Source organism: Avibacterium gallinarum, from assembly GCF_002921135.1.
Lineage (GTDB): Bacteria > Pseudomonadota > Gammaproteobacteria > Enterobacterales > Pasteurellaceae > Avibacterium > Avibacterium gallinarum.
The window spans coordinates 1-56,376 of sequence record NZ_PQVJ01000001.1 but is presented as its reverse complement, the minus strand read 5'-3'; the positions used below and the strand labels follow the sequence as shown (position 1 = coordinate 56,376).

The following is a 56,376-nucleotide window of genomic DNA, read 5'->3' as shown; positions in this document are numbered from 1 at the left end:
TATTGGTTACGCACGATTTGCAGTTGGCGGAGAAACTTTCTCGCCGAATGGTGATGCAAGATGGTGTATTGCGTGGAGAAAGCTAGATGAACGCACCCTTTTTTATTAGCTGGCGTTATCAGCGTGGTAAGCAGAAAAATCGTTTGGTTTCGCTGATTTCAATGTTTTCTACCCTTGGCATCGCTCTTGGTGTGATGGTGTTGATCGTGGGGCTAAGTGCGATGAACGGCTTTGAACGTGAGCTGAATAAACGCATTTTAGCGGTTGTGCCGCACGTTGAAATTTCTGCTTATTCTGAACAGGGCGAGAGTACGCCAATAAAAAATTGGCAAAATTTAACCGCACTTTTAAAACAAGATCCTAGCGTGGTGGCGAGTTCCCCTTTTGTCAGTTTTACCGCTTTGGTAGAAAATGGTACGAAGTTAAAAGTGGTGCAGGTGAAAGGCATTGAAGCAGACAAGCAAGATCAAGTGAGTGCCTTAGGGCAATTTGTATTAGGCGATGGCTGGCAAAATTTCTCTCGTGAAGGCGGATTAGTCTTAGGCTCTGGCATTGCGCGCGAATTAGCTGTGCAAGAAGGGGATTGGGTAACATTGTTGATTTCTCAATCTGATGGCACCAATAATTTTACCCAGCCAATGCGTGAGCGTATGCAAATTACAGGAATTTTGCGCCTTGATGGCCAGCTCGATCACAGTTATGCCTTAATTCCCCTTGCAACTGCGCAGCAATTCTTGGATTATTCAGCTGATGAAGCCACAGGTGTTGAACTCAAAGTGCAGCACCCTTTTGCCGTGCAACAACTGGATTATCCAACCTTGCAACAATATCCACAATTTTTGTCCGCGCAAAATTGGATTAGTAAATTTGGCTATATGTACCGCGATATTCAGCTTATTCGCACCGTGATGTATTTAGCAATGGTGCTAGTGATTAGCGTGGCCTGCTTTAATATTATTTCAACTTTGATTATGGCGGTGAAAGACAAGCAAGGCGATATTGCTATTATGCGTACCCTTGGCGCAAATGATGGCTTTATTAAACGAATTTTTATTTGGTATGGCTTACAAGCTGGAATGAAAGGCTGTGTCATCGGGTTGATATTAGGCTGCGTAACGGCATTAAATCTCACCCAATTAATTAAAGGCATTGAATTTTTAATTGGCAGAAAACTGCTTTCTGATGGCGTGTATTTCGTAGACTTTTTGCCCAGTGAACTTCATTGGCAAGATATTGCGGTGGTTTTTGTGGTGGCCTTAGTGCTAAGTTTGATCGCCAGTTTATACCCTGCAAGTCGCGCCGCGAAATTACAACCTGCGCAAGTTTTAAGCAGTCATTAAAAATTTATCAATAATATTTTTAAACTAGTTTACTAGTACAAAAATGCGTGTTACATTGACACACAATGAAGTATTCGCAATGCGGATAAGCAAGTAATTATAAAATACAAACCAAGATGTAAGAGAGTTGATGTATGACAAAAAGCAAAAATGACATTTATATTGCTAATGATGATACCCGAATTGGCAAAGTAGAGCAGGTGCTACCACCCATTGCGTTAATTGAAAAATATCCAGCAAGCGAAGTGGCGATCAACACCGTAAAAAAAGCCCGCCAACAAGCGCATAATATCATTCATCGCAAAGATGATCGTTTACTTGTCGTGATTGGGCCTTGCTCCATTCACGATCCAAAATCGGCTTTGGAATATGCACAACGCATCAAAGCAATGCGTGAGAAATATCAAGACAGCTTAGAAATTGTTATGCGTGTTTATTTTGAAAAACCGCGTACAACCGTAGGTTGGAAAGGGTTAATCAATGATCCTTACCTAAACAATAGCTATGCGCTCAATGATGGTTTACGCATCGCGCGAAAATTATTGTTAGATATTAATAATTTAGAAGTTCCAACCGCAGGCGAATTTCTCGATATGATCACACCACAATATGTGGCAGATTTTATGAGCTGGGGCGCAATTGGGGCAAGAACCACAGAATCGCAAGTTCACCGTGAATTAGCTTCAGGCTTATCTTGTGCCGTAGGTTTTAAAAATGCCACCAATGGTGGTGTGCGCATTGCCTTAGATGCCATTGGCGCAGCAGAAGCACCGCATTATTTCCTTTCTGTAACTAAATTTGGCCATTCTGCGATCGTTTCCACTAAAGGAAATGCAGATTGCCACATTATTTTGCGCGGAGGCGATAACGGGCCAAATTACAGCGCAAAAGATGTCAATGAAGTTTGCGAAAGCATTGAAAAGAGCGGTCGAATTCCGCACGTTATGGTGGATTTCAGCCACGCAAACAGCAATAAGCAATTCAAAAAACAATTAGAAGTTTGCGCAGATGTTTGCCAGCAAATTGCACAGGGTTCAAACCAAATCTTCGGCGTAATGATCGAAAGCCATTTAGTGGAAGGCAGACAAGATCTGGTAGAAGGCAAGGAATTAGTTTACGGACAAAGTATCACCGATGCCTGCATCGGCTGGGAAGATTCCGAATTAGTGCTGGAGCAACTTTCAAATGCGGTGATTGCCCGCCGTCGTGCCAACAGCTAATTTGATTTTTATAGAGAAAAGGCTGAATTGAAAAAATTCAGTCTTTTTTATGCTCAGCAGATGAGGTGATTTTTTGCGAGATAGATCAAATTTCGAGAATTTTCGCATAAAAATGACTGAAAATTTGGTGTTATAATTCACCGTACTTTAAAATTGAAATGGCATATTAAAAGGAGTTAATGTGAAATTAGACGAGCTAGCTAAACTTGCTGGGGTTTCCAGAACAACAGTAAGTTATGTGGTAAATGGCAAAGCAAAACAGTATCGAGTAAGTGATAAAACCATTGAAAAGGTACAATCGTTAATCAAGGAATATGATTTCAAACCTAACGCGATGGCGGCTGGGTTGAGAGCAGGGAAAACCAATACCATTGGGTTGATTATTCCTGATTTTGAAAATATGAGCTATGCAAGAATTGCTCATCAGCTTGAACAAAAGTTTCGCGAAAAAGGCTATCAACTGCTGATTGCCTGTTCTAACGATAATCCAAATAATGAGATGGCTTGTGCCAAGCATCTTTTCCAACGCAAAATTGATGCGCTGATTGTTTCTACTTCCTTGCCAGCAGACAATTTGTTTTATCAGCAAAGTAAAGTGCCAGTGTTTGGTTTTGACCGTAAGATCAGCGGGGATAATGTGATCAATGTGCTATCTGATGATAGAAATGATGCTTATCGCTTGGCGCAAGATTTGTTTAAACAGCAATCTTTTAACAATGTACTCTTTTTTGGTGCATTACCTGAATTACCAACGAGCAAGGAGCGTGAATTGGGATTTCGTCAGGCGTTAAAAGAGCGGTCAGAAAATTCGGTAGAATTTCTTTATAGTGGGCAATTCCACCGTGATTCTGCAGCGCAAACCTTTGAACAATGGCTTGTAACAAATTCGTTGCCAGATGCTTTATTTGTTACTTCTTTGACGTTGTTACAGGGTATATTCCAAGTGCTATTAAGACAGAATAAAGGGATTCCACAGCAATTAGTGATTGCCACTTTTGGGGATCACGAAATGTTAGAATTGTTGGGCAATAAAACCCTATGTGCGGTGCAAGATCACAAGAAAATTGCCGATAAATTGCTTGATTTAGTGTTAGAACGACTTAACCATAAATCTGATTTAGAAGGCTTAAATCTGCCAAATAAAGTATTGCGTGATTTAGTTTATCATTGTTAGTCAGACAAAGGCGGTGGTGGTAGCGGTTCTGGTTTGCCTAAAAAGTGCGGTTCTTTTTCGATTAAAAGATCAAGCACCGCCTGTACTCTTGCGAAAAATTCGCGGAAACGTACAAAGGTATAGCCACTTGGGTATTCCGCCGCAAAGCAGATTGCATCAATATTATGATATTTGGCAATGAATAAAGCCCGTTCACAATGAAAACGCTGTGTAATAATGGTGATGGAATGGGCTTTAAACACTTGATCGGCGCGGATCACAGAATCTAAGGTACGAAATCCTGCATAGTCGCGATACATATACTCTTCTGGCACACCCATTTTTTTCAAATCTTTGAACATTGTGCGCGGTTCGTTATATTCCACAGTGCGGTTATCTCCGCTAAGCAGTAAATAATCTACTTTGCGTTCTTTAAATAGTTCACTTGCTGCATTCAAACGGTAAGAATAAAACAGATTTGGCGTATTTTTAGCGAAATATTTTGATGTGCCTAGCACCAACCCATAAGGGCGATAGGGTAGTTTATTGATGTCCGTATAAATACCTTGGCGAACGTAAAAGCCGATTGCCTGATCGATCAGCACCAAAACGAAAACACACAAAAAAAGACAAAACAGACTGTATTGCAAAAATTTGCGTGGTAGATAGCTCAGCCACCGAAAAGAAAAAAGGTAACGGAAAAAGGATTTCAGCATAAAATTCGTGTTTTTTTATTTCTTGCTCATCAAAATAATAAAAAACACTAGTAAATTCAAGTAAATTTATTCTAAAATACGTCTAGAAGTTTAGACGTCTAAAATTTCTTGACAAGGTACAGGGCTAAGGGTAGTTTATGTATCCTACCTTGGCAAGATCGCATCAATGAAGTAATGGATAGGCAATGGCAGTACAAACAGCAACACTCTTTACACAAACACCGCTCAACCTCACCTTAGGTGGGGAGCTTGGACATATTGATGTTGCCTACCAAACCTATGGCAAATTGAATGCGGATAAAAGCAATGCAGTGCTGATTTGCCACGCTTTAACTGGCGATGCTGAACCCTATAATGATGACCCTAATCAAGCAGGTTGGTGGCAAAATTTTATGGGAGAGGGCTTGGCGTTGGATACGTCAAAATATTTTTTCATTTGCTCTAACGTGCTAGGTGGCTGCAAAGGCACAACAGGGCCTGCGTCAATTAATCCACAAACGCAAAAGCCCTATGGCAGCCAGTTTCCGCATATCCTTGTGCAGGATATCGTCAAGGTGCAAAAAGCCCTGATCGATTATCTTGAAATTCCCCATTTAAAAGGCATTGTTGGCGGTTCGTTCGGCGGAATGCAAGCCACTCAATGGGCTATTGATTATCCTGATTTTATGGATAATATCGTCAATCTTTGCTCTTCTCTTTATTTTAGTGCGGAAGCCATTGGGTTTAATCACGTTATGCGCCAAGCTATTATCACCGATCCTAATTTTAATCATGGCGATTATTATGACGGTGAACCGCCCTCGCAAGGGCTGTCTATTGCACGAATGTTAGGAATGCTCACTTATCGCACCGACATTCAGCTGACCAAAGCTTTTGGACGCGCCACGAAAGTGGAAGGGCAGTATTGGGGGGATTATTTCCAAGTGGAATCCTATCTCAGTTATCAAGGGCAAAAATTTCTCGATCGTTTTGATGCCAACAGTTATTTGCATTTGTTGCGCGCATTGGATTTGTACGATCCTGCGTTAGGTTATGAAAGTGCAGAGCAGGCATTGTCGCGTATTAAAGCGCGTTACACTTTGATTGGCGTGACTAATGATCAGCTTTTCAAAGCGGTGGACGTAAGAAAAAGTAAAACTATGCTTGAACAAGCTGGCGTTGATTTGAGCTATCACGAATTCTCTTCCGATTACGGTCACGATGCCTTTTTGGTGGCTTATGATGCGTTTGAAACACTAATTCGCAATGGATTAGAAAACCATTAATTTAGCACATAGTGAAAAAATAAGGGGCTGAAAAAAATCAGCCCCTTATTTTTATAGGAAAACAGGTTAAATTAAATTACTCACAAAAATCACCAAAATAATAAATGGCACGACATATTTCACATAATTAAACCAAATTTTTGTGAAAGTAGAGTCGGGAGTGTCGGAAAGCTCTTTTTTCGCTTCATCTTTTAGCACAAAGCCGACGAAAATAGCGCAGCCAAGTGCGGTGAGTAAAAAGAGAATATTTCCGCTTACATAATCAAAGGCATCGAAAATGCTTTTGCCGAAGAAAGTGTAATCTTTCAGTAAATTATCGCTTAAAATAGAAGGAATATTACCGAGCAAGAAAATCCCGCCAAGGGTTAAGGCAATGGCTTTTCCACGGCGCATTCTGAGCTTTTCTTGAAGTGCGGTGATAATGACTTCATAAATCGTGATAGAAGTAGTGAGCGCTGCAATCAGCAATAAACTAAAGAAGATTATGGCGAAAATTCGTCCTGCCCACATATGTGAGAACACAATTGGTAAACTTTGGAACACCAGCGTTGGGCCTGCGTTCGGCTCAATGCCGAAGCTGAATAAAGACGGAAAAATCATAAAGCCTGCTAAAACCGCAATAACGGTGTTGGTAAACCCTGTGATTACGGCGGTTTGCACTAAGTTTTCTTCCTTGCTCAGATAGCTTGAAAGGGTGATCAGCACGCCAAAGCCTAAACTCAATGCAAAGAAAACTTGGCCTAGCACCATAATAAATAACTGCGGTGTAATTTTAGAAAAATCAGGTTTGAGGTAATAAATAATCCCTTCCGCCGCACCGGGTAAAGTGATGTTGCGGATCACCATTCCAATTAAAAACACAAACAGCAATGGCATTAAATATTTCACTGAACGCTCAATACCACCGATAATCCCTTTAGCTAAAATTACATAGTTGATGGCCACAAAAATAAAGGTGTAAAGGGCGATTTGGAGCGGGCTATTACTAATGCTTTGTTCATAGAAGGTTTTGGCATAGTCTTTGCTGATGGTGCTAGAAATATCTAGGCTGCCAGAAATCAGGCTGATAATATAATTCATCACCCAGCCGCCAAGCACCATATAGTAAGCCATAATGCCGAAGGCACCGAGCAAGCCCATATAACCAATGATTTTCCAATATTTTGAATGGGGTTTGGCGGTGAGTTTATCTTCAAAGGCATCAATCGAATTCACACGCAAGCGGCGACCAATCACGTTTTCCACTAAGATCATTGGAATACCGATGACGATCATCGCGATGCAGAATAATAAAACGTATGCGCCGCCACCGTTTTCACCCACTAAATAAGGGAAACGCCAAGTTGCACCAAACCCTACGGTTGCGCCAGCGACAGTCATAATATAGGTTAATCGGCTTGACCAAGTTTGTCGTTCAGATTTTTTTGTTGTCATAAACTACCTTAATTTTCAGTTTTGTCTTTGTATTCACAAAGATCTTCAATAATACAAGAACCGCAACGTGGCTTGCGCGCAATGCAGGTGTAACGTCCGTGCAAAATCAGCCAATGATGCACGTCCACTTTAAATTCTGCCGGCACAACCTTGAGTAATTTTTCTTCGACTTGCAACACGGTTTTACCGGGGGCAAAGTTGGTGCGATTGCAGACGCGGAAAATATGCGTATCCACCGCAATAGTCGGCTGACCAAAGGCGGTATTTAACACCACATTCGCGGTTTTGCGCCCAACGCCAGCTAGGGCTTCAAGTTCTTCACGGGTTTGGGGAATTTCGCCATTGTGTTTTTCGATCAGATCTCGGCAGGTTTTAATAATATTTTCCGCTTTGCTATTAAATAGTCCAATGGTTTTGATATAGCTCTTTAACCCGTCTAACCCAAGCTCTAAAATCGCTTGTGGGGTGTTTGCCACAGGGAACAGTTTCGCCGTGGCTTTATTTACCCCTTTATCTGTGGCTTGCGCAGACAAAATCACCGCAATCAATAATTCAAAGGGCGAATTATAATTTAATTCTGTTGTGGGGTGGGGATTTTGATCCCGCAGTCGAGTTAAGATTTCAATGCGTTTTTGTTTATTCATTGTGTTTATTGTTTTTTATTATCGATTAAGTTTTTCATCGCCAAAATCAGCCCTAAACCAAGGAATGCCCCTGGGGGAAGAATAGCGAGCAAAAAGCTACTGTTTAGCTCAAAAAGGTTTAAATGTAATGCCGTTGCCCAGTTGCCGAGCAGGTTTTCCATTCCCATAAACAGTTTGCCCGTGCCTAACACTTCACGAATTGCGCCTAGCACAAACAAGCTGAATGCCATTCCCACGCCCATTGCAAAGCCATCAAAGAGCGAAAGCAACACGCCATTTTTTGATGCAAAGGCTTCTGCACGACCAATGACGATACAGTTTGTCACAATCAAAGGAATGAAGATCCCTAAGGATTGATAAAGCGTATAAGTGTAGGCATTCATAATCAGTTGCACAATGGTTACCGTGGTGGCGATAATCATCACATAAATAGGAATACGAATGGCGTGCGGAATATGCTTGCGGAACAACGAAACTACTACATTGGTACAGATTAATACCGCAATGGTGGCAATGCCTAAACCAAGGGCGTTGGTTGCCGAGCTAGACACCGCAAGTAGCGGGCAAAGCCCCAACAGTTGCACAAGAGCGGGGTTATTATGCCAAAAACCTTGCTTAAATAATTCGCTCCATTGGCTTTTTAGCCCAGTCGGCACGCTTTGTTGTGGTTCAATGGAAGCCAAATCCATTTCGGTTTCTGATGTATGGTCTAAAGTGCGGTGGTTTTTTTCGTGATTTTCTTGCATTAGTTTTGCTCCTGTTTCACCGCATTATTATTCATTTGTTGCAATAATGGCAAGGCTGAACGCTTAGTTTGATTGACGATGGCGCGCGGTGTAATGGTTGCGCCAGTAAATTGATCGAATTTACCGCCATCTTTTTTTACCGCCCAATCATTGAGATTATCGGCACTGATTTTTTGTTGATTAAAGCTCAGCACCCAATCAGAAATACGCAGTTCAATTTTATCACCTAAGCCCGGAGTTTCTTTGTGTTCAAGCACACGCAAACCTAGCACTTCACCCTGTGGTGTAATCCCCACCAGAAAGCGAATATTGCCTGAATAGCCATCTGGCGCAATGGTTTCATAAGCATAAGCCACGGGCTGATGATTTTTCTCTGCGATACAGATTTTCTCAATGCGTAAGGTTTTGGCTTCAGCGAAATCAGGCTGAGAACAACTGGCGAGCAAATCGTTATCGTAACTTTGCGGTGGAATAATTTGTGCAAGCAATTCAGCTTGTTGTTTGGCGATGGCTTGCTCAATAGGGGCTTTCGTTAAGAAATACACAGCGGTAGAAAGTGCGGTGCAAATTAACGCAATAATGCCCAAGATCACGCCATAACGGGTGCTAATTTTTACCGTTTGCATTGCTTATTTCCTTTTGTATCCAGCCACGCGTGGTCGCGTGTAATGATCTATCAATGGCACACAAATATTTGCCAGTAACACAGCAAATGCCACGCCATCAGGGTAGTTGCCATTAAAGCGAATTAGGCACACAAGCAAGCCCACAATCGCACCGAAAATCAGTTTTCCTTTTGGCGTGATTGAAGATGTGACAGGGTCAGTGGCAATAAAAAATGCGCCGAACATTGTTGCCCCGCTAAACCAATGCCATAAGGGGCTTGGCGCATAAGAAGAAGTAAGCCAGTGAATACCGCTTACCAGTAACATTGTGGCTAAAAAGGCAGTAGGAATTTGCCAATGAATAATTTTCTTCCAAATTAGGAAAACACCGCCAAGTAAAAAGAAAAGATTGATTTGTGCCCAGCCTAAACCAAGATTGAGTTCACTCTCAAAAGGCATCACTTCCACAAAAATAGGAGATTGATTAATTTCTCTTATCGCCATATTAATTTTGCTTGCGGTTTTGACGGAATCCAATGGCGTGGCTTGGGTAATCCCATCAATGGAATTGGCTAATTGATGCAGGCTGAAGCCGTCCGTAGTAATGCCGTGGAAAATCAGCTGATAAGCATCTTGCAGGCTAGGTGGCTCATTTAATAACGCCACGGGCGGCAGCCAAGCCGTCATTTGCACAGGGAAAGAAATGAGCAACACCACATAACCCACCATTGCAGGGTTAAACAGATTTTGCCCCAAGCCACCGTAAACGTGCTTGCCTAAAATGACCGCACAGAATGTCCCGATTAAAATCACCCAATAAGGTGCATAAGGTGGGATTGCCATCGCGAGCATTAATGCTGTTAGCACCACGCTGAAATCACTGATATAAAACAGGTTGGGCTTTTTGCGTAAGCGCGTAACCATAAATTCCAACACTAACGCAAGGGTAATGGCGAGCAGGCTTTGAATTAACACACCAAAACCAAAATAATAAATTTGTGCGCCCAATGCAGGCAACATTGCCAACGCCACCCACAGCATAATACGAGCAGTCAATTTGCCCGAGTGGGTGTGTGGCGAACTCATCATTTTAAACATTGCTAAACCTTATTCTTGTTCTTCAGATCGATTTTCTTTTGCTTGTTTCTTCGCTTTTGCCCGTGCAATGGCGGCAGCGATCGCGGCTTTTTTCGGATCAAGTGCGGTGGAATTTTCTAGCGTTTTTTCTTTTGTTTTTTCGACCGCACTTTGGGTTTCCGATTGTTCGGCTAAACCTTGATTTTCCACATTTTTCTCTGCGGAATTTGCAGATTGAGCTGTTCCGTTCTGAGCTTGTTTCTTCGCTTTTGCTGGTGCAATGGCTGCGGCAATAGCCGCTTTTTTAGGATCAAGCGCGGAGGCATTTTCTTGCGTTTTTTCTTTTGTTTTTTCAGCCGCATTTTGGGTTTCTGCTTGTTCGGTTAAACCTTGATTTTCCACACTGTTCTCCACTGAGCTTACAGGTTGTTCTGTACTGTTCTGAGCTTGTTTCTTCGCTTTTGCTCGTGCAATGGCGGCAGCAATAGCCGCTTTTTTCGGATCAAGAGCGGTGGTATTTTCTGGAGTTTTTTCTTTTGTTTTTTCAGCCGCACTTTGGCTTTGAATTTGTTCGGCTATACCTTGATTTTCCACACTATTCTCAGCTGAACCTGAAGATTGAACTGTATCGTTCTGAGCTTGTTTCTTCGCTTTTGCCCGTGCAATGGCCGCAGCGATAGCGGCTTTTTTCGGATCAAGTGCGGTGGAATTTTCTTGCGTTTTTTCTTTTGTTTTTTCGACCGCACTTTGTGTTTCTGCTTGTTCGGCTAAACCTTGATTTTCTACACTTTTCTCTGCAGAACTTGCAGATTGAACCATGTCGTTTTGAGCTTGTTTCTTCGCTTTTGCTCGAGCAATCGCCGCAGCGATAGCAGCTTTTTTCGGATCAAGTGCGGTGGAATTTTCTTGCGTTTTTTCTTTTGTTTTTTCGACCGTACTTTGGGTTTTCGATTGTTCGGCTACACCTTGATTTTCCACACTGTTCTCTGCTGAGTCTGCAAATTGAACCGTGCTGTTCTGCGCTTGTTTCTTCGATTTCGCTCGTGCAAGTGCGGCTGCGATCGCAGCTTTCTTAGGATCGGAATTTGCATCAAGTGCGGTGCGATTTTCCTCAGTATTTTGCGCTGAGTTTTCTTGTGATTGTGAAGACGTTGCATTTTCTTGTTCAGCTTGTTGGCGTGCTAAGCGGCGTGCTTTGCGTTGTGCCATAATATCGGAATTATCTGGTTGCAGCTGGCCTTTTTCGTCCACAAAAGTTTTCACATTTGGGCGTTCGCTGTCGCTTTGTTTTTTCGCTTTTAAACGTTCTAATGCGGCTTGAACAGGATCAACGCCTTTCTGTTTAGCAATTTCTTCACGGCGCGCTTCAGCGGCACGTTGGGTGCGCGCTTTGCGGGCTTGTTCTTCTTTTTCTAAACGCGCTTGGCGTGCCTCGAAACGTAATTTCGCTTCGTGGGATTTTTGCGCTTGTTCTTTGATTTCCCAAATTTTCGCTTTTTCTTGACGGAAATATTGAATAAGCGGAATGTGGCTCGGGCAAACATAAGCGCACAAGCCACATTCAATGCAATCTTGCAGGGCATATTGTTCTGATTTTTGGTGATCTTCACTGCGCGCGAACCAATATAGTTGCTGCGGCATTAAATGCACAGGACAAGCGTCTGAGCAAGCAGAGCAGCGGATACAGGCTTGCTCTGGCTCGGGTTCGGCATATTCAAAATGATCAGGCGCGAGCAAGCAGTTAGTAACTTTGGTTACAGGCGCGTTGAGATTGGGCAAAATAAAGCCCATCATTGGCCCGCCCATAAACACTGGGAAACGCACGTCATATTGATAGCCCACTTGTTGCAATAGGGCGGAAATCGGCGTGCCTAAGCGAACTAAAAGATTGCCTTTGTGTGGGATTTTATCGCCTGTTAGCGTAACCACGCGTTCAATTAACGGTTCGTCATTGATCACCGCTCGTTTGATCGCAAACGCCGTGCCGACATTGTGCATTAGCACGCCAATGCTGGAAGAACGCTGACCGCTCGGCACTTCAATGCCTGTTAGCACTTGGATAAGCTGTTTTGCCGCACCTGAAGGATATTTGGTGGGAATCACACGAATTTCAATATCATTTGCCCCTTTTAAAGCGTGTTTAAGGGCTTTCACTGCCTTGGGTTTGTTGTCCTCAATGGCAATAACCACTTTTTCAGGGCGTAAAATATAGCGTAAGATGCGTATTCCTTCGATGATCTCTTTCGGACGATCTTGCATTAAGCGATCATCACAGGTGATGTAAGGTTCACATTCTGCGCCATTGATAATGAGCAGTTTTACTTTATTTTCTGCCGATTGAATTTTAGCCGCTGTTGGGAATACCGCGCCGCCTAAGCCTGCAATTCCAGCGTGATAAATTTTTTCAATAAGCTGTTCTGGCGTTTGGCTCAGGAAATCTTCAATTGGGTGCTGTTTACGCCATTCATCTTTACCGTCTGCCTGAATTTGAATGGTTAGTTCAGGTAAACCAGAAGGGTGGGCGGCAATATAAGGCGCAATTGCCGTGATAACGCCTGAACTTGGGGCGTGGACAGGCAGATTGCGTAATCCTTCCCCCTGCGTTAATGGCTGACCTTTTAGCACTTTATCCCCAACGTTCACTAGCAGATTTCCAGCATTACCAGCGTGCTGTTTAACCGGAACATAGTAGGTTTTCACCAGATCTGCAGGGCGAATAGGTGTGTGATTTGATTGAGATTTCATTTCAGGCGGATGAATGCCACCAGAGAAATCCCATAATTTACCGGAATTAAAATTGGTTAATACATCAGCCATTATTTTTCCGCTCCCTGATTATTCGTGCTGCTTGCAGTAATCTCTACCACGGGAATGGTTAAGCTGGGATCGAATTTCCAATCCCAATGATCAATGTCTTGTTCTATTTTTATCATTGAAATGCAATCTGTCGGGCAAGGAGCAACGCAGAGTTCGCAGCCTGTGCAAAGATCAGGAATCACTGTGTGCATTGCTTTATTTGTACCAATAATGGCATCAACAGGGCAGGCCTGAATACATTTGGTGCAACCAATACACATATCTTCGTGGATAAATGCCACTTTTGGCGCATTATCTTCTTCATCAAAATCCGTTGCAGGCACGTCCACGCCTAATAAATCGGCAATTTTCACCACTAATGGCTGACCACCGGGAACGCATTTGGTAATCACATCGCCTTGTGCAATGGCTTCGGCATAAGGCTTACAACCGGGGTAACCGCATTGTCCGCATTGGCTTTGCGGCAGTAGGGCATCAATTTTTTCTACGATAGGATCGGCTTGCACTTTTAGTTTGATGGAAGCTAAGCCTAAAATCGCCCCAAAAATCAAAGCAAGTACGCTAATAGCGAGAAGAACATAATATAAGGTTGTCATTTTACACTCTCACTATGCCAGCAAAACCCATAAATGCAAGGGACATTAATCCTGCGGTGATTAAGGCGATAGACGCACCACGGAAAGGCATTGGCACATCGGCAGCGGCAAGGCGTTCACGCAGGGCAGCAAATAGCACTAAAACAAGGGAAAAACCAAGGGAAGCACCGAAACCGTAAACCACAGACTGGGTTAAATTATGGGCTAAGTTCACATTTAATAACGCCACGCCTAACACTGCGCAGTTTGTGGTAATCAGTGGCAAAAATACCCCCAGTAAACGATAAAGGGTTGGGCTGGTTTTATGAATCACCATTTCGGTAAATTGCACCACCACGGCGATCACTAAAATAAACACTAAGGTGCGTAAAAAATTGCCATTAAATGGCGTGAGCAAGTAGCGATCAATCAAATAGGAACAAAGGGAAGCAACGGTTAGCACAAACATTGTGGCAAGTCCCATTCCAATGGCAGTTTCGATTTTTTTCGATACCCCCATAAAAGGACAAAGCCCTAGGAATTTCACTAGGACAAAGTTATTGATAAGTGCGGTGCTAATAATTAATAAAATATAGTCAGTCATCAGTTTGTTATCCTTGCTTTCATTACCTTGTTATGATTTTTATATGCATGAAAGCCAAGTTGTCAGAAAAAATCTAGCTTGCTATTATCCTAGTTTCTGGCAGGGATAACAATAGAAAATTTTAGGTAGATGTTGAATTTACAATGATTATGGCGTAGGCTTGCATTGTATTTTATCTATTCAATAGAGGAAAAGAAAATGTTAAAAGAAGCAGGTTATGATGAGTTTTTGGCAGAGCGTATTGCCGAGGGCGAGGCTGCTTTGGCGCGCGGTGAATATATGAGCCTTGAAGAATGGAAAAAACATACTGATGAATTGCTAAAACGCAAAGCGTTAGAATTAGAAATGTTAGAACGCGAGGAGCTTTTGGAGTATGCCAGTTAAGCCTATGCGGATTTCTCCTTCTGCAATGTTAGTTATCCATTCTCGCCGAAAATATCCTCTTTTATCTTCTTAAATTTTTTCTAAAAACGCCGAAAAACTTTCCACTTGAAATTCAAATCCTGCTTCAATTAGGTGCGCTGGCTTAATGCGTTGGCTGTCTAATAATAATTGTGAGCGATCACCTAAAATCCAACGTAATAAGAATGCGGGCACATTGGCGAAATGGGGGCGCTTAAGGAAATTGCCTAACTGCTGGTTGAAATCTTGATTGGTGATGGGCTGTGGGGCAGTGAAATTGAACGCGCCTTTACATTGTGGGTTTTCCAATAAAAATAAAATCCCTGCGATCATATCTTGTAAGCTGATCCAAGCCCAATATTGTTTACCACTGCCGAGTTTTCCACCTAATCCTAAACGATATAACGGCAACATTTTACTTAATGCACCGCCATTTGGACTCATCACCATTGCGGTGCGTAATAAGCAAACGCGGGTGTTAGCTTGCATTGCCGCGGCTTCCCATTGTTGGCAAAGTTGTGCAGGAAATGCTGTGCCAGCGGGAGTGCTTTCATCAATCCAATGATCTTGATGATCGCCATAGAAACCTGTGGCTGATCCTGAGATAAAGGTGTGCGGTGGGGTCTCACTTTGATTAATAAGTGCGGTCAAATTTTGCGTTAAATTTACTCGGCTAGCAAAAAGTTTAGCTTTTTGTTTGGCTGTCCAGCGATGCGCGAAAATCGGTTCACCAGCTAAATTAATCACCGCATCAAAGGCATTGAGATTTTGCAATGAGGCAAGATTATCAATTTGTTGTACTTCTTGTTGTGCTTCGCTTATTTCAGTTGGAAAACGCTCAGGCTGAATATTACGCGTTAAAAGACAAATGCGATGTTGTTTGGCGAGAAGTTGTGGGATTAAGGCTGAACCAATCAGCCCTGTGCCACCGGTGAGTAGAATATTCATTATAGGCTAGTTTCAAATAATTCTTGCACACGTTGCATTAAGTCTAAAATCGCTGTGTCTGATGTTGGCGTGATAAAAATGGTGTCGTCCCCTGCGATTGTGCCGAGAATACCATCTGCTTTGCCTACAGAATCTAATAAGCGCGCGATAAGTTGTGCGGCTCCAGGGCTGGTTTTTACCACGATTAAAAAATCGTTGTGATCGATGTCTAACACTAAGTTTTTTAATGGGCTGCTAGAGGTAGGCACACTTAATTCCGCGGGTAAACAATAGACCATTTCCATTCGGCTATTGCGCGTGCGAACCGCGCCAAATTTAGTCAGCATTCGGGAAACTTTAGATTGATTAATATTGCTAAAACCGAGCTGTTGCAAGGCATTTACAATTTCCCCTTGCGAGCCAAAACGCTCTTGTTCTAGCAAGGTTTTAAACGCAGAGATTAAATTATCGTGTTTGTCTGTACTCATAATGTTTGGCTATGTTGCGAATATCTGCAAAGATTTTGCATAAAAATTCAATTTTTAGCAAGTTTTAAAAGCCATAATAGAAAGGAAATGCAACAATTTTAAAATAAATTTTTTAAAAATTTGAATTAGATCTCACTATTGAATTTCTCTGTTTGAATTTGCTATGGGATAAGTCTAAAATCCAATTAACTTGATTTATAACCAAAAAGAGGAGTATTAAATGAAAGTTGCAGTTTTAGGTGCCGCAGGCGGAATTGGTCAAGCATTAGCATTATTGTTAAAGTTACAGCTACCCGCTGGTTCAGAATTATCTCTTTATGATATTGCCCCTGTTACCCCAGGTGTTGCGGTGGACGTTAGCCATATCCCAACCGCGGTTAAAGTGCGGGGATTTTCTGGTGAAGATCCAACGCCAGCGTTACAAGGCGCAGATGTAGTGTTGATTTCAGCAGGTGTGGCGCGTAAGCCAGGTATGGATCGTTCTGATTTATTTAATATTAATGCGGGTATTGTGCGTAATCTTGTTGAAAAAGTAGCACAAGTTTGCCCGAAAGCCTGTATTGGTATTATCACCAATCCTGTTAATACCACTGTTGCCATTGCCGCAGAAGTGCTGAAAAAAGCGGGTGTGTATGACAAACGCAAACTATTTGGCGTAACAACATTAGATGTGATCCGTTCAGAAACCTTTGTTGCTGAATTAAAAGATCTTGATGTTTCACGCACCGCTGTGCCAGTGATTGGTGGACATTCAGGTGTAACCATTTTACCTTTACTCTCTCAAGTGCAATATGCACAATGGAAAGAGGAAGAAATTGCACCGCTTACCAAACGTATCCAAAACGCAGGTACCGAAGTGGTGGAAGCCAAAGCAGGTGGTGGTTCAGCAACCCTTTCTATGGCACAAGCCGCAGCACGTTTTGCCCGCTCTTTAGTGAAAGGCTTGAGTGGTCAAACTGTAGTGGAATGTAGCTATGTAGAAGGTGATGGCAAATACGCACGTTTCTTCGCACAGCCTGTTCGTTTAGGTAAAGATGGGGTAGAGGAAATTCTGCCAATTGGCGAATTAAGTGCTTTCGAGCAAAAAGCCTTAGAAGATATGTTACCAACCTTGCGTGCAGATATTGAACTTGGCGAAAAATTTGTGAATGGCTGATTTTAGTTAGCGATTAAAAAGAAAGGGCATCTTGAGATGCCTTTTTTAATGGCGTGGAATAACGATTAAGAATAGTGATTAAGGCTTAACACTTTGCCCCAAATGAATTTCATAACCTAAGTTGATAATGTGGCTTTTCATTGGGATACCTTGTAAGCGATTGAGCAATTCTTGCGCTGCAATTTTGCCAATCTCTAATCTTGGCGTGATCACGGTGGCAAGTTGTGGTGTCATTGATTGCCCCACATCGTGACCGTGGAAACCTGCAATGGCTATATCTTGCGGAATCTTGATCCCCAAACGCTGACACTCAAACAACGCACCAATAGCTAAGTCATCATTGGTACAAAAAATGCCGTTGGTTTCGGGGTATTCGCTCAGGGCTTGGCGTAGTAAATTTGCTCCTAGAGTGAAAGAAGAAGGTTCAGAGGTAATCAGGCTATGTGGTGTTAAGCCGTGTTTTTTCATTGCATTTTCATAGCCTTGCATTTTCAGCTTGGTGCGTTTATCCATTCGCGCAGTGAAATAAAGGATATTTTTATGCCCGTAATGAATCATTGTTTCCACCATAGATTGCGCCGCCGCCACATTATCAAAGCCCACCACTTGCTGAATGCCCATTTCGCTGCTGTCCATAATTTCAATCACAGGAATATTGGCGACTTCAAGCATTTTTAAGGTACGTGGGCTATGGTGATTTTCCGATAAAATTAATCCGTCCACATTATAAGAAAGCAGGCTTTCAATGCGTTGTTCTTCTTTTTCTACGCTATATCCATAGTGCGCCACCATCGTTTGATAGCCAGCTTTATCCGTAATTAATTCAATACCTTTCAACACTTCCGCGAACACTTGGTTGGTGAGAGAGGGCAATAACACACCAATGGCCAAACTTTTGGCGTTAGATAAAATATCAGGCGCTCGATTAGGAATATAGCCAAATTGTTCAATCGCGGCAGCGATTTTGTGCTGCGTTTCTGGCGCAACGGAATCAGGATTGCGTAAATAACGGCTAATAGTCATTTTGGTTAAACCAAGATGATCGGCGATTATTTGTAGGGTGGGGCGTTTTCGTTTATTCATTTTCGTCTATTTAGCGACATAAAAGGGAAAAATAATAATCCGTTATTCTAGTAAAAATTTCACAAAAAATCACCGCACTTAGGGGTTGTTGATCATTCATTTTATATTCGCTTTATTCTCATAAAAAATAGGCTCTAGCTCAAATGTAAAATGAATGATCAACAGCCCCTAAAATCAGAGTATAATGAAAATATTCACTCATCAGTTGATGGTAAAGCGAGGAAGCTATGTCAAAAGAAACTAAATCAAAACAAACCAATCTCACCGATGTTCAAAATGCCCTAGATCAAACCGTGGCAGAAACTATTCGTTTAACGCAATATAGCCACGGCGCAGGGTGCGGTTGTAAAATTTCGCCGAAAGTGCTAGAAACTATTTTACATTCTGAAATGGAAAAATTTGTCGATCCTAATTTATTGGTGGGCAATGAAACCAAAGATGACGCAGCGGTTTATGATATTGGCAATGGGATAGGCATTATCAGTACCACAGATTTCTTTATGCCGATCGTAGATGATCCCTTTGATTTTGGACGCATTGCTGCCACCAATGCCATTAGTGATATTTTCGCAATGGGTGGTAAACCCATTATGGCCATTGCGATTTTAGGCTTCCCAATCAAATTACTTCCACCTAGTGTGGCGCAACGTATTGTGGACGGCGGGCGCTTTGCGTGCCAACAAGCAGGCATCGCCTTAGCAGGCGGTCACTCCATTGATGCCCCAGAGCCGATTTTTGGTCTAGCCGTAACAGGCGTGATTTCTACCGACAAAGTGAAAAAGAACGCTTCCGCACAAGCTGGCTGCAAACTTTATCTCACCAAACCGCTTGGCATTGGCGTTTTAACCACGGCGGAGAAAAAAGGCAAACTTAAACCTGAACACAAAGGCCTTGCTACCGCAACAATGTGCCAAATGAACAAAATTGGCACAAAATTTGCGGAGTTAGACGGCATCACCGCAATGACGGATGTAACTGGCTTTGGCTTGCTTGGCCATTTAAGTGAGATTTGCGAGGGTTCTCAGCTCAAGGCAAAAGTGTATTTTGATAAAATCAAAACCCTAGATGGCGTGATCCGCTATATTGAAAAAGGTTGCGTACCTGGTGGCACAGGACGAAATTTTGAGAGCTACGGATACAAAATTTCCCCAATGAATGATCTACAAAAAGCTGTGTTGTGCGATCCACAAACCTCAGGCGGTTTGCTTATTGCAGTAAAACCTGAAGCGGTGGAGCAAGTAACAGCGCTAGCACAGCAAGAAGGTGTGGAATTGTTTGAGATCGGAGAACTTAGGGATCAAGATCAAGCATTTTTGATTGAAGTGGAGTAGTGTTCAAAAGAAAAATCCCTCAAATAATTAAGGGATTTTTTATGCTTATTTTACCTGATCGATCAAAAACTGCGTGAGTAAATTCACAGGGCGTCCGGTTGCGCCTTTGTTGGCGCCTTGTAGCCAGGCGGTGCCGGCGATGTCTAAGTGAGCCCAAGTGTAGTTTTTGGTGAAGTTAGATAAAAACTCACCTGCGGTGATTGCACCACCCCAGCGGCCGCCGATGTTGGCAAGATCGGCAAATGGGGATTTAAGCTGTTCTTGGTATTCTTCGCTTAGTGGTAAACGCCAAGCTTTATCCGCGCTTTGTTGTGCGGCATTGAGTAACTGTTCCGCGAGGCGATCATTTGGCGACATTAAACCGCTGTTGTGCTGTCCTAGTGCCACTACGCAAGCCCCTGTTAGGGTGGCAACATCGATCACTAGCTCAGGTTCAAAGCGTTCTACATAAGTGAGCGTATCGCACAGCACTAAACGCCCTTCCGCATCGGTATTCAGCACTTCTACGGTTAAGCCGCTCATTGTGGTTAAAATATCTCCTGGGCGATAGGCATTGCCGTCTGGCAAGTTTTCACAACCCGCTAGCACGCCAATCACATTTAGCGGCAGTTGTAATTCTGCCAAGGCATTCATTACACCATAAACCGAAGCCGCGCCGCCCATATCGTATTTCATTTCGTCCATACTATCCGCTGGTTTTAAGGAAATACCACCTGCGTCAAAGGTTAAGCCTTTGCCCACTAACACGATAGGTTTTGCCCGCGGATTTGGGTGATTGCGATATTCAATAATAGAAAGTTGCGCTTCGTTTTGGCTGCCTTGTGAAACCGCAAGGTAGGCATTCATTCCAAGCTCAGCCATTTCTTTTTCACCAAGCACGCTCACTTTAAAGTGCGGTGATTTTTCAGCAAGTTTTTTCGCTTGTTCTGCTAAATACACAGGATTACACACATTTGGCGGGCAATTTGCCACGTCTTTCGCGCAGCGCACGCCAAGTGCAATAGCTTGCCCTTGTTGAACCGCTTTTTCTGCTTCTGTTTGCTGTGCTGAATCAACGACAAGCACCATTTCTTGCAAAGCGGTATTCTGATCTGATTTTTTGCTTTTGAATTGATTGAATTGATAAAAACTTTCTGCGATGCTTTCAACGGCAAATCTCACATTCCAATAAAGATCACGTTCGTTGATTTGCACTTCCGTTAAAAAGTTATGCACTTGTGTCGCATTGGTAGCTTTTACTGCTTGAATCGTGTTCTTGATTAATTGTTTATATTGGCGAACATTGAGTTCCCCTTGTTTGCCGCAGCCCACCACGAAAACGCGTTCTAAATTTGCATTAGGTAAACGCAAGGTAACCACTTCGCCTTGCTTGCCTTTCACATCGCCTGCGCTGATAAGTTGGCTAATTGCCCCTTGGCTTAATTGATCAAGCGACTGTGCGGCGGTGGAAAGTTTTCCTTCTTCAAATACGCCAACGATCACATTACCGGTTAGCGCAGAAAGTGCGGTGTTTTTTACAGTATATTTCATTTGTTCCTCACTAATTTACTGCCTTCTGTTAAAAAATACGTTATTATACGCCATTCAATTTGAAACGACTTCCATAAAAATTGCAAGCAAAATAACATAGGCAATACGGTGATTTTAACAAGATATTTAACCAAAGAAGTATTAAAAAGCCAAACGGCTATTCTGTTCATTTTACTTCTCATTTTTTTCTGCCAACAACTTGTGCGTGTACTCGGTTCTGCGGCCAATGGTAAAGTGCCAGCCGATTTGGTGTTTTCATTATTAGGCTTAGGAATGCCCACAATGGCGCAATTAATGTTGCCTTTGTGTTTATTTATTGCGTTGTTGCTCACCTTTGGGCGCCTTTATGCGGAAAGTGAAATTACGGTAATGCGCGCCTGCGGTGTGGGACAAAGTTTATTGGTAAAAGTGGCGTTAATCTTATCATTAGCCACGGCGGGGCTGGCCGCTTACAATGCGTTGGTTTTATCCCCTTGGGCGTTGCAAAAGCAAAGCCAAATCGTTAAAGATGCCAAAGCAAACCCGACAATGGGGGCGCTAGCCGCTGGGCAATTTATTTCTGCCAACAGCAGTGATTTAGTGTTGTTTATCGACAAAATTCAAAATAACACTATTCAAGGGGTGTACGTTTTTCAAATGCAAAATAAGAAAAATGAAAAACCTTCTGTAATTGTGGCGGATTCAGGTGAACTCACCGCTTTGCCAAATGGCGATCAGGTGTTAAATCTTACCCATAGCCAACGGATTGAAGGCAGTGCAATGTTGCCCGATTTTCGGATTACGGATTTTGAGCAATATCAAGCCTATTTAGGTTATAAAGCCACAGAAAATGATAGCGATGATGCAGAAACCCTGCCGTTAAGCCAACTGCTAGCTAGTACCACGCCTGCGGGAAAAACGGAACTTCATTGGCGTATTACCTTAATTCTTGCTGTGCCAATTATGGCATTAATCGCCGTACCATTGAGCCGAGTGAATCCGCGTCAAGGAAGATTTGCCAAAATTTTACCCGCACTTTTGTTGTATTTAATTTACTTTTTACTGCAAAGCTCGTTCAAATCTGCCGGTGTGGCAGGTAAATTAGATGCCTGCGTTTTAATGCCACTAGTGAATGTTGCCTTTTTAGCCTTAGGGATTGGGCTAAATAGCTGGAACAGCGCCTTTATGTACAAAATTCGCTATCAACTCTTCAAGAAACGCGCCTAAGGAATAAAAATAATGATGAATACATTAGACCGTTATATTGGAAAATCCATTTTAGGGGCGATTTTCGCCACTCTGCTCACCTTGGTGGGGCTTTCTGCCATCATTAAATTTGTGGAACAATTTCGCAATGTAGGGAGAGGCACTTATGATGTGTTGCAAGCAGGGCTTTTCACTGTTTTAACCATTCCTAAAGATGTTGAAACCTTCTTCCCAATGGCGGCTTTATTAGGTGCGCTGATCGCCCTTGGTAACTTAGCGAGCCGTAGTGAATTAGTGGTAATGCAAGCGTCTGGATTTTCACGTTTAAAAATTGGTTTTGCGGTAATGAAAACCGCCATTCCTTTGGTAATTATGACGATGATCATTGGCGAATGGGGCATTCCGCAAACGGAACAATTTGCCCGTGATATGCGTGCCAAAGCCATTTCAGGCGGTGAAATGCTTTCGGTTAAAAATGGCGTGTGGGCAAAAGACGGCAATAATTTTATTTATGTCAGACGCATCACCGATAACGTCAAACTCAATGATATTTATATTTATCATTTCAATGACAAACGTCAACTAGAGCAAGTCAGCCACGCCAATCAAGCAGAATTTAAAGATGGCAACTGGCAATTAATGCAAGTGAATAAATCACACATTTCAGCGGACAAAATCACCACAGCCAATTATCTCAACGAAGCGTGGCAAACTACCTTAACGCCCGATAAATTAGGCATTGTGTCTTTACGTCCGACTTCGCTTTCTATTTCAGGGCTAGCAGATTACATTGCCTTTATGAAAGAAACAGGGCAAGACGCCAAGCGTTTTGAACTCACTTACTGGCGGAAAATCTTTCAACCGATTTCCGTAGGCGTAATGATGTTGCTGGCGCTCTCTTTCATCTTTGGGCCATTGCGTAGCGTAACGATGGGCGCAAGAATGATCACAGGCATTTGCTTTGGCTTTTTATTTTATGTAGTCAATGAGATTTTCGGCCCGCTTAGTTTAGTTTATAATGTGCCGCCAATCGCAGGGGCATTAATGCCGAGCGGATTATTTATTCTCATCACTTGGTGGCTACTGGCGCGCAAACGCTAGCAACTCAAGTGCGGTGTAAAAAAGAGCCATTTTTTATAAATGGCTTTTATTTTGGTTATTTATGACAGGAAATTTTATGACAGAAAACAATTCATTAACCTTAGTAACGCACACCATTACACAATGGAAAGACTGGCTAATTGGCTTTATTCCCAATATCCTCTCTGCCATTATTTTGCTTACCCTGTTCTATTTTTTAGCAAAAATCTTAAGTAAAACAGCATTACGCATTTATCGTCGCCTTTTCCCTGCAAATCCGCGAGCGGCAAAAGGAATAGAAATTGGCGTAAAAATTCTTATTTGGTTCTTTGGAATCATTCTTGCCTTAGAAGTGTTACACCTTGCTTCATTCCTTACCCATTTATTAGCCGGTGCTGGAATTGTAGGGATTATCGCTGGCTTTGCCTTTAAAGATATTGCGTCTAATGCCTTTTCTGGCTTATTAATTAAATCAGAACAGCCATTTGAAATTGGTGATTGGGTCAATATTAATAATTCTATTGGTAAAGTGGTTAATATCGGCTTGGTAACAGTAGAATTAATGACCATTGAAGGCGAAACCGCGCTGATCCCAAATCAAATGATTTATAGCGATGAGTTTTTTAACTACTCCAAGCTGAAAAAACGCCGCGTTATTTTATCAACAGGCGTGTCTTATGGTGATGATTTAGACAAAGTTCGCCAAGTTACCTTAGATTTAATGCAAGAATGGGATTTCGTGATCGATAAAAATGACATCAACTTCTACTTCACTGATATTGGCAGCTCAACCTTTGATTTTATTATTCGTTTCTGGGTTGATTTTGTTACTTATGAAGATTATTTAGAATCCAAAAGTAAAGCCATTATGGCATTGAAAAAACGCTTTGAACAAGAAAATATCAGCATTGCTTACAATGTAACCACGCTCGATTTTGGCGTAAAAGGCGGCGTGAACTTGTTCGATAAAGCCATTCAAATCAATGACAATGGCTCAGCAACAAAAACACAATAAGACAAAATAACGCATTAGCCTATCTGTAACGATAGGCTTTTTTATGTCGAATAAACGTGTTTTTCTTTGTTTTCACTTATCAAGTGCGGTGAAAAATCACAAAATTTTTACCGCACTTTAAAATTGACTAAAATTACTTCACTCATCATCAAATTCGTAAATTTTACTTGCAAGCAAAAATCAACTCCGTATAATTCACCACATCGACAACACATTAGGTTGTTTTCTCAAACTCCTTAGCCAGTGTGACGAAATTGGTAGACGTAGCGGATTCAAAATCCGCCGCCCTTAAAAGCGTGCCGGTTCGAGTCCGGCCACTGGCACCATTTCACAAATCATATAAATTTCCTGTTTTTTCTTAAATCATTTAAAACCCTAATAATTTTTATATTTTTCAATAGGTTACTTACTTTTCTATTTTTACTTACTGTATTCATTTACAGTGTTTTTATGTATAATCATCAGGTATTTACAAATAAAAATTGATCGGAAAAGATCACGAACCAGAAATTTTTGCACAAAATTGCACAGTGAATTGCACAGAAATCTAGGGTGAAATTTATGGCTACGGTAACGAAATCTACAACAGGTTGGCGTGTACAAATTAGAAAAAAAGGGATCTACAAATCAGGGACTTTTCGCACAAAGGCCGAGGCGCAAGCCTGGGCGAATAAAATAGAAAGTGAGATTAATGCAGGGACATATTCCAACATCCCCGACATCACGTTTGCCGATCTCATCGACAAATACATCAAAGAAATTACTGTGCATAAAAAAAGCAAAAGGGAAGAAACCTTGCGCCTTACTCGCTTGGCTGCAATGGACATCGGAAAAATCAAGCTAGCAGAACTGACTGAACAAGATTTTATCGCTTGGCGAGATGAACGGCTATCGATGCTGATACATGTCATTTCATTGCCTAATGTGTTCAACTCTTCATCAGTAAGTTTCACGTGCACATTAGATTTGCGTAACTTTTCGTTACTTCTTTGAATTTGATCACTTTTTCCATATAGACAGTTCTACTCATTTAGTTGTAAACTAAGTCAAAAGTTAATTAGTTTAATGATTGATTAATCAAATTAATGATGGATTTTGTCAAAAAAATTGATTTCTAGTATTTATTTTTGATTTTTTTGAGACTGTTAGGTGAGCTCTTAATCAAAATCGGTTGTTGAATGAAATTAGCAAAAAATCTTTCTAAAGATAAAGAGTTAGCTGAATATCTAGCGATACAGTTTTTAAAGTTGAGTTTCGTGATGGTAGTTCAGTGAGAAATGACTATGCTGAATATGCAAGCCAAGTATTATATGAACAAAGCTTTAAAGGAAAATAAATTTTAGTGAGAGTAGTTAATATTGATAAACTCGTTAAAAATGGTGAATGGATTAATATTGGTACAGCTTTTTGTAATTAATCAGATGGACAAAGATGAAAAAACTCACTCTAATTCTCACCGCACTTTGCTTTAGCTTGCCTGCCTTATCCGCAGGCAAATATAGCTGTGATGACTCAATCCCCTACTGCAAGCAAATGAGATCTTGCAAACAGGCAAGGTTTTATTTAAACCAATGTGGCGCAGGGCGATTAGACAGCGACAATGACGGCGTGCCTTGTGGGAAGGGGAAGAATGTAACTAATATTTATAAATTATTTTTTAATTAAAATGAAGATGAGTTTATGAAAAAGAGAAAAAATATTTTCAGATGCCCTAGAATATTTACTATATATAATAATGAGTATAGAAATCAATCTCTCGCCTTTATAAGGTCTTTAGATTCTATTACAAAAAATAATATCGATGAGGTAACTATTAGTTTCTTTGATTGTATTGATATAAAAGCAGCAGCTATGGTGCTATTCTATTCAAAACTAGAAACCATATTTAAGCATAGTAATGTGAAAATTCACTTCTTTTTTTCTCCATTTTATAATGAGCCGCGTGTTCTATTAAAGAAATCTGGATTTGATTACTTATTAAAGCATAAAATTTCTAAAAATAGCTTTGACCGTGAACAAGAGGGAATGCCGATTATTAGTAGTGTTGGAGGCAAGTTCAGAGATGATATAATTGATTTTATCCAGTACCAAATTTATAAAAACAAATTAACTCCTGAACAAGAACATATTTTAAGTGATGCAATTTATGAAGCCATAAATAATGTTACTTTGCATGCATATCCTGATCATGATTCTTTGCATCGCCCATGGTGGTTAATGTGTGACTTATTTGACAATGAATTATATTTAGTGCTTTACGATCAAGGTTCTGGAATACCGAAGACTTTTTGTAAAGGGAATAAACTTTTTGATAGTATAGATTGGGAAAGTGATGAGGCTAAAGAGGTATTAAATGGCTTAATTGACAAATTTAGATTGCCTCAAAATATATCTCCTTCTATTGATAAAATATCAGAATCCGAATCTACGGCTATTCATCTTGCAATGACGGATGATTTTACTCGAATGAATGGTAAAGATGAAGAAAAACACGGACAGGGCAGTAAAAGCATAAAAAAACTTGTTTCATCTCATGAAAATGGTACTCTATGGGTCTTTAGTTGTGGTGGGTTAATGAAATATTCTAATGATGATACTCTCCCAGAGTTAGTTGATTTACCTATACCTATAAATGGTACTCTTATACAGTGGAATATAAAGGTTTAAAAATGGAAATAAGAGAAATAAATGTTATCGAAGAGTTTTCTAAAAAACCTTATGGTAGATCGCCAGAAAAAGTAATGAAAGGAGAAGAGAATGATACTGGATTAGTTTTTAGAAACACCCTACTTACTCCCAAATTAAAAAATTGTATATCAAAAGGGGAGAAACTAAAAGTTATATTAACAGGGTATAATCGTTACGGTCGTTCTTTTTTAGATGAAGCTTTTGGTGGTTTAATTCGCGATGATAATTTTACTTATGCGGAATTAGAAAAGCATTTGGAAATTGAACATAAAGATGTTCAATCAATTGTGAAATTATCTTGGGATCGTATAAAGGATGCCGCCTTAAAGAAAGGTGAAGTTAATGAAGCTTAAACCATTTTTGTGTATTTCTTTTGTAATTTTAGCTGTATTTTACTTTATCCGCATTTATGCTCAAAATGCTTGTATAAGTGAGAATTTTGCGATTTTGGCATCATCTGTTATAACGGCTCTAGGCTGGTCTATATCTTCATATTTGAACACTCGTAGCTTCAAACGTAGTGAGATTATAAAGAATAAAGATTATATTACAAATCGTATTGATATTTTTTTGATGAACTATTGAAATTAGTAGAAAAACGTTCAACAACGATAGACGATATAGAGGAATTTATAACAACAAGAATAACCACAATTGAGTTTAAAGCTAATCAATTAGAAAAGATTTTCAAAGAAGAGTGCCAGTTTATTTCTACCGAATCATTAGCAAAACTACGTTCCGAACCAATGGATATTTTTGAGAATAGCCATTCTGATTATAAGAAATTAAATCAACAGTTAAACGAGTTAAGAAAATCAATACATGAAAATATTGAAAGTAATTATAGCAGTTGGCTAGAAAAGAATAATTCTATTTAACTATTTTCTGTTTCGTTAACCCTCAACTCCAACTCCACGCTACTGGTAAACCCATTCCCCCCAATACTATGCGTTACCTTAGTGATAATCCATTCCGAGTTATCAATCATTGATTTAAACCCTTGCACGGTAACAGGTAGCTCTGGCATTAGTTTGGGGTTACCTAGGGCAAGGTTTAAGCTAAAGGTGGCGACACCTCGTTGGATTTTCTCAAAGGTGGCTTTTGCCGCATTTAAGGCAGCCGCTTCGCTTTTGTAAGTGCTGCGCAGGGTTTTCATTTGGTTGGCGTCCGTTTCCACAGGTTCCGTCTGTACCAAATGATTATATTTGCGTTTGCTTTGCCGTTGGCCTGTTACCGTGCCATCTTTACGTTTTCTGCCTTTGGTTAGGCGGGTTTTACGTTCGATTTTGCTGTTTTTATCAAACACCACTTCGCCTTTTTTACCCGTGTCTAAATTATGCCAATAGGCACGCACAGCGGTGTAATTATCACTTTCGACCAGGGAAAAATTGAAACTATCGCCCGATTGTCTGGTGATGTGAATGGGTGGTAAGGGTTTATCTGTGGCGGTTTTGCTTTGCCTGCTGGCATAAATAACAGCTTGCCATTTTTCACTGTGGCAATGGCATCATTTTCTTCCGCAAGGCGTGAAAGCAAGTTGATTGTGCTTTCGTTGGTTTGGTCAAGGTGAGCAATAGCTTTATCTTTAAACGCCTTGTGGCATAAGGGTTCTAAGCCGTTTTCTTGCGCAATCTGCTCAATCAGTTTGCCAAAAGTCGTCTGATGAAATGACCGCTCTTTTTTGCTATGCAACGTGCCACGCATATCCGCACTTTTTGCCCGAATCGTCAGGCTATCAGGCGTGCCGCTATATTGGATCTCGTCCACGATATAGCTGCCTTTTGGGATTAGTTGCTGCCCTTTCCACCCCATCGCCACATCAATTTTTGCGCCACGGTTTGGCAACATTAACGCCCCATCGTGATCGCTAAGTTGCAAATCCAACTCGTCCGCCTCAAAGCCACGGTTATCAATCAAGGTGAGCTGCATTAAGCGCTGGCTGACTTGTTGGGTGATGTCCTGCTCGCCATTTTTACTGCTCACACTGATGCAAAATTGCGGGATTTTGTGATTGGTTTCCAACATTCGTTGGTAAAATTCGTCATAGTGCATTAGGCAATCAATCCTTTCACGGCATCACCAAGATCTGCCAAAAGGCTGTCATCAGTGCGTTTTAATTTCATCGAGAAATCAATACGGCGTGCTTTACCATCGGCAAAAAACACCGATTGCGTTTCGCTAATTTCTTCGATCACATACCAACCCAGCGCCATAAAATTTGAGCCGTCAATTAAGGGATAAGGCTCGCCTTGCTCGGCAAGGGCTTGTAAGGTGGCAATGCTCATTTCGCCCCCTGTGATACTCGGCATTAGCACACCTTGAATGGTGATGCTTTCGCTTTCCTTGCCCACAAACTGGGCTTTGGGCATTCGCCCAATCACCGAATTTGTCGGGTGTCGCCACTGTGCAGAGCGCTGCGTTTCTTGGTAGGGAATGGTTGAGCGCATAAACACAAAAAAGCCATAAGCCATCATTGCAAAGTTTTGTAGCATTGTTTATTCCTGTTTAACGGAAATTTTGACATTGAGTAATAACACTAAAATAAAAATCAGCCAGCCCCACCCGTCTAGCTTTTGATACATCAAAAAGGTGGCCATTCCAGAAATGGCGAAAATAGTCAGAAAGTATAATAAAAAAATAATGATTTCTTTCATTCTGTTTCCCTTAGTAAAAGTGCGGTGAAATTTTCGCAAATTTTGCACCGCACTTTATTATTCTTGATACTCTGCCCGTTCGCGGGCTTTTTCCCGCCATTGCATTAATTCTTCTAACTCCATTTCATCAAACACGTTGGGCGACCAATGGAACACGGTGGCAATGTCCGCAATGGCATCTTCCACCCTGGCGGGGATAAGCAAAGGAGCTAGGCTTCCATTACTGCTTCGGCTGGTTCGGTTTTCACGAAAAAACCGACAATTTCCGAGCAAAGAGCGGTGAAATCAATCGGATCAAGATTTAGCACTTCCGCTTTGGTTAAAGCCGGTGATGTAACGCGTGGCAATAATTGGCAGTAGGTATCAACATCCATTTGCATTACATCAAACATTTTTAACCCTTTTAACGCCGCAATGTTGGGTTTCAACACGCTGATTTCAGTGATTTCTTTTTCGTCACGCACAAGGGCTTGGATTAAGGTAACTTGTTTGGTATTTTTGTTTGCTTTTTTCATTTTCTATTCCTTTTCGCTTTCAAAAAATGCCCCTTGCGGGGCGGTGGTGTGTCCGTTATAAACCAATGGCTTTGCGGTGTTCCGCTAGGCGGTCTTTGCCGTTTACTACATAAAGATCATTGATTAAATCAATTTAGATTAAGTCTTTTCCATTAACGTCCAATTTCGCTTGTGCCACAAGCAAGGCTTTCAAGCCTGTATATTGTCCGCTGCCTGTTACTGTAACAATCACATTCGCCGTGGTTGCCGCGCCCTCATCGCTTTCATCATCGCCTTGTTCCACTCGAACCACCACCGTGAGCGTGTTGACTTGGTTGCTAATGGCTTTTAAGGTTTTCGCCAGCGTGCCTTGCGTGCCTGCTCTGCTTTGGCAATGCCAGCCATTGTGTTGGTGAGCAAAACAGGGGGGGTAAGTGGATAAGCCTCGGCGTCAGCATCATTTGCGGTGCAAACAATCCCAATCACAGCCGTGGATGGTGTTTTGATTGTGCGCGTGCCTTCGTTAATTTCGATGACCCGCACGCGGTGTAAATAGTCCATAAATAGCCCTTTTGGTTAGGTTGATTAAATTTAGGGCTATTTTGCAACGAGAAAAAATGACCCGCTATTGATTGCGAATGTGAATGGAAATATGACAGAAAAACAAGATAACATCATAAGATTGCGTTCTGGTAATTGAAGTTATACAATGTATAAACATTTATGAGGAGGAACTAATGCAACTAACAATAAAAAAATGGGGCAATAGTGTGGGCATTCGCATTCCTACACCAGTGCTTTCAGAATTGCAATTGAACGTGGATCACCTAGTTGATATGCAAGTGGAAAATGGCAAAATTATTATTGCACCACTGCCACAGCAACCCTCTCTAAACCAATTGCTCGCCAATATTCACCCTGACAATTTGCACCAAGAAGTGGATTTTGGTGAGGCAGAAGGAGGGGAGTGGTGATGAAGGAATATATTCCGGATGTGGGCGATATTATTTGGTTGAATTTCACCCCACAAGCAGGACACGAGCAAGCCGGTCATCGCCCAGCGGTGGTGCTTAGCCCTAAAGCCTATAATCATCTAACCAGTTTGTTAATTTGCTGTCCGCTTACCACAAAGATTAAAGACTATCCTTTTGAGGTATCCATTGATGATACGCCAAGAAATGTGGTGTTATCGGATCAAATTAAAAGTCTTGACTGGCGTGTACGAAAAGCGGAGTTTAAAGGAAAAATTGCTCTTGATGAATTAGCAGAAATCCGGCAAAAAATCACACTTCTATTAAATCTTTAAATAAAAAACGGAATATTCCGCTTTTTTACTTAACTTAATTGGATATTGCCTGCGCTTTAATTCGCTTTTATACGCCGTTTGGCAATGTTTCGGATCACGAAACAAGGTATTGACAAACTTGAATAAAAATCGCCAACAGGCTTTTGGCTTGTCGGCAAGTATAGCACGGCGATAGCAATGGCTTGAAAAGGTTTTCGTCCGCTCTGCCATCAGTAATAAGTATTAAACCATTGGTCGGTAGTTCCAAGGGGGCGGCACTGTTATCCGCATAAATTAGCGTAAAAATGCGTGGCTCTCCGTTATCCTCTTTACCATTTCAATCGAAATCAGCTTTGATTTCGACTAGTGTCGCACGGCTTTTTTGTCCGTATCCCCCTTTTGGGGATCGCTGACACATAACTCCCGCCGTTTACGCATCTATCATCATGTTTGGTATTGATAGCGTTAGCATTGCGAATTTGTTGGCGTTGTTGGGGGGAGTTCCGTTTGTTTTTATCAAGTATCCATTTCTCACCGTCCCACTTGCACGTTTTATCCAATGGTTTAAGTGCGGTGAGATTTTTCGGAGTTTTGCTTAGCTCGTTGATGGTAATTGGTTCACCTGTAACAGTGTTATAATAAATTTGTCCGCGATAATCTGGTATATACATCCAACACAAATCATCTTGGCAATGTACAATATCAAAGTCATCTTTAGGCTCAGGTTTGTGCATCTGAATCCTAAAACCATAGTCAACCAGATAAAATGGGGTAAAGAGAGTGTCTTTAATGACAGGTTTTTAGCTATGATGAACTATTTCCTGATTGAGCTGTTACCTGTACACCTGTTACAGGGGAAAAAGTGCAAGTCAAGCGACAAGTCCAAACCTTATGCAAACATCTTTAAAGGAGGAACCGCTATAATCTTTTTTACTATCTCGTGGTCTTAAAAAAGCCTGGTGTATTACAATCTAGTGAGCCTTTTCAAGGTTGGGCACTTTCTTTAGCGATTAAAACCCTTCAAGCCCCTTACTATATACATATAATTTATTAAATAATGAATTTAAGAGATAAACTCAAGGAGTATGTGATATTCACATGTCCTTTTAAAGGACATGTGGAGCTTGGAATTTATTTGGTAATACAACTGATGTTTTATTAGCTGTCTTTATAAGCCTCCTCAGTTTATTGCACTAACAAATAAAAATTCGTTTTACCACGCAAAATATTTAATGCGATAGTAGAAGGTTTATCTTTGAGTGATTTACGCAATTGGTCTAGGTTCTCAACTGGTGCGCGGTTTATGCCGATAATCACATCACCGTCTTTTAAGCCTAAGCGTTGGGCTAAGGATTTATCCTTAATTTTGCTAATTTCAACGCCTTTTTGCCCTTTTGCATTATAGTTGCTTAACTCTGCGCCTTCTAAGGCTGGGAGAAGGTTTGTTGCGCTGGCTTTGGCTTCTTCATCTGGTTGCAAGGTAACGGAAGTGGTGTTGGATTTACCATCGCGTAAATAGGTTAATTCCACATTTTTACCTGCACCAGTGGTGGCGATTTTAGCTCGCAATTCGGCGAAGCTGGATAGTTTTTGTCCGTTAATTGCCGTGATCACATCACCGGCTTGTAAGCCCGCTTTTTCTGCGGCAGAATCTGGCAATACTTCACTTATGAATGCGCCTTGTTGTGCATCAATTTTGAGGGCTTTGGCTAAATCAGCATTGAGTTCAGCCCCTTTAATGCCTAATAATCCACGGCGAACTTCGCCAAATTCAAGGATTTGTTTCACAAGGCTGTTTGCCATATTGCTTGGAATAGCGAAAGCGATCCCAGCATTTCCCCCACTCGGTGAGATAATGGCAGTATTGATGCCGATTAATTCGCCATTAAGGTTAAGTAATGGACCACCAGAATTGCCTTGGTTTACTGCGGCGTCAGTTTGAATGTAATTTTCATAGCTACCGCGCTCTGAGCCAGTTGAGCGTCCAAGAGCAGAAACAATCCCTGAGGTTACTGTTTGTCCTAGACCAAATGGGTTGCCGACTGCCACGGTGTAATCACCAACGCGTAGTTTGTCGGAGTCAGCCATTTTGATTTCAGTAAGATTTTTCGGATCTTCTAGCTGAATTAAGGCAATATCAGAAAGCTCATCTGCGCCCACTAATTTCGCTTTAAATTCGCGTCCGTCTTGTAATTTCACGGTGATTTTATCTGCTTGATCAATAACGTGATTATTGGTTAGCACATAACCTTTTGCGGCATTGATAATCACACCAGAGCCGAGTCCTTTGAAGCTACGCGGAGCGTTGTTCTTAAAAATATCCGGCCCGAAGAAAAATTTGAATTCTTCAGGAATATCGTCATTTTGGAAGCGTGCTTTTTGTTTTCCTTCCACCGCAATGGAAACGACGCTAGGTAGAACTTGTTCTAGCATTGGCGCTAAAGTAGGCGTGCCAGAAAGCGTGCTTGGTGGGGGCAATGTTGCCGTTGCGTTCACCGAAGTGCCAAGCACAGTTAAGCCAAGAGCGATACTCGTTAATAAAAAATGTTTTCTTTTCACTTCATTTCTCCATTTCGTTACTAAGTGTCATTTTAAAATAAGAACAGATCTCAATTTTTAAAGGGATCTATCGCTATTTTCTTTCATTGCTGAAAGCGTGTTTGTTGTTTTGCCTAAGACAAAGAAAATAAAAAATTGTTCGTAAAAATTGTATGGTTTTTGAGAAATTACAAAAAAAGAGGTAAATGACTGGATTTTTTTAACTTAGTTCTCATTTTTATTAAATTTTAATTTTTCGTGAAAAACAAAGTGCGGTGGAAATTTTCTGTGATTTTTCTCACATTTTTAAAAATTTGGTATTTTAGATTTTGGTTAGATCGGTTATTTTTTATTTATCGAAACGTTTCGATAAAGTTTTTATAAGGTTTTGATATGGTTTTTAGGGAGGCAATATGAAGAAAACAGGAATTTTGAATGCGCCGCTGTCATTACAAATAGCGCAGCTAGGGCATACGGATTTTTTAACAATTTGTGATGCAGGCTTACCCATTCCAATGGGAATGGAAACCGTAGATCTTGCCTTGAGTGCAGGGATTCCAAGTTTTTTATCGGTTTTTGATGCTGTAGTGGGTGAATGTTTTGTGGAGCGAGTGATTTTAGCCAAAGAAATTGAACGCCAAAACCCGAGCATTCATCAAGCGTTATTGCAGAAACTTGAACAATTAGCGCGGCAACAAAACAACGAAATTACAGTGGATTATGTATCCCACGAAGAATTTAAAGCCTTGAGCCAAGAGAGCAAAGCCATAGTGCGTTCGGGCGAATGTACGCCTTATGCCAATATCATTCTTGTTTCAGGTGTACCATTTTAAGGGGGCGTGATGAAACCCATTTTAAGATTAGATAACATTTGTAAATCCTTCCCTGGCGTGCGTGCATTGCATAATGCAAGCCTGTCCGTTTATGCGGGGCGAGTAATGGCATTAATGGGCGAAAATGGCGCTGGCAAATCAACCTTGATGAAAATTCTCACAGGGATTTATCAGCAAGATAGCGGAGAGATTTATTTTCACGGAGAGAAAGTGCGGTATAAAAATCCGAAATTTTCTCAGTTAGCGGGAATCAGTATTATTCATCAAGAACTCAATATTATTCCTAATTTAACCATTGCTGAAAATATTTTCTTAGGACGAGAATTTACTCATAAATTTGGTGGTATTGATTGGGCTAAAATGACGGAAGAATCCGCAAAATTGCTACAACGTTTGAAAGTCAAACATCACCCTTCAACACCTGTCGCAAAACTTTCCTTAGGTGAGTTGCAAATGATTGAAATCGCTAAAGCATTAAGTTTTGATGCCAAGGTGATTATTATGGACGAGCCAACCGATGCCTTAACCGATTCTGAAACTCAAGCCCTGTTTGACGTCATTCGAGAACTGAAAACGGAAGGTTGTGGGATCGTATTTATCTCTCATCGAATGCAAGATATTTTTACTATTTGTGATGATGTCACCATTTTACGCGATGGCGAGTTTATTGCAGAAAGTAAGCTTTCCGCCATTAATGAAGAACAGCTTATTGAACTAATGGTGGGTAGAAAGCTGGAAGAACAATATCCCCATCTTGATAGCCCTATTGGTGAGCCAGTATTACGCGTGCAAAATTTGACGGGGCAGGGCGTTAATAACGTGTCTTTTCAGTTAAATCGCGGTGAAATTCTTGGCGTGTCAGGTTTAATGGGGGCAGGCAGAACGGAACTGATGAAACTCATTTATGGCGCGTTACCGAAAAAGAGCGGTGAGATTTTTCTACATAATCGTGCTTTGACGATTCGTTCCCCGCAAGATGGCTTAAATAATGGCATTGTATATATTTCTGAAGATCGTAAAGGTGATGGCTTGGTATTGGGAATGTCAATTAAAGAAAATATGACACTCACCGCATTAAAGCAGCTCACTAAGAATGGGACGATCGATCACAGAGCTGAAAAAATGACCGTCAATGATTTTATTCTACTGTTTAATGTGAAAACCCCTTCAATGGATCAAACGATCGGCTTGTTATCAGGCGGTAATCAGCAAAAAGTTGCGATTGCCAAAGGGTTGATGACACGGCCTGATGTCTTAATTTTAGATGAGCCAACCCGTGGTATTGATGTGGGAGCAAAAAAGGAAATTTATCAGTTAATCAATAAGTTTAAAGAAGAAGGAATGAGCATTATCGTGGTTTCTTCCGATATGCCAGAAATTATTGGTATGAGTGATCGCGTTTTGGTGATGAATAATGGCGAAATTCGCGGTGAATTCTTGCGTGAAGATGTGAGCCAAGAAAAGCTCTTAACCGCCGCTATCACGCAACAGCATTAAAAGGATAGATTATGACAACAACAAAATTAAAAAATTTCCTGATTGAGCAACGTTCAATTTTGGCTTTAATTGTCTTGATTGTAATTGTTTCTAGCATTAATCCGAATTTTTTCACAATGGATAATTTGCTGAATATTTTGCGTCAAACCTCAGTCAATGCCATTATCGCAGTGGGAATGACCTTTGTGATTTTAACTGCAGGGATCGATCTTTCAGTAGGATCGGTATTGGCATTAACTGGCGCGATTGCCGCCTCACTGGTGAACCTTGATTTATCTATTTTTATTGTGATTCCCCTTGTTTTACTCTGTGGCACATTATTAGGTGGCATCAGCGGAGTGATTATCGCGAAAGGTAAAGTTCAGGCTTTCATCGCCACCTTGGTAACAATGACCTTATTGCGTGGTGTAACAATGGTTTATACCGATGGGCGACCAATCAGCCTTGGCTTTTCTGATGTAGCAGATCAATTTTCTTTCCTTGGAACAGGGTATTTATTCAATATTCCTTTCCCAATTTGGTTAATGGCAATTATTTTTCTTGTTGCTTGGTATATCTTAAAACATACCCCAATGGGACGTTATATTTATGCCCTAGGTGGCAATGAATCGGCAACCCGTTTATCAGGCATTAATGTGGATAAAGTAAAAATATTCGTGTACGCAGTAAGCGGATTTTTAGCCACCGTTGCAGGATTGATTGTGACTTCAAGATTATCTTCCGCACAGCCAACTGCGGGTGTGTCCTATGAGCTTGATGCGATTGCCGCAGTTGTTGTCGGTGGCACAAGTTTAATGGGCGGAAAAGGGCGTATATTTGGCACATTAATTGGTGCGCTGATTATTGGATTCTTAAATAATGCGTTGAATTTATTAGATATTTCTTCTTACTATCAAATGATTGCAAAATCAATCGTTATTTTGGCAGCTGTACTTACCGATCATTTTTTCAGTCGAAAAAATGCTTAACTTAAACTCACCTAATGAAAGGAGATGTGTATGAAAAAATTAACGTTACTGGCGTCCGCAGTGATTCTTGGTTCGGCTGTTAGCCAAGCGGTGGTGGCAAAAGAGACCATTGCATTAGCCGTTTCAACTTTAGATAATCCGTTTTTCGTTACCCTAAAAGAAGGGGCGGAAAAAGAAGCGGATAAATTGGGCTATAACCTTGTGGTTTTAGATTCACAAAATGATCCAGCAAAAGAGCTGGCGAATGTTGAAGATGTTACCGTACGCGGTGCAAAAGTATTACTGATTAACCCAACGGATTCTACCTCAGTAGCAAGTGCCGTGCGAATGGCAAATCAAAAAAATATTCCTGTGATTACCTTAGACCGTGGCGCGGCACAAGGCAAAGTGGTGAACCATATTGCTTCTGATAATGTGGCTGGCGGAAAAATGGCAGGTGATTTCATCGCAGAAAAATTAGGAAATAATGCGAAAGTCATTCAATTAGAAGGTATTGCTGGAACGTCTGCTGCGCGTGAGCGTGGTGAAGGTTTTAAACAAGCGGTAGAAGCGCATAAATTTGACGTATTAGCCAGTCAGCCAGCAGATTTTGATCGCACCAAAGGCTTAAATGTAATGGAAAACTTGCTCACTGCGCAACCAAATGTGCAAGCGGTATTTGCTCAAAATGATGAAATGGCACTCGGTGCAATTCGAGCTGTTCAAGCAGCGAATAAATCCGTGTTAATTGTTGGATTTGATGGTACAGATGATGGCGTAAAAGCAGTAAAAAGTGGCAAATTAGCCGCAACTATCGCACAACAACCAGAGTTAATCGGTGCATTAGGCGTGCAGACTGCTGACAAAGTGATTAAAGGCGAAGCTGTTGAAGCACAAATCCCTGTGCCATTAAAAGTGGTCAGTCAATAATCCTTTAATGATTCAAGGCGGATTTAGTATTCGCCTTGAATTTCACTTTCGTATATTGGGTATATTGCGAAATATTTTTTGCGTTTCATCACGTTTTAATCAATGTATTTCGCAATATGCACAAAATATAAGTGCGGTGCTTTTTTTCGTGATTTTTATTAAGGAATAACTATGCACAATTCAACCCTAACCATTCTCGGCAGTATTAACGCAGATCATCTTATCCAAGTGTCGCATTTCCCGCAGCCGGGGGAAACTTTGTCGGGACGTAATTATCAAGTGGTATATGGTGGAAAGGGCGCAAATCAAGCGGTGGCAGCAGCACGCTTGGGGGCGAAGGTGAATTTTATCGCTTGTGTAGGAAATGACGATATTGGGCGGGAGATGAAAAAATCTTTCGCGCAAGAGGGAATGAATACGGCAGCCATTTCTGAAGTTACACAGGCTCGCACAGGGATCGCAATGATTCAAGTGGCAGACAGCGGAGAAAATAGCATTGTGATTTCCGCAGGGGCGAATGCTTATCTGAATGCTGATAGGGTGCAGTCTTTCGCTCATATGATTGAGCAGAGCGATGCCTTGCTGATGCAATTAGAAACCCCCTTAGACGGTGTGCTGTGTGCCGCGAAATTAGCGAAACAAGCAGGTAAGCAAGTGGTGCTAAATCCTGCCCCTGCACAGCCACTGCCTGATGAATTGTTGGCTCAGCTAACAATGATTACACCAAATGAAACAGAAGCAGAAATTCTTACAGGTGTGAAAGTGGTTGATTACCAAAGTGCGGTGCAATCTGCGCAAGTTTTTCATCAAAAAGGGGTGGAAACTGTCTTGATTACCTTAGGTGCGAAAGGGGTTTTTGTTAGCCATCAAAACCAACAAGAAATCGTGCAAGGTTTTGTGGTGCAGGCAACGGATACCACCGCCGCTGGGGATACCTTTAATGGGGCGTTGATGACGGCATTATTAGAGGGCAAATCGTTAAATCAAGCCATTCATTTTGCCCAAGCTGCTGCCGCAATAAGTGTTACCCGTTTAGGCGCACAAACCTCCATTCCTACTCGGCAAGAAACGCTCGATTTTTTGGCTCAGGCTCATTAGAATGACAACTATTTAGTAAATAACCACTTGAGAAGTCATTATGGCAACAATGAAAGACATTGCACGCATTGCGCAGGTTTCCACCTCCACCGTATCGCACGTGATTAATAACACGGGCTATGTGAGCGAAGCAATGCGAGAACGCATAATGAAGGTTGTCAAAGAGCTTAATTATCGCCCTTCCGCCTTGGCAAGAAGTTTGAAAATCAAGCAAACCAAAACCTTGGGAATGTTGGTTACCGCAACCAACAACCCTTTTTTCGCGGAAGTGGTGAGTGGCGTTGAGCAATATTGTAATCAGCACGATTATAATCTGATTATTTCAAACCTAGATGGTAATGAAGAACGCTTAGAGCAAAATATTCAAACGCTGATTCAAAAACAGGTGGACGGCTTGTTGTTAATGTATTCTGATAGCCGTCATTCCTTTCTTAAACAACTTGATGTAGCCTTGCCAATGGTGATAATGGACTGGTGGCCAACGGCATTAAGTGCAGATAAAATTTATGAAAATTCTGAACTTGGTGCATATCTTGCGACAAAATGCTTAATTGAGCAAGGGCATAAAGCGATTGCGATTATCACCGGAAATCTGAATAAATCCCTCGCACAAAATCGTTTGCAAGGCTATAAAAAAGCCTTAAACGAACATCAGTTAGCCATTCGTGATGAATGGATTATCGAAAGCCATTTTGATTTTGAAGGTGGCGTGGAAGGAATGAAAAAACTATTACAAGCTGGCAAACGGCCTACGGCTGTGTTTGCGTGTAGCGACACGATTGCAGTAGGCGTTTATCAAGTGGCGTGGCAAAATGGTTTGCGTATTCCGCAAGATCTTTCTGTGATTGGCTATGATGATATTACCCTGGCGCAATATCTCGCCCCACCGCTCACCACCATTCATCAACCTAAAGCCGAATTAGGCAAACTTGCGGTGGAAACGCTGTTAGAACGTATTAAAAACCCCCATAAAAGCGAACAATCTATTTTGCTAGAACCTAAATTAATTTGGCGGGATTCTGTGTGTAGTTTGCTCTGACAATTTGTATGTCTATGAAAGACATCACAATGTCAAATTATTTCACCAGCGCACATAACTTTCATTCCCGCTTTGAATTTCTGCCTGTTACTTCTTTCGTGAAATCTTGTGAATTGACATTGAGGTTGATTGAGTTGGCAGCGGAGTAAACGAAAAAGAGCAGGGGAGACCTGCTCTTTTTTCTCATATACATTAAATCAATGTATCCACTTTCGCTCTCGCTTGTTCTTGCGATTTTGCCGCGACTTCTGCGCCAGAACCTACGCCTTCTACATAAACAAAATCAACATCATCAATGCCGATAAAGCCAAGGAACGTTTTTAAATAAGGGGTGATAACATCGGTGGCTTGTCCTTGGTGAACACCACCGAAAGAGGCTAAAACGATCGCTTTTTTGCCTTTCACTAAGCCTTCAGGGCCGTTTTCTGTGTATTGGAACGTAACACGCGGACGGGCAATGAAATCAATGTAGCTTTTTAATTGAGTTGGAATATTAAAGTTGTACATTGGCGCATTGATGACAATGGTATCCGCATCTTTTAATTCTGCTACTAACTCATCGGAAAGGGCTAGCAATGTTTTATCTTGTTCTGTTTTTGGCTCACCACGCAAGGCATTGGCAGCAACGCCATCAAAGTGTGGCAATGGATTAGCGCCTAAATCACGCACAACCACATCTGTTCCTGCGGGTAATTTTGATACAAGATAGTCTGCAAGTTGATTGGTTTGTGAATAATCGCCGAGAATACTCGATTTTAAAACAAGAACTTTTGACATAATAAATCCTTAAACTGTGCTTATCATAAAGTGCGGTCATTATAGAGCGAATTTTTTCTAGAACAATCGTAAAAAAGGAAAAAGATTTTTTCTTAATGGTAAATAATAAGCGGAAAATTGCACTTTGCCAGAAATGCTTTATGATCGCATTTTGATTTTTATTTAACAAAAAGGACAGCTTATGTGGTCAGAATTAGCAATGGGCTATGGCTTATTTATTCTAGAAATTCTTACGGTGTTATTGGTTATCGCAGGGATTGTCGCGATGATTATGGCGTTTAAACAGAAAAAATCTCACCAAGCAGGGGAGTTAGTGATTACCGATTTATCGCAAGAATATGAAGAAAACACCAAGCGTTTGGCGGAGTTTCATCTTTCTGAAGATGCGTTAAAACAAGCGGAGAAAGCGCGTAAAAAAGAAGAAAAACAAAAAGCCAAAGCAGAAAAAGAAAAGCGTAAAAAAGGCGATAATCCAGAAAACGAACGCAAGCCTCATTTATTTGTGTTGAGTTTTAAAGGGGATATTTCTGCCTCAGAAACCACCGCACTTCGTGAAGAAGTGAGTGCCATTATCGCCGTTGCTAAACCAGAAGATGAAGTGTTGCTGCGTTTGGAAAGCCCTGGTGGTGTGGTACACGGCTATGGACTTGCGGCTTCTCAGTTAGCACGCTTGAAACAGCATCAAATAAAATTAACCGTAGCCGTGGATAAAGTAGCGGCCAGCGGTGGCTATATGATGGCGTGTGTGGCGGATAAAATTATTGCCGCGCCTTTTGCCATTATTGGCTCAGTTGGCGTGGTGGCGCAAGTGCCGAATATTCATCGTTTACTGAAAAAGCACGATGTTGATGTGGACGTGATGACAGCAGGCGAATATAAACGCACCGTAACCTTACTCGGCGAAAACACTGAAAAAGGCAAAGAAAAATTCCAGCAAGAGTTAAATGAAACCCATCAATTATTTAAACAATTTGTCGCTCAACACCGCCCACAAATTGATGTGGAACAAATCGCCACAGGGGAACATTGGTTTGGTCAGCAGGCACTAGGATTAAACTTAGTCGATGAAATTGCCACCAGCGATGATTTGATCTTACAAGCCATTAAAGACAGACTCGTGCTTTCAGTGAAATACACAATGAAAAAATCTCTTGTGCAGAAATTAGGAAAACAAGCTGAAGAAAGCGCAGATAATCTGTTGTTGAGCTGGTTGAAGCGTAATGAGCGGACTTTGTACTAAGGGTAAAATATAAAAAACGTTATCTTTACATTATTTGACAAAAAACTTGTGGGATTTCGTGTAGTAAAGGGTTTTTGTTAATTTACTTTATTGATAATTAGCTTTACTATATAGTGCCGAACAAAAATGCCATTTGGGCATTCTGTTCATTTCCAAGTAATGATTTATTTATAGTGTTAAGGTAAAAATATGAAATTATCACATCTTTTATTCTCAGCTGTTGCTGCAACGACATTAGCAGCATGCGGAAACTTAAGTAAGGTTACTGATGAAGGTACATCAGAAGATCTAGTTTGGCCGAAAATTGAGGATTCTAAATTTAACCACGATGGTAGTCAATATGGCTCTTGGCCAAATTGGGATAATGTGCGAATGATTGAACGTGGTATGAATAAAGATCAAATTTATAACTTGATCGATCGTCCACATTTCGCAGAAGGCTTATTTGGTGTTCGTGAATGGGATTATGTTTTCAATTATCGTGAAAATGGTGAGCACAAAATCTGTCAGTACAAGATTTTATTTGACAAAGATATGAATGCCCAAAGTTTCTTTTGGTATCCGAATGGCTGTAATGGTAGCTTATCTTTCAGCTTAAAAGGTGATTTCTTATTTGACTTTAATAAAGATACTCTTTCACCAAAAGGAATTGAGGTTGTTGATAACGTAGCTAAACAGTTGAAAGAAGCACAAGCTAAAGATGTTAAGGTGTCTGGTCATACTGACCGTTTGGGTTCTGTAGCGTATAACTTGAAACTTTCACAACGTCGAGCTGATAGAGTTAAGGCTAGATTAATTCAACAGGGAGTAACAGCACATATTGAAGCAATTGGTTATGGAAAGGCATATCAAGTTAAAGCTTGTGATGATGTTGCTGGAGGCCAAGCATTAAAAGACTGTTTACGTGATAACCGTCGTGTAGAAATTTCTTCATCAGGTAAATTATTAAAGCAACAAGAGGCAACAACGAAAGGTGGTCCTATTGGTCCAGCTCCGCTTTATGCAAAATAATCTGGCGTTTTAGATGTTGAAATGAAAAAGCTGATTTCAAATGTGAAATCAGCTTTTTTGTATTATATTTTTGCCTTATTTGTCATTCGGCTTAATCGCTAATAAATTGCAATTTAATTTACTGATAACGTGTTCAGCGGTGTTTCCTAGGAAAGCGGCGGAAAGTCCTGTTCTGCCGATTGTGCCTAGTACTACCATTTCTGCCCCTAATTCTTTTGCTACTTCAGGGATAACATCTTCAGGGAACCCCTCTCTAACGTGAGTGTGATCTTCATCAATATTAAATTTTTGGCGTAAAGCTTTCATATTGATCAAATATTGTCCGCGGATACTATTGCTATAATCTGCGGTGCTAAATTCCGGTAAATCTATTGCCATATTGATCGGTGTTGGCGGATAGGCTGTAACAAGGTGTACATTTCCACGTTCCAAACTATCTGCTAAATCAATGCCGAGTGTAACTAATTCATTATTGAGTAAGCTATGATGATCTTCATCATCTGACACATTAACGGCAACTAAAATACGGCGTTGATGTTTCCAATCTCCGTCTTTCACGATCATTATTGGCGCAGGGCATTTGCGTAATAGCTGCCAATCCATTGGGGTGAAAATGAGCGAAGTAATGCTTTCTTCTTCCTGTGTATATTTCACCACAAGATCATAGCTATTTTTTTCAACTTCTTCGGCGATGGCTTCGGCTTCATTGCTATTCCAAACCACCGCTGAATGAAATTCAATATTTGGATCGGCGTATTTGTCCAAATAAGGTTGGATTGCTTTTTGGCGTTGCTCAATAACACCTTGATGCATATTTTCACGTTCTTCTGAAGAAAGTAGCGCAGACATTTCATAAGATAAATCATAAACCGTCATAAAGGTGGTGATTTTTACCTTGCTTTCACTTTTTTGTTCTTTGACTAAACGCACTGCACGAGCAAGGGCATATTGCTTTTCATTTTCGGGATTTAACACAACCAAAATATTTTTAAATTTCATAACAACCTCCAAATGATGGTTAAGTGTCTTATAGCATAGAAAAGATTGGCAAGAATAACAAGTTAGAGTAGGGAAAAACGTGATCTAGTGCAACATATTGTTGCACTAGAAAGAGCGGAAAAGTAAATTAACTTACCATTTGAATGCGCGTTTTGGTTACACCTGCTAATTGTGATAATTCTGCCATATTATTTATGGTGATGTATTTGCCCTGCACGGATAACATACCTGATTTTTGGAAACGCCCTAGCAAACGACTAATGGTTTCAACGGTTAAGCCTAAATAATTGCCAATATCACCACGGGTCATTGTTAAACGAAACTCCCGTGCTGAAAAACCGCGAGCGGAGTAACGGCGAGAAAGATTATGAATAAATGCGGCTAAGCGTTCTTCTGCATTCATTTTAGATAATAAGAGGATCATTTCTTGATCGCTTTTAATCTCACTACTCATTAAGCGCATAATTTGTTGGCGCAGTTTTGGCATTTTGCCTGATAAATCATCTAAAATATCAAAAGGGATTTCACACACCATTGCGGTTTCTAGGGCTTGTGCAAAACTTGGGTGCTGCATATTAGTAATTGCGTCAAAGCCAACGAGATCACCGGGTAAATGGAAGGACGTAATTTGTTCTTCACCTGTTTCACTAATGGTGTAAGATTTGATCGTGCCGGAACGGATAGCATACAGAGAAGTAAGAGGATCGCCAGCTTGGAATAAGACTTGAGATTTTTGAATAGGTTTTTTGCGTTCAATAATGTTATCAAGCTGATCTAGTTCGTGTTCATTTAATGTGAAAGGAATACAGAGTTGGCTGATACTACAATCTTGGCAGTGAATGGCACAGCCGCCGGATTGAACACGACGCCCAATTTTACTGTCATTAGCTAAAATCTTCATTTAATCCTCAAATAACTCGGTAAAGCAGAAAAAATCATATAAAATTGATCTAACGCAAGAAATGATACCACTAAATGGTAAAATTAAGAAGTTTTAAATAGTTAAATAATTGTTAAGGAAATAATAATGGCAACAGAAAAACTCACCAAAAAACGTTTAATCCAAATTATTTTAATGCTCTGCGTACTACTTTCCGCATTTTTCTACCGCACTTGCCATTATGAAAAAATCCAAAGTGCGGTGGAAAATCAGCAAATTTCAGACAAAGAAAAAGCCAGCGAGTAGCTGGCTTTCTAGTAATAACCAATGACAACTAACCGTGATTCACAGCAAGTTTTGCAAGGTCTTTATCCACTAAGAATAACCCTTTGCCGTCATCGCCAAGAAGATTCAGTTTATCTAAAATACCGCTGAATAATTTTTCTTCTTCGTGCTGTTCTGCTACATACCATTGTAAGAAATTGAAGGCTGAGAAGTCTTTTTCTTCAAAGGTTTTGCCGACTAATTCATTGATTTTGCTGGTGATCAGCTTTTCGTGTTGGTAAGTGGTTTCAATCACTTGTTTTAATGAGCTAAATTCGTGCGGCGGTGCTTCAATTTCGCTAATGATTGGCAATGCGCCTGTTTCAGTTAAATAGGTAAACAATTTACGCATATGTTGCATTTCTTCTGCGGCGTGGGCAGATAAAAATTGTGCCGCTCCTTCAAAGCCTTGCTGTTCGCACCAAGCGCTCATTTGTAAATATAAGTTTGAGGAATAAAATTCCAAATTCATTTGATCGTTTAATAATTTAATCACGTTGTTTGATAACATTTTTCTCTCCTTTATTCTGATTATTCTAATGTGGCTAAATCGCGGTCAATGTAGTAAAGGGAACGTCCGTCCTCGCCCACTAAATTGAATTTATCAATAATGCTGCTGAACAATTTTTCTTCTTCGTGCTGTTCTGCCACATACCATTGTAAGAAATTGAAAGTAGAGTAGTCTTTGTGTTCAAAGGTAACTTCTACTAATTCATTGATTTTTGCGGTAACGAATTTTTCGTGTTCAAGGGTGATTTCAAACACTTCTTTTAAGGATTTGTAATCATTTTTTGGTGCTTCAATTTTGCCTAATAATGGCATACCTGTGGTTTCATTTACATAGGTGAATAATTTTTGCATATGCATCATTTCTTCATCGGCGTGGCGGAGCAAAAAGGCTGAGGCACCTTCATAGCCGTTTGCTGAGCACCAAGCACTCATTTGTAAATACACATTGGAAGAGTAAAATTCCAAATTAATTTGTTCGTTTAGTTTTTTAATAATCGCGTCTTGTAACATAGCCACTCCTTTCCTTAATGGTCAATAAAATATAGTGGGCATAGTTTAACCAGTTTTTTCTTTTTTGCAACTAAAAATATCTGTAAGTTATTAATTTTTAAAGGGAATTTTAATAATAATTATTCTATTTGAGAGAATCGTTCTTATTGCCAAATGGTAATAAATAAAGTGCGGTGGAAATTTGATGAATTTTTTCAGCCTGTATCACGATATACAGGCTGTAAGTGAACATTTAAGCAAGGGGAATGCTAGAGAAAAATACCAGTAAAATAGGCGGTACGATATTGGTTACAAAGCCAAAACTAATTGCCAGCGGCACAACTTCAATGCCACCAGAACGTTGAATAATCGGCAAGGTGCAATCTAATGCGGTTGCGCCTGCCATTCCAACGGCGGTAGAGCGATAATTAAACATAAAAAAGGGAATAATGAATAAGCTGACAATTTCCCGTGAAAGATCATTAAAAAAGGCAATGCTGCCAAAAACAGGCCCCCAAGCATCATTAATCACCACGCTAGAAAGGGAATACCAACCAAAGCCTGACGCAATGGCCAAGCCTTGTGTAACGGGTAAATCTAGTACATAAGCGGAAATAATCCCACCTAACAATGATGTGAGAATAAAAACCAGACCTGTGTAAAGCCCACGCTTATTGAAGATGACTTCACGCAACGCAATGCCGTTATTACGCAGCTGAATGCCGACAAAAAAGATCAGCAGAACCAAAGCATAAGTGCTTGTACTAAAAGGAAAAGCAAGCCATTCTTTGGTCAATATTCCCACCACAAAACCGATCAATACCATTGAGCAAAGTTTGGCGCTGTCTAATAATAATCGCCCGCGCGAGGGTAAATCTTTGCCTAAATGGTTAAGTGGCTGTGGGCGTAGTTTGTCATACAGTATTAAGCCGAGAATATTGCAACCCTGAATGATTAAAGCAAACGTGAAAGCAGAAATACCAATTAACGGTAAGGTGTTGGCAAGATCGTCCAAATGCCCTAAAGATACGCCCATAATGAATAAAATCACATAGAGCAACAGCATCACAATTTGATTTATACGCTGCAAAAGTGCGGTGTTTTTTGTCTTAAAAAAATACCCCAAACACATTGGGCCAAGGACGATAAGTAACCCTTCAAACACTGTTTTTTCCTTAAAATGATGAAATTATTGTGCTATTTTACGCAAGTGAACTGAAAATACCAAGTAAACCAAGGATAGAAGGAGCGGTGATGTATTTGCGTCAATTAGATATTGTAGGATTTCGTGGCATAAACCGCCTTTCATTTACCTTGCAACCGAATATGGTGTTGATTGGTGAAAATGCGTGGGGGAAATCCAGTTTATTGGCGGCGTTGAGTTTAATTTTTAATGATGAGAAGCGCCTTTATCACTTCCAAGCAGCAGATTTTTATCAGGACGAAAATAATGCGTTTACGGCGAAAGAAATTACCCTTTTCTTTACCTTTAGCGTTCACCGTGAAGCCAAATCCTTAACGCATTTTCCTTATAACCAATTGGCTATTTTTGATGATGAACCCTATGCTAAAATTTATTTTCAGATTACAGGGGAAATGCAAGGGGCAGAGATTATCACCACCTATCATTTTTTAGATGGCGAAGGGAATGTGCTTAAGCTGGAAAATCCTGAGCAAATGGCAATGGCGTTAATTGCACAGCACCCTGTTTACCGTTTTCGTGATGCAAGGTTGAATTCATCGGGCAAGCATCAACATTTTTCAGCGTTGCCCTTGTTAGATGATCCGAAAGTCAATCGTGAAATTCAATCCACACTGCACTTGCTGCAACATTATTTTCTCAATCGTGCGATGGCAGCAGAATTAATGCAAGATACCACCGCACTTTGGAACGATGTGAAATCCCTTTGCCTAAAATTGCGAGAAAAACAGCATCATTCATTACGTCATATTTTGTTCCAACAATTAACCCAATTATTTGTTTCTGCTGATGAATTACGTGATTTTCACAGCTTGCGGCCAATTATTTTATTTGAAGATCCCGATGCCCGCTTGCACCCCAGAATGGTGGCGATTATTTGGGAGTTGGTCAGTTATTTGCCGATCCAACGTATCACCACCACGAATTCCGTAGAATTGCTTTCACAAATTCCTTTACAGTCCATTTGTCGTTTAGTCAGAAATGCAGAGCGCACCCAAGCCTTTCAGCTTGCACATCAATTAAATAAAGAAGAATTACGCTGTTTGAGCTTTCATATTCGACATAACCGTAGCCTTGCATTATTTTCTCGAATGTGGCTGTTGGTGGAGGGCGAAACGGAAGTTTGGATTTTAACTGAATTGGCAGAATTGCTTGGCATTGATCTTGCGATGGAAGGCATCAGGATCGTGGAATTTGCCCAGTGTGGGTTGCGTCCTTTAATTCATTATGCCAAAGCGATGGGGATTGAGTGGTATGTGCTGACTGATGGCGATGAAGCTGGCAAAAAATATTCTGCTACGGCGAAAAGTTTGCTCAATGATAAGGAACAGCCAGCAATGCGGCTCACTTATTTGCCGAAAAAAGACATTGAGCATTTTTTCTATTATGCTGGTTTTGAACAAACTTTTATTCGATTAGCACGCTGGCAAGATCATTCACAGAAATATTTGGCTCATCGCATCATTCAACGTGCTATACAACGCACATCAAAGCCCGATCTTGCGGTGGCATTATCCAATGAGATAAAACAGCGTGGGGTTGCGTCTATTCCGCGTTTGTTTAAACAGCTTTTCACGCGCGTGTTAATTTTAGCGCGTTCATCTTAAGAAATCGTCTAAGCTAGAACAAACGAAGCGATAGAGAAAAATGACAGAAAAAAGAAAAAATAAGCGGCAATTAATGCCGCTTTGTTTCGCTGATTTAGGCTAAACGGGGATTTTAATTTCCCGAATCTTCATTGTGAAGCCATCAATGAGCAATAATCGCCCACATAAATTCTCACCAATTTTCAACCGCACTTTGATCGCTTCAAGGGCTTGCATTGAGCCGACAATGCCTACCATTGGGGCAAGCACGCCTGTTTCCACACAGCTTAATGGCGCATTGCCGAAAAGCTGGCTAAGCTGGCGGTAAGTGGGGGTATTTTCTTCATAAGTGAACACAGAAATTTGCCCTTCCATACGGATTGCCGCACCAGAAACCAGTGGCGTTTTGCTTTGCTCACAACAACGATCTAGCTGATTGCGCGTTTCCACATTATCGGTACAATCTAGCACCACATCAACGCTTTGCAATAATGCGAGTAGAGCATCATCATCTAATTGTTGGTTGATGGCTTCAAGCGCAACGTGCGGATTTAAACGCTGTAAACTGAGATTGGCGGATTCCACTTTGGGCATTGCCAGACGGCTGTCATCGTGCAACACTTGGCGCTGTAAGTTAGACAAAGAAACGGTATCAAAATCCACTAAAATCAATTTGCCAATGCCTGCCACAGCTAAATATTGGCTCGCCGCACAGCCTAAACCGCCCAAGCCCATTATCAGCATCGTGCTGTCTTTCAGCGTTTCTTGTCCGTCAAAATCAATGGCTTTCAGCACAATTTGGCGATTGTAACGCAGTTCTTCTTCAGCAGTGAGTTCGATCATAATCAGCCTAATAATTCATTAACCCAATAATTCATTGAAAGGTTCAATGGTAACCATTTCACCCGCTTGCACGTTGCCACGTTCTGCTTCTAATACAATAAAGCAGTTGCTTTCAATGAAAGCACTAAAGAGATGAGAACCTTGGAAACCCACGGCTTTCACTTCAAGTTGTCCTTGCGCATTGACCCAATAAAAACCGCGTTGGAAATCTTTGCGACCCACGCCTTTTTTCAGATTTTCACTTGCGATTGCTTTAAGCTGTTGTGGCGCTTGCCATTGGCTGTAACCACTGAGCTTGGCAATGGCAGGCTGCACTAATTGATAAAAGGTAACCAAGGCGGACACAGGATTGCCCGGCAAGCCGCAGAACCACGCCTTTTCTAATTGACCAAACGCGAAAGGTTTCCCCGGTTTCATTGCAATTTTCCAGAAATTAACCGTCCCCAGTTTTTCTAAAATAGTCTTGGTGAAATCCGCTTCACCCACCGACACACCACCACTGGTGATCACTAAATCCGCCTGTTCTTGCGCTTGCAAAAAGGCTTTTTCAAATAGCGCTTCATCATCAGGCAGAATGCCGAAGTCTAAAATTTCGCAAGGCAATTTTTCTAGTAATAATTTCACGGTAAAGCGATTGGTATCGTAAATTTTACCGCTGCTCAATGGCTCGCCAACAGGAACTAATTCATCGCCAGTGGATAAAATCGCCACTTTCAAACGCGGAAACACCGGCACTTCAGCAATGCCTAAGGAAGCAAGCAACGGCAAGGAAAGTGCGGTGAGTTTTTCACCCGTTTTTAGCACCACGTCCCCTTGTTTTACATCTTCACCCGCGCGGCGAATATTTTGCCCTAATTTTGGCATTTCATTGAAAGTAACCGTGCCGTCTTCGTTAAGTTGCACATTTTCTTGCATCACCACCGCGTCTGCACCAGCAGGGATCATCGCACCAGTCATAATTCGCACCGCACTTTGTGGCAACCATTCACCATTAAAAGGATTGCCGGCAAAAGCTTTGCCTGCCACGCTGAGTGTGCTGGATTGGGCAAGATCTGCAAGACGCACCGCATAACCGTCCATCGCAGAATTATCAAAAGAGGGAACGTTAATTGGAGAGATAATATCCGCCGCACAAATACGCTGGCTCGCTTGCGAAAGCGGCAAAGTTTCCGTTTGCTGCGGCACAGGAAGCTGCGCCAACATTTCACTTAAAGCTTGTTCAATGCTTAACATAAATTGTCCTTTTTCAATCAAGAATTGCATTCTATTCTACAAGAAAGTGCGGTGATTTTTATAGAAATTTTCATACTGAACCGCTATCTTTCTCATTTTATTATTGTTTTATTGTCTGATAGAATAGCCCAATTTGAAATTTGGAGAGTAGTGAATGAACAAGATTTCCCCAGAGGCGGAGAAAGTCCGTCAGGCATTGGTGAGTAAAGGGATTGAAACCCCAATGGTGGATACGCAACTGACAAAATCACAGCGCCGTGAAGGCATTGAGCAGCATATGCGTGAGGTTATGAAGTTGATCGGTCTGGATTTGCGAGATGATAGCCTTGAGGAAACGCCAGTTCGTTTGGCGAAAATGTTCGTTGATGAAGTTTTTAGTGGGCTAGATTATGCCAACTTCCCGAAAATCACTAATATTGAAAATCGAATGAAAGTGAGCGAAATGGTGTTAGTGAATGATGTGACTTTAACCAGCACTTGCGAGCATCATTTTGTGACTATCGATGGCATGGTGTCGGTAGCTTATTATCCGAAAAAATGGGTGATTGGGTTATCAAAAATCAATCGTGTGGTAGCGTTTTTTGCCCAACGTCCACAGGTGCAAGAGCGCTTAACTGAACAGATTTTATTGGCTTTCCAAACGATTTTAGAAACGGAAGATGTGGCGGTTTATGTAAAAGCCACCCATTTTTGTGTGAAATGCCGCGGAATTAAAGACACAAATAGTTACACGGTAACCTCTGCGTTTGGTGGAGTGTTCCTTGATGATCGTGAAACTAGGAAAGAATTTTTAACACTTATAAATAAATAATCTAATCAATAGGTTATATGAAAAAATAGGGCTAATTTTAGCCCTATTTTTATTTACTTATCCAGCTCTTCAATCAAATCATCAATCGCTTTGCACAATAAGGTGCGATCGTGGCGATAGCTGATGTCATCAGCACGCAAGCGTCTGGCGATAATTTTTAATTGCGGATCGCTATTTTCTGGCATTAAACCGTTTTGTACGATCGCGCCATCAATAATCTTTTGCCCGACGGTTTCGTTAATCCAATTTATTCGATCTTGTAAAGAAAGCGCTGCGGACGGGCTATGTTCAACTCCAAGATTGTCGATGAAAATCTTCTTCGCTTGGCTATTTTTTAATGCTTCGATAATTTCGGGGAGCAAAATCGGTGGCATTATGCTGGTGAGAAAACTGCCTGGGCCAAATAAAATCACTTCAGCTTGTTGAATAGCGCAAATGGCTTCAGGCGTAGCACTGACAAGGGGAACAAGGAAAATAGAGTTAGGTAGTTCGCTCAGCTCATCAATTTCCACTTCACCTACCACGCTAGAGCCAGAAGGCAAGGAAGCGGCAAGATGCACCGCACTTTCTGACATCGGTACAATAAAAGATTTTACGCGCAATAAATCACGGATTAAGTTCACCCCTTCGGTGGGGCGAATTTGCATATTTTCTAAGGCTTTTAGCATTAAATTGCCAAGATTATGCCCTGCAAGTTCTCCACTATTGGCAGAAAAACGGTATTCAAACAGTGCAGAAGCGGTGCTAGGTTCAGTGATAATTTGGTTAAGACAATTGCGTAAATCGCCCCACGCAATGCCACCTTGTTGTTTCCGAATTCTGCCTGTGGAACTACCATTGTCAGTGGTGGTAACAATGCCCGTTAAGCGTTCTTTCATAAAACTGAGCGCAGACATCACGCGCCCAAGTCCGTGTCCGCCGCCAATAGCTACAATGTGATTTATCTTATCTAAATTTTCGTGCCGACTGTGCGGTGTTAAATCACTCATTATTTTTCCTTTAAAATGTGAGCGTTATAAGAGAATTAGGGTTAAGTATAAACAAATTTGCTTAAAAGTGCGGTAGAAATTTTGTGAATTTTCGTTATATAGCATTTTACATAATTGATTTATAAGTAAAATATGGCATTTTTTTGATATAGATCCCATTCTAGGTATAGCTAAATTGTTGTTAAGCCCTTAGAATAGAGAAAATTTTCGCATAACTCCGAGCTTGTTCACCTACGTTTTGTTGATTGCAAAATAGGGTGGCAATGCCAGCAATGCATTTTGTATTGCTCAGGGATACGTTGGAAACGGCTTATCCTCTCCATTTTAGAAAGGTGTCTAATGCAAAGCATTCCTATACAAATTCCTGTGAAACAGGTGGGGGAAACACGTCTTATTGATGGGTTTGCCCGCCAATATTATTATTTGCGACTGTCCATTACGGATATGTGCAATTTCCGTTGTAACTATTGTTTACCCAATGGTTATCAGCCAGAAGCCAATAAACCGAGCTTTCTTACCCAAAGTGAAATAGTCCGCTTAGTGCGAGCTTTTGCTCATCTTGGTACGGAAAAAATTCGTATCACGGGTGGCGAGCCAACCTTGCGCAAGGATTTTCTTTCTATTGTCGAAAATATTCAGCAAATTGAAGGCATCAAGCAAATAGCCTTGACCACTAATGGCTATCGTATGGCGAAAGACATTGCCGCATGGAAACAAGCGGGAATTACGTCCGTTAATGTGAGCGTGGATAGCCTTGATGCGAAAATGTTCCAGCGTATTACGGGGGTGGATAAATTTGCTGAAATTATGCAGGGTATTGATCGTGCCTTTGAAGTAGGGTATCAGAAAGTGAAAGTCAATGCAGTGCTGATGAAAAATCTCAATGATCAGGAATTTGCGGGCTTTTTAAATTGGATAAAACATCGCCCGATTCAAATGCGTTTTATCGAGCTAATGCAGACAGGCGAAATGGATCAGTTTTTCCAACGTTATCATCTATCAGGGCAAATTTTAGCAGAAAAATTACTGGCTTCAGGCTGGCAATTGCAACAGCGCAATTATTTAGATGGCCCAGCCAAAGTGTTTAAACACCTGGATTATCAAGGTGAAATTGGTTTAATTATGCCTTATGAAAAAAACTTCTGCGCCAGTTGTAATCGTCTGCGAGTTTCAGCCAAGGGCAAACTTCATCTTTGTTTATTTGGTGAAGAAGGTATCGAATTGCGCGATTTGTTACAAGCGGATAATCAAAAATCTCTTTTAGAATCACGCATTTTCTCTGCGTTACAGGGTAAGCGAGAACATCACTTTTTACATAATGGTGATAGCGGCGTGCGTAATCATCTTGCCAGCATTGGCGGTTAATCAAGGAATCATAATGACCACATTTACTCATATTAATAATAATGGCGAAGCCAATATGGTGGACGTTTCGGGTAAACAAGAAACCGTGCGTGAAGCAAGAGCAGAAGCGCTGGTTACAATGTCACAATCCACCTTGCAAATGATTTTATCAGGGCAGCACCACAAGGGCGATGTGTTTGCCACAGCGCGTATTGCAGGTATTCAGGCGGCAAAACGCACTTGGGATTTAATTCCCTTATGCCACCCATTATTACTTTCAAAAGTGGAAGTATCCTTAACGGCCCTGCCTGAAAGCAATCAAGTGCGGATTGAGAGCCTATGCAAATTAACAGGTAAAACGGGCGTGGAAATGGAAGCACTTACTGCCGCAAGCGTGGCTGCCTTAACGATTTATGATATGTGCAAGGCGGTGCAGAAAGATATTGTGATTGAACATATTCGTCTTTTAGAAAAGTGCGGTGGAAAATCTGGCCATTTTTTAGCAGGAAAACAAAATGATTAAAGTATTATTTTTTGCCCAAACACGAGAGCTGATTGGTGTTGATGAAATTGAAATCTCGGGCCAATTTGCCAATGCAGAAGTACTACGCCAACATTTGAGCGCCAAAGGGGATAAGTGGGCATTGGCGTTAGATAAAGAAAAGCTTTTGGTTGCCATTAATCAAACCTTGGCTAGTCTTGAAAGTGCGGTGCAAAATGGCGATGAAATTGCCTTTTTCCCACCTGTTACAGGGGGCTAAATGGCAGAAATTCAAATTGCGGTACAAACTGACAATTTCGATCAAAATGCGGTTTATCGTTGGGTTTCAGCACCAAATAGTGTCGGCGCAGCCGTAGTTTTCGTGGGAAAAGTGCGCGAAATGAATTTGGGCAATAGTGTATCCAGTTTATTTTTAGAACATTATCCTGCAATGACAGAAAAAGCCTTGCGTGAAATTGTTGATGAGGCTTGCACCCGTTGGAATTTATTACGCGTTGCGGTAATTCACCGCGTGGGCTTACTACATATGGGCGATGAAATTGTGCTAGTCGCAGTGAGTTCTCCCCATCGTGGCGAGGCTTATCAAGCCAATGAATTTATTATGGATTTTCTCAAAAGCAAAGCGCCCTTTTGGAAAAAAGAACAAACAGAAAAGGGCGAACGTTGGATCGAACATCGAGAAAGTGATCAACAGGCTTTGGAACGGTGGTGAAAGTTGAGTTTTTTATAAGTATTCTCATTTTATTTAAGGTGTACAGCCTAAAATTTAGGCTTTTTGAAATTTTTTGTAAAAAATTGTCAAAAAACACTTGCAAAGATTTTTCAGAAGCCTATAATACGCCGCACACAACGACGCGACGTTGTAGAAATTGAAAAATACACATCGCGTCGTTGTTTTTTGCTCTTTAACAATCAATCAGACAATCTGTGTGGGCACTTGTTGATTCTGGAAAAACTTAAAAGATTTAGAACAATTAGTGCTTAACTGAAATTCATCGTGATTTTAAATGAAATCACAGAGCTTTGTTAGTGTACGAATTGAGAAAGATTAAACTGAAGAGTTTGATCATGGCTCAGATTGAACGCTGGCGGCAGGCTTAACACATGCAAGTCGAACGGTAACGGGTTGAAAGCTTGCTTTCGACGCTGACGAGTGGCGGACGGGTGAGTAATGCTTGGGAATCTGGCTTATGGAGGGGGATAACCATTGGAAACGATGGCTAATACCGCATAGTATCGAG

General features: G+C 41.1%; 65 protein-coding genes, 1 tRNA gene, 1 rRNA gene, 1 pseudogene and 1 riboswitch (1 of these 69 only partly in view). Of the genes and pseudogenes, 36 read left to right on the top strand and 32 right to left on the bottom strand.

Going from position 1 to position 56,376, the window contains the following annotated elements; all coding sequences use genetic code 11:
• From lolD to cra, 4 genes are all read left to right on the top strand, one after another.
• On the top strand, positions 1-86 hold the final stretch of the coding sequence (gene lolD, locus C3007_RS00340; protein WP_103852543.1) for a lipoprotein-releasing ABC transporter ATP-binding protein LolD. 604 nt of this gene lie to the left of the window's left edge; the window shows 86 of its 690 coding nt (coding positions 605-690); the start codon falls outside the window, past its left edge; its stop codon occupies positions 84-86.
• Positions 87-1,340 (top strand): lipoprotein-releasing ABC transporter permease subunit LolE, encoded by a 1,254-nt coding sequence (gene lolE, locus C3007_RS00335; RefSeq protein ID WP_103852542.1) that lies wholly within the window; start codon positions 87-89, stop codon positions 1,338-1,340. It begins immediately after the preceding gene.
• Between the two features lie 134 nt (positions 1,341-1,474).
• Positions 1,475-2,560, top strand: coding sequence for a 3-deoxy-7-phosphoheptulonate synthase AroG (aroG, locus tag C3007_RS00330; protein WP_103852541.1), 1,086 nt, complete (start codon positions 1,475-1,477; stop codon positions 2,558-2,560).
• A gap of 181 nt (positions 2,561-2,741) precedes the next feature.
• The gene (gene cra / locus C3007_RS00325) at positions 2,742-3,734 is read left to right on the top strand and encodes a catabolite repressor/activator (protein WP_103852540.1); all 993 of its coding nucleotides are present in this window, start codon (positions 2,742-2,744) and stop codon (positions 3,732-3,734) included.
• On the opposite strand, the gene C3007_RS00320 is transcribed toward cra, so the two are convergent.
• A complete protein-coding gene (locus C3007_RS00320) occupies positions 3,731-4,429 on the bottom strand; it encodes a SanA/YdcF family protein (RefSeq protein WP_103852539.1) in 699 nt (232 codons plus the stop codon). The genes cra and C3007_RS00320 overlap by 4 nt on opposite strands.
• A gap of 185 nt (positions 4,430-4,614) precedes the next feature.
• Here C3007_RS00320 and metX point away from each other — a divergent pair, with 185 nt between their 5' ends.
• The gene (metX, locus tag C3007_RS00315) at positions 4,615-5,694 is read left to right on the top strand and encodes a homoserine O-acetyltransferase MetX (protein ID WP_103852538.1); all 1,080 of its coding nucleotides are present in this window, start codon (positions 4,615-4,617) and stop codon (positions 5,692-5,694) included.
• A gap of 66 nt (positions 5,695-5,760) precedes the next feature.
• Here metX and C3007_RS00310 read toward each other — a convergent pair whose 3' ends face one another.
• Genes C3007_RS00310 through rsxA form a run of 8 tightly spaced genes read right to left on the bottom strand, consistent with a single transcriptional unit; the run spans position 5,761 to position 14,196 of the window.
• A complete protein-coding gene (locus C3007_RS00310; RefSeq protein ID WP_103852537.1) occupies positions 5,761-7,128 on the bottom strand; it encodes a sodium-dependent transporter in 1,368 nt (455 codons plus the stop codon).
• 8 nt (positions 7,129-7,136) lie between these two features.
• Entirely contained in the window at positions 7,137-7,772 is a 636-nt protein-coding gene (gene nth / locus C3007_RS00305) for an endonuclease III (protein WP_103852536.1), read from the bottom strand.
• Between the two features lie 5 nt (positions 7,773-7,777).
• A complete protein-coding gene (locus C3007_RS00300) occupies positions 7,778-8,518 on the bottom strand; it encodes an electron transport complex subunit E (RefSeq protein ID WP_370445373.1) in 741 nt (246 codons plus the stop codon).
• Positions 8,518-9,144, bottom strand: a complete 627-nt coding sequence (gene rsxG / locus C3007_RS00295; protein WP_103852535.1) for an electron transport complex subunit RsxG — start codon at positions 9,142-9,144, stop codon at positions 8,518-8,520. The genes C3007_RS00300 and rsxG overlap by 1 nt, the downstream gene beginning before the upstream one ends.
• A gap of 3 nt (positions 9,145-9,147) precedes the next feature.
• Positions 9,148-10,221: an electron transport complex subunit RsxD gene (gene rsxD, locus C3007_RS00290; protein ID WP_103852534.1), complete on the bottom strand. Its 1,074-nt coding sequence runs from the start codon at positions 10,219-10,221 to the stop codon at positions 9,148-9,150.
• Between the two features lie 9 nt (positions 10,222-10,230).
• The gene (rsxC, locus tag C3007_RS00285) at positions 10,231-13,017 is read right to left on the bottom strand and encodes an electron transport complex subunit RsxC (protein WP_103852533.1); all 2,787 of its coding nucleotides are present in this window, start codon (positions 13,015-13,017) and stop codon (positions 10,231-10,233) included.
• Complete coding sequence (gene rsxB, locus C3007_RS00280) at positions 13,017-13,613, bottom strand: electron transport complex subunit RsxB (protein WP_103852532.1); 597 nt, start codon at positions 13,611-13,613, stop codon at positions 13,017-13,019. The genes rsxC and rsxB overlap by 1 nt, the downstream gene beginning before the upstream one ends.
• 1 nt (position 13,614) lies before the next feature.
• Complete coding sequence (rsxA, locus tag C3007_RS00275) at positions 13,615-14,196, bottom strand: electron transport complex subunit RsxA (protein ID WP_103852531.1); 582 nt, start codon at positions 14,194-14,196, stop codon at positions 13,615-13,617.
• A gap of 198 nt (positions 14,197-14,394) precedes the next feature.
• Here rsxA and C3007_RS00270 point away from each other — a divergent pair, with 198 nt between their 5' ends.
• Positions 14,395-14,580 carry a hypothetical protein gene (locus C3007_RS00270; protein ID WP_103852530.1) on the top strand — a complete coding sequence of 62 codons (186 nt, stop codon included), beginning with the start codon at positions 14,395-14,397 and terminating at the stop codon, positions 14,578-14,580.
• A 69-nt stretch (positions 14,581-14,649) separates the two neighbouring features.
• Here the strand turns inward: C3007_RS00270 and C3007_RS00265 are convergent, their stop codons facing one another.
• Positions 14,650-15,546, bottom strand: a complete 897-nt coding sequence (locus C3007_RS00265) for a TIGR01777 family oxidoreductase (RefSeq protein ID WP_103852529.1) — start codon at positions 15,544-15,546, stop codon at positions 14,650-14,652.
• Positions 15,546-16,013: a transcriptional regulator ArgR gene (gene argR / locus C3007_RS00260; protein WP_103852528.1), complete on the bottom strand. Its 468-nt coding sequence runs from the start codon at positions 16,011-16,013 to the stop codon at positions 15,546-15,548. Before argR ends, C3007_RS00265 begins: the two co-directional genes overlap by 1 nt.
• Positions 16,014-16,233: 220 nt before the next feature.
• Between argR and mdh the strand changes: the two genes are divergently transcribed.
• On the top strand, positions 16,234-17,169 hold the full coding sequence (gene mdh, locus C3007_RS00255) for a malate dehydrogenase (protein WP_103852527.1): 936 nt from the start codon (positions 16,234-16,236) through the stop codon (positions 17,167-17,169).
• A gap of 78 nt (positions 17,170-17,247) precedes the next feature.
• Here mdh and gntR read toward each other — a convergent pair whose 3' ends face one another.
• A complete protein-coding gene (gene gntR / locus C3007_RS00250; protein WP_103852526.1) occupies positions 17,248-18,252 on the bottom strand; it encodes a gluconate operon transcriptional repressor GntR in 1,005 nt (334 codons plus the stop codon).
• A gap of 293 nt (positions 18,253-18,545) precedes the next feature.
• Here gntR and selD point away from each other — a divergent pair, with 293 nt between their 5' ends.
• Positions 18,546-19,583, top strand: a complete 1,038-nt coding sequence (selD, locus tag C3007_RS00245; RefSeq protein ID WP_103852615.1) for a selenide, water dikinase SelD — start codon at positions 18,546-18,548, stop codon at positions 19,581-19,583.
• Positions 19,584-19,628: 45 nt separating this feature from the next.
• Here the strand turns inward: selD and C3007_RS00240 are convergent, their stop codons facing one another.
• Positions 19,629-21,113: a leucyl aminopeptidase gene (locus tag C3007_RS00240; RefSeq protein ID WP_103852525.1), complete on the bottom strand. Its 1,485-nt coding sequence runs from the start codon at positions 21,111-21,113 to the stop codon at positions 19,629-19,631.
• A 108-nt stretch (positions 21,114-21,221) separates the two neighbouring features.
• On the opposite strand from C3007_RS00240, the gene lptF reads away from it, so the two are divergent.
• From lptF to C3007_RS00190, 10 genes are all read left to right on the top strand, one after another.
• Positions 21,222-22,319 carry an LPS export ABC transporter permease LptF gene (gene lptF / locus C3007_RS00235; RefSeq protein WP_207763681.1) on the top strand — a complete coding sequence of 366 codons (1,098 nt, stop codon included), beginning with the start codon at positions 21,222-21,224 and terminating at the stop codon, positions 22,317-22,319.
• A gap of 12 nt (positions 22,320-22,331) precedes the next feature.
• Entirely contained in the window at positions 22,332-23,399 is a 1,068-nt protein-coding gene (gene lptG, locus C3007_RS00230) for an LPS export ABC transporter permease LptG (RefSeq protein ID WP_103852523.1), read from the top strand.
• Positions 23,400-23,475: 76 nt separating this feature from the next.
• Positions 23,476-24,393, top strand: a complete 918-nt coding sequence (locus C3007_RS00225; RefSeq protein ID WP_165779930.1) for a mechanosensitive ion channel family protein — start codon at positions 23,476-23,478, stop codon at positions 24,391-24,393.
• 239 nt (positions 24,394-24,632) lie between these two features.
• A tRNA-Leu gene (locus tag C3007_RS00220) sits at positions 24,633-24,719 on the top strand.
• 235 nt (positions 24,720-24,954) lie between these two features.
• Complete coding sequence (locus C3007_RS00215) at positions 24,955-25,386, top strand: Arm DNA-binding domain-containing protein (protein WP_103852521.1); 432 nt, start codon at positions 24,955-24,957, stop codon at positions 25,384-25,386.
• Between the two features lie 438 nt (positions 25,387-25,824).
• Positions 25,825-26,058, top strand: coding sequence for an excalibur calcium-binding domain-containing protein (locus tag C3007_RS00210; RefSeq protein ID WP_103852520.1), 234 nt, complete (start codon positions 25,825-25,827; stop codon positions 26,056-26,058).
• A 15-nt stretch (positions 26,059-26,073) separates the two neighbouring features.
• Positions 26,074-27,060 (top strand): ATP-binding protein, encoded by a 987-nt coding sequence (locus C3007_RS00205; protein ID WP_103852519.1) that lies wholly within the window; start codon positions 26,074-26,076, stop codon positions 27,058-27,060.
• Positions 27,061-27,062: 2 nt separating this feature from the next.
• Positions 27,063-27,434: an STAS-like domain-containing protein gene (locus C3007_RS00200; protein WP_243397636.1), complete on the top strand. Its 372-nt coding sequence runs from the start codon at positions 27,063-27,065 to the stop codon at positions 27,432-27,434.
• Positions 27,424-27,666 (top strand): hypothetical protein, encoded by a 243-nt coding sequence (locus C3007_RS11500; protein WP_103852517.1) that lies wholly within the window; start codon positions 27,424-27,426, stop codon positions 27,664-27,666. Before C3007_RS00200 ends, C3007_RS11500 begins: the two co-directional genes overlap by 11 nt.
• A complete protein-coding gene (locus C3007_RS00190) occupies positions 27,663-27,959 on the top strand; it encodes a hypothetical protein (RefSeq protein ID WP_103852516.1) in 297 nt (98 codons plus the stop codon). The genes C3007_RS11500 and C3007_RS00190 overlap by 4 nt, the downstream gene beginning before the upstream one ends.
• Here C3007_RS00190 and C3007_RS00185 read toward each other — a convergent pair.
• From C3007_RS00185 to C3007_RS11430, 8 genes and pseudogenes are all read right to left on the bottom strand, one after another.
• A pseudogene (locus tag C3007_RS00185) lies at positions 27,956-29,133 on the bottom strand (phage late control D family protein). The gene C3007_RS00190 and the pseudogene C3007_RS00185 sit on opposite strands and share 4 nt — an antisense overlap.
• Positions 29,133-29,573: a phage tail protein gene (locus tag C3007_RS00180; RefSeq protein ID WP_103852515.1), complete on the bottom strand. Its 441-nt coding sequence runs from the start codon at positions 29,571-29,573 to the stop codon at positions 29,133-29,135. The pseudogene C3007_RS00185 and the gene C3007_RS00180 overlap by 1 nt, the downstream one beginning before the upstream one ends.
• Positions 29,574-29,576: 3 nt before the next feature.
• On the bottom strand, positions 29,577-29,735 hold the full coding sequence (locus C3007_RS11495) for a hypothetical protein (protein ID WP_165779929.1): 159 nt from the start codon (positions 29,733-29,735) through the stop codon (positions 29,577-29,579).
• Positions 29,736-29,792: 57 nt separating this feature from the next.
• Positions 29,793-29,939 carry a GpE family phage tail protein gene (locus tag C3007_RS00175; RefSeq protein WP_370445376.1) on the bottom strand — a complete coding sequence of 49 codons (147 nt, stop codon included), beginning with the start codon at positions 29,937-29,939 and terminating at the stop codon, positions 29,793-29,795.
• Positions 29,940-29,944: 5 nt separating this feature from the next.
• A complete protein-coding gene (locus C3007_RS00170; RefSeq protein ID WP_103852514.1) occupies positions 29,945-30,250 on the bottom strand; it encodes a phage tail assembly protein in 306 nt (101 codons plus the stop codon).
• Between the two features lie 55 nt (positions 30,251-30,305).
• Positions 30,306-30,374 (bottom strand): phage major tail tube protein, encoded by a 69-nt coding sequence (locus C3007_RS11660; RefSeq protein WP_243397638.1) that lies wholly within the window; start codon positions 30,372-30,374, stop codon positions 30,306-30,308.
• A gap of 9 nt (positions 30,375-30,383) precedes the next feature.
• Positions 30,384-30,533 carry a hypothetical protein gene (locus C3007_RS11655; protein ID WP_243397635.1) on the bottom strand — a complete coding sequence of 50 codons (150 nt, stop codon included), beginning with the start codon at positions 30,531-30,533 and terminating at the stop codon, positions 30,384-30,386.
• Positions 30,534-30,577: 44 nt separating this feature from the next.
• Positions 30,578-30,790, bottom strand: a complete 213-nt coding sequence (locus tag C3007_RS11430) for a hypothetical protein (RefSeq protein WP_115261360.1) — start codon at positions 30,788-30,790, stop codon at positions 30,578-30,580.
• A gap of 176 nt (positions 30,791-30,966) precedes the next feature.
• On the opposite strand from C3007_RS11430, the gene C3007_RS00160 reads away from it, so the two are divergent.
• Positions 30,967-31,203, top strand: coding sequence for an AbrB/MazE/SpoVT family DNA-binding domain-containing protein (locus tag C3007_RS00160; protein ID WP_103852513.1), 237 nt, complete (start codon positions 30,967-30,969; stop codon positions 31,201-31,203).
• Entirely contained in the window at positions 31,203-31,535 is a 333-nt protein-coding gene (gene mazF / locus C3007_RS00155) for an endoribonuclease MazF (RefSeq protein ID WP_243397634.1), read from the top strand. Before C3007_RS00160 ends, mazF begins: the two co-directional genes overlap by 1 nt.
• Positions 31,536-31,861: 326 nt before the next feature.
• On the opposite strand, the gene C3007_RS00145 is transcribed toward mazF, so the two are convergent.
• Positions 31,862-32,248, bottom strand: coding sequence for a tail fiber assembly protein (locus C3007_RS00145; protein ID WP_103852511.1), 387 nt, complete (start codon positions 32,246-32,248; stop codon positions 31,862-31,864).
• A 451-nt stretch (positions 32,249-32,699) separates the two neighbouring features.
• Positions 32,700-34,073, bottom strand: coding sequence for a Do family serine endopeptidase (locus C3007_RS00135; RefSeq protein ID WP_103852509.1), 1,374 nt, complete (start codon positions 34,071-34,073; stop codon positions 32,700-32,702).
• Positions 34,074-34,465: 392 nt separating this feature from the next.
• Between C3007_RS00135 and rbsD the strand changes: the two genes are divergently transcribed.
• From rbsD to C3007_RS00105, 6 genes are all read left to right on the top strand, one after another.
• On the top strand, positions 34,466-34,885 hold the full coding sequence (rbsD, locus tag C3007_RS00130; RefSeq protein ID WP_103852508.1) for a D-ribose pyranase: 420 nt from the start codon (positions 34,466-34,468) through the stop codon (positions 34,883-34,885).
• A 9-nt stretch (positions 34,886-34,894) separates the two neighbouring features.
• A complete protein-coding gene (gene rbsA / locus C3007_RS00125) occupies positions 34,895-36,382 on the top strand; it encodes a ribose ABC transporter ATP-binding protein RbsA (protein ID WP_103852507.1) in 1,488 nt (495 codons plus the stop codon).
• Between the two features lie 11 nt (positions 36,383-36,393).
• Entirely contained in the window at positions 36,394-37,350 is a 957-nt protein-coding gene (gene rbsC / locus C3007_RS00120; RefSeq protein ID WP_103852506.1) for a ribose ABC transporter permease, read from the top strand.
• 30 nt (positions 37,351-37,380) lie between these two features.
• Positions 37,381-38,259 carry a ribose ABC transporter substrate-binding protein RbsB gene (gene rbsB, locus C3007_RS00115; RefSeq protein WP_103852505.1) on the top strand — a complete coding sequence of 293 codons (879 nt, stop codon included), beginning with the start codon at positions 37,381-37,383 and terminating at the stop codon, positions 38,257-38,259.
• 171 nt (positions 38,260-38,430) lie between these two features.
• Positions 38,431-39,357: a ribokinase gene (rbsK, locus tag C3007_RS00110; protein WP_103852504.1), complete on the top strand. Its 927-nt coding sequence runs from the start codon at positions 38,431-38,433 to the stop codon at positions 39,355-39,357.
• 40 nt (positions 39,358-39,397) lie between these two features.
• Entirely contained in the window at positions 39,398-40,396 is a 999-nt protein-coding gene (locus C3007_RS00105) for a substrate-binding domain-containing protein (protein ID WP_103852503.1), read from the top strand.
• A gap of 192 nt (positions 40,397-40,588) precedes the next feature.
• On the opposite strand, the gene C3007_RS00095 is transcribed toward C3007_RS00105, so the two are convergent.
• Positions 40,589-41,173 (bottom strand): FMN-dependent NADH-azoreductase, encoded by a 585-nt coding sequence (locus C3007_RS00095; RefSeq protein WP_103852502.1) that lies wholly within the window; start codon positions 41,171-41,173, stop codon positions 40,589-40,591.
• Positions 41,174-41,354: 181 nt separating this feature from the next.
• Here C3007_RS00095 and sohB point away from each other — a divergent pair, with 181 nt between their 5' ends.
• Both sohB and C3007_RS00085 read left to right on the top strand, forming a co-directional pair.
• On the top strand, positions 41,355-42,413 hold the full coding sequence (gene sohB / locus C3007_RS00090; protein WP_103852501.1) for a protease SohB: 1,059 nt from the start codon (positions 41,355-41,357) through the stop codon (positions 42,411-42,413).
• Between the two features lie 189 nt (positions 42,414-42,602).
• A complete protein-coding gene (locus C3007_RS00085; protein ID WP_103852500.1) occupies positions 42,603-43,424 on the top strand; it encodes an OmpA family protein in 822 nt (273 codons plus the stop codon).
• A gap of 75 nt (positions 43,425-43,499) precedes the next feature.
• Here the strand turns inward: C3007_RS00085 and uspE are convergent, their stop codons facing one another.
• Together uspE and C3007_RS00075 are read right to left on the bottom strand one after the other, a co-directional pair.
• Positions 43,500-44,423 carry a universal stress protein UspE gene (gene uspE / locus C3007_RS00080; RefSeq protein WP_103852499.1) on the bottom strand — a complete coding sequence of 308 codons (924 nt, stop codon included), beginning with the start codon at positions 44,421-44,423 and terminating at the stop codon, positions 43,500-43,502.
• 127 nt (positions 44,424-44,550) lie between these two features.
• Positions 44,551-45,324, bottom strand: a complete 774-nt coding sequence (locus C3007_RS00075) for an FNR family transcription factor (protein WP_103852498.1) — start codon at positions 45,322-45,324, stop codon at positions 44,551-44,553.
• Positions 45,325-45,450: 126 nt separating this feature from the next.
• On the opposite strand from C3007_RS00075, the gene C3007_RS11490 reads away from it, so the two are divergent.
• Positions 45,451-45,609: a hypothetical protein gene (locus C3007_RS11490; protein WP_165779928.1), complete on the top strand. Its 159-nt coding sequence runs from the start codon at positions 45,451-45,453 to the stop codon at positions 45,607-45,609.
• A gap of 28 nt (positions 45,610-45,637) precedes the next feature.
• Here C3007_RS11490 and ftnA (C3007_RS00070) read toward each other — a convergent pair whose 3' ends face one another.
• From ftnA (C3007_RS00070) to C3007_RS00060, 3 genes are all read right to left on the bottom strand, one after another.
• A complete protein-coding gene (gene ftnA, locus C3007_RS00070) occupies positions 45,638-46,138 on the bottom strand; it encodes a non-heme ferritin (protein ID WP_103852497.1) in 501 nt (166 codons plus the stop codon).
• A 20-nt stretch (positions 46,139-46,158) separates the two neighbouring features.
• The gene (gene ftnA / locus C3007_RS00065) at positions 46,159-46,647 is read right to left on the bottom strand and encodes a non-heme ferritin (protein ID WP_103852496.1); all 489 of its coding nucleotides are present in this window, start codon (positions 46,645-46,647) and stop codon (positions 46,159-46,161) included.
• Positions 46,648-46,879: 232 nt separating this feature from the next.
• Positions 46,880-47,791, bottom strand: a complete 912-nt coding sequence (locus C3007_RS00060; protein WP_103852495.1) for a LysO family transporter — start codon at positions 47,789-47,791, stop codon at positions 46,880-46,882.
• Positions 47,792-47,880: 89 nt separating this feature from the next.
• Between C3007_RS00060 and C3007_RS00055 the strand changes: the two genes are divergently transcribed.
• Positions 47,881-49,434, top strand: a complete 1,554-nt coding sequence (locus tag C3007_RS00055) for a DUF2813 domain-containing protein (RefSeq protein ID WP_103852494.1) — start codon at positions 47,881-47,883, stop codon at positions 49,432-49,434.
• Between the two features lie 99 nt (positions 49,435-49,533).
• Here C3007_RS00055 and moeB read toward each other — a convergent pair whose 3' ends face one another.
• Together moeB and moeA are read right to left on the bottom strand one after the other, a co-directional pair.
• Positions 49,534-50,256, bottom strand: coding sequence for a molybdopterin-synthase adenylyltransferase MoeB (gene moeB / locus C3007_RS00050; protein ID WP_103852493.1), 723 nt, complete (start codon positions 50,254-50,256; stop codon positions 49,534-49,536).
• A gap of 18 nt (positions 50,257-50,274) precedes the next feature.
• Positions 50,275-51,489 (bottom strand): molybdopterin molybdotransferase MoeA, encoded by a 1,215-nt coding sequence (gene moeA, locus C3007_RS00045; protein ID WP_103852614.1) that lies wholly within the window; start codon positions 51,487-51,489, stop codon positions 50,275-50,277.
• A 154-nt stretch (positions 51,490-51,643) separates the two neighbouring features.
• On the opposite strand from moeA, the gene folE reads away from it, so the two are divergent.
• Positions 51,644-52,300 (top strand): GTP cyclohydrolase I FolE, encoded by a 657-nt coding sequence (gene folE, locus C3007_RS00040; RefSeq protein WP_103852492.1) that lies wholly within the window; start codon positions 51,644-51,646, stop codon positions 52,298-52,300.
• 53 nt (positions 52,301-52,353) lie between these two features.
• On the opposite strand, the gene C3007_RS00035 is transcribed toward folE, so the two are convergent.
• Complete coding sequence (locus C3007_RS00035) at positions 52,354-53,289, bottom strand: gluconeogenesis factor YvcK family protein (protein ID WP_103852491.1); 936 nt, start codon at positions 53,287-53,289, stop codon at positions 52,354-52,356.
• 203 nt (positions 53,290-53,492) lie between these two features.
• A riboswitch (molybdenum cofactor riboswitch) is annotated at positions 53,493-53,640 on the top strand.
• On the opposite strand from C3007_RS00035, the gene moaA reads away from it, so the two are divergent.
• The 5 genes from moaA to C3007_RS00005 form a co-directional block, all read left to right on the top strand.
• Positions 53,629-54,654 (top strand): GTP 3',8-cyclase MoaA, encoded by a 1,026-nt coding sequence (gene moaA / locus C3007_RS00030; protein ID WP_103852490.1) that lies wholly within the window; start codon positions 53,629-53,631, stop codon positions 54,652-54,654. Its footprint overlaps the riboswitch before it by 12 nt.
• 13 nt (positions 54,655-54,667) lie before the next feature.
• Positions 54,668-55,156 carry a cyclic pyranopterin monophosphate synthase MoaC gene (gene moaC / locus C3007_RS00025; RefSeq protein WP_103852489.1) on the top strand — a complete coding sequence of 163 codons (489 nt, stop codon included), beginning with the start codon at positions 54,668-54,670 and terminating at the stop codon, positions 55,154-55,156.
• Entirely contained in the window at positions 55,149-55,394 is a 246-nt protein-coding gene (moaD, locus tag C3007_RS00020) for a molybdopterin synthase sulfur carrier subunit (protein ID WP_103852488.1), read from the top strand. The genes moaC and moaD overlap by 8 nt, the downstream gene beginning before the upstream one ends.
• Positions 55,395-55,847 carry a molybdopterin synthase catalytic subunit MoaE gene (gene moaE / locus C3007_RS00015; protein ID WP_103852487.1) on the top strand — a complete coding sequence of 151 codons (453 nt, stop codon included), beginning with the start codon at positions 55,395-55,397 and terminating at the stop codon, positions 55,845-55,847.
• A gap of 338 nt (positions 55,848-56,185) precedes the next feature.
• A 16S ribosomal RNA gene (locus C3007_RS00005) occupies positions 56,186-56,376 on the top strand; the annotation flags it as partial.

Coding starts and splice junctions, on each gene's coding strand:
- moaD (WP_103852488.1), top strand. CDS start 55,149: ATGATTAAAGTATTATTTTTTGCCCAAACACGAGAGCTGATTGGTGTT.
- C3007_RS00205 (WP_103852519.1), top strand. CDS start 26,074: ATGAAAAAGAGAAAAAATATTTTCAGATGCCCTAGAATATTTACTATA.
- moeB (WP_103852493.1), bottom strand. CDS start 50,256: ATGATCGAACTCACTGCTGAAGAAGAACTGCGTTACAATCGCCAAATT.
- C3007_RS11495 (WP_165779929.1), bottom strand. CDS start 29,735: ATGAAAGAAATCATTATTTTTTTATTATACTTTCTGACTATTTTCGCC.
- C3007_RS00180 (WP_103852515.1), bottom strand. CDS start 29,573: ATGCTACAAAACTTTGCAATGATGGCTTATGGCTTTTTTGTGTTTATG.
- C3007_RS11500 (WP_103852517.1), top strand. CDS start 27,424: ATGAAGCTTAAACCATTTTTGTGTATTTCTTTTGTAATTTTAGCTGTA.
- sohB (WP_103852501.1), top strand. CDS start 41,355: ATGTGGTCAGAATTAGCAATGGGCTATGGCTTATTTATTCTAGAAATT.
- C3007_RS00270 (WP_103852530.1), top strand. CDS start 14,395: ATGTTAAAAGAAGCAGGTTATGATGAGTTTTTGGCAGAGCGTATTGCC.
- moaE (WP_103852487.1), top strand. CDS start 55,395: ATGGCAGAAATTCAAATTGCGGTACAAACTGACAATTTCGATCAAAAT.
- moeA (WP_103852614.1), bottom strand. CDS start 51,489: ATGTTAAGCATTGAACAAGCTTTAAGTGAAATGTTGGCGCAGCTTCCT.
- ftnA (WP_103852496.1), bottom strand. CDS start 46,647: ATGTTACAAGACGCGATTATTAAAAAACTAAACGAACAAATTAATTTG.
- metX (WP_103852538.1), top strand. CDS start 4,615: ATGGCAGTACAAACAGCAACACTCTTTACACAAACACCGCTCAACCTC.
- uspE (WP_103852499.1), bottom strand. CDS start 44,423: ATGAAATTTAAAAATATTTTGGTTGTGTTAAATCCCGAAAATGAAAAG.
- C3007_RS00310 (WP_103852537.1), bottom strand. CDS start 7,128: ATGACAACAAAAAAATCTGAACGACAAACTTGGTCAAGCCGATTAACC.
- C3007_RS00095 (WP_103852502.1), bottom strand. CDS start 41,173: ATGTCAAAAGTTCTTGTTTTAAAATCGAGTATTCTCGGCGATTATTCA.
- rbsC (WP_103852506.1), top strand. CDS start 36,394: ATGACAACAACAAAATTAAAAAATTTCCTGATTGAGCAACGTTCAATT.
- C3007_RS00225 (WP_165779930.1), top strand. CDS start 23,476: ATGACAGAAAACAATTCATTAACCTTAGTAACGCACACCATTACACAA.
- rbsA (WP_103852507.1), top strand. CDS start 34,895: ATGAAACCCATTTTAAGATTAGATAACATTTGTAAATCCTTCCCTGGC.
- nth (WP_103852536.1), bottom strand. CDS start 7,772: ATGAATAAACAAAAACGCATTGAAATCTTAACTCGACTGCGGGATCAA.
- C3007_RS00320 (WP_103852539.1), bottom strand. CDS start 4,429: ATGCTGAAATCCTTTTTCCGTTACCTTTTTTCTTTTCGGTGGCTGAGC.
- C3007_RS11430 (WP_115261360.1), bottom strand. CDS start 30,790: ATGGACTATTTACACCGCGTGCGGGTCATCGAAATTAACGAAGGCACG.
- C3007_RS00210 (WP_103852520.1), top strand. CDS start 25,825: ATGAAAAAACTCACTCTAATTCTCACCGCACTTTGCTTTAGCTTGCCT.
- ftnA (WP_103852497.1), bottom strand. CDS start 46,138: ATGTTATCAAACAACGTGATTAAATTATTAAACGATCAAATGAATTTG.
- moaA (WP_103852490.1), top strand. CDS start 53,629: ATGCAAAGCATTCCTATACAAATTCCTGTGAAACAGGTGGGGGAAACA.
- C3007_RS11490 (WP_165779928.1), top strand. CDS start 45,451: ATGGCAACAGAAAAACTCACCAAAAAACGTTTAATCCAAATTATTTTA.
- rsxG (WP_103852535.1), bottom strand. CDS start 9,144: ATGCAAACGGTAAAAATTAGCACCCGTTATGGCGTGATCTTGGGCATT.
- C3007_RS00160 (WP_103852513.1), top strand. CDS start 30,967: ATGCAACTAACAATAAAAAAATGGGGCAATAGTGTGGGCATTCGCATT.
- folE (WP_103852492.1), top strand. CDS start 51,644: ATGAACAAGATTTCCCCAGAGGCGGAGAAAGTCCGTCAGGCATTGGTG.
- C3007_RS00265 (WP_103852529.1), bottom strand. CDS start 15,546: ATGAATATTCTACTCACCGGTGGCACAGGGCTGATTGGTTCAGCCTTA.
- argR (WP_103852528.1), bottom strand. CDS start 16,013: ATGAGTACAGACAAACACGATAATTTAATCTCTGCGTTTAAAACCTTG.
- C3007_RS00300 (WP_370445373.1), bottom strand. CDS start 8,518: ATGCAAGAAAATCACGAAAAAAACCACCGCACTTTAGACCATACATCA.
- mdh (WP_103852527.1), top strand. CDS start 16,234: ATGAAAGTTGCAGTTTTAGGTGCCGCAGGCGGAATTGGTCAAGCATTA.
- rbsB (WP_103852505.1), top strand. CDS start 37,381: ATGAAAAAATTAACGTTACTGGCGTCCGCAGTGATTCTTGGTTCGGCT.
- moaC (WP_103852489.1), top strand. CDS start 54,668: ATGACCACATTTACTCATATTAATAATAATGGCGAAGCCAATATGGTG.
- mazF (WP_243397634.1), top strand. CDS start 31,203: ATGAAGGAATATATTCCGGATGTGGGCGATATTATTTGGTTGAATTTC.
- C3007_RS00055 (WP_103852494.1), top strand. CDS start 47,881: ATGTATTTGCGTCAATTAGATATTGTAGGATTTCGTGGCATAAACCGC.
- aroG (WP_103852541.1), top strand. CDS start 1,475: ATGACAAAAAGCAAAAATGACATTTATATTGCTAATGATGATACCCGA.
- rsxA (WP_103852531.1), bottom strand. CDS start 14,196: ATGACTGACTATATTTTATTAATTATTAGCACCGCACTTATCAATAAC.
- C3007_RS00085 (WP_103852500.1), top strand. CDS start 42,603: ATGAAATTATCACATCTTTTATTCTCAGCTGTTGCTGCAACGACATTA.
- C3007_RS00145 (WP_103852511.1), bottom strand. CDS start 32,248: ATGCACAAACCTGAGCCTAAAGATGACTTTGATATTGTACATTGCCAA.
- C3007_RS00240 (WP_103852525.1), bottom strand. CDS start 21,113: ATGAAATATACTGTAAAAAACACCGCACTTTCTGCGCTAACCGGTAAT.
- C3007_RS00200 (WP_243397636.1), top strand. CDS start 27,063: ATGGAAATAAGAGAAATAAATGTTATCGAAGAGTTTTCTAAAAAACCT.
- rbsD (WP_103852508.1), top strand. CDS start 34,466: ATGAAGAAAACAGGAATTTTGAATGCGCCGCTGTCATTACAAATAGCG.
- C3007_RS00105 (WP_103852503.1), top strand. CDS start 39,398: ATGGCAACAATGAAAGACATTGCACGCATTGCGCAGGTTTCCACCTCC.
- C3007_RS00035 (WP_103852491.1), bottom strand. CDS start 53,289: ATGAGTGATTTAACACCGCACAGTCGGCACGAAAATTTAGATAAGATA.
- C3007_RS00075 (WP_103852498.1), bottom strand. CDS start 45,324: ATGAAGATTTTAGCTAATGACAGTAAAATTGGGCGTCGTGTTCAATCC.
- C3007_RS00170 (WP_103852514.1), bottom strand. CDS start 30,250: ATGAAAAAAGCAAACAAAAATACCAAACAAGTTACCTTAATCCAAGCC.
- lolE (WP_103852542.1), top strand. CDS start 87: ATGAACGCACCCTTTTTTATTAGCTGGCGTTATCAGCGTGGTAAGCAG.
- rsxB (WP_103852532.1), bottom strand. CDS start 13,613: ATGACAACCTTATATTATGTTCTTCTCGCTATTAGCGTACTTGCTTTG.
- C3007_RS00215 (WP_103852521.1), top strand. CDS start 24,955: ATGGCTACGGTAACGAAATCTACAACAGGTTGGCGTGTACAAATTAGA.
- rsxD (WP_103852534.1), bottom strand. CDS start 10,221: ATGTTTAAAATGATGAGTTCGCCACACACCCACTCGGGCAAATTGACT.
- lptG (WP_103852523.1), top strand. CDS start 22,332: ATGATGAATACATTAGACCGTTATATTGGAAAATCCATTTTAGGGGCG.
- rbsK (WP_103852504.1), top strand. CDS start 38,431: ATGCACAATTCAACCCTAACCATTCTCGGCAGTATTAACGCAGATCAT.
- rsxC (WP_103852533.1), bottom strand. CDS start 13,017: ATGGCTGATGTATTAACCAATTTTAATTCCGGTAAATTATGGGATTTC.
- gntR (WP_103852526.1), bottom strand. CDS start 18,252: ATGAATAAACGAAAACGCCCCACCCTACAAATAATCGCCGATCATCTT.